Below are 49,215 nucleotides of genomic sequence, written 5' to 3' on the forward strand. Positions count from 1 at the left end.
AAAAAATAAAAATTAACGTTGACGTTTGTCGCTTTGTTCAGTTTTCAAAGTTCAACCGCCGCTCTTAAGCGACTTTACTATCTTATCAAGTTATCAACGTAATGTCAACAACTTTTTTATTTCTTTTTGTTGTTTTCGCTTATCTGCGTTAGCAACAGATATAAATATACCAAATCGTTTTCATAAAAACAAGAGGTAAATTAAAAGTTTAAATTTTCTAATATTATTAACTAAAAAAAAGATGGCCGTAGCCATCTCTTTTTTAGCGTTGACGCATATGTGGGAATAATAGTACATCACGGATTGACGGTGCATTTGTTAGTAACATAACAAGGCGGTCAATACCGATTCCTAGACCACCTGTAGGTGGCATACCATATTCTAATGCCTCAATGAAGTCATCATCCATCTCATGTGCTTCATCGTTTCCTTGTTCTTTCTCTTTCAACTGAGCTTCAAAGCGCTCACGTTGGTCAATTGGATCATTTAGCTCTGTAAATGCGTTCGCGTGTTCACGTGCAACGATAAACAGCTCAAAACGGTCAGTAAAGCGCGGATCTTCCGCATTTTTCTTAGCCAATGGAGAGATTTCTACAGGATGTCCGTAAATGAACGTTGGTTGAATTAACTGCTCTTCTACTTTTTGTTCAAAGAATTCATTTACAATATGTCCATATTGCATATGTTCAGTGATTTCTACCCCGTGTTCTTTCGCCAAAGCACGAGCTTCTTCAACAGATGTTTCTCCCCAGAAGTCTACGCCCGTATATTGTTTAATAGCATCGACCATATGAAGTCTTGTCCATTCTGGAGTTAAATCTACCTCTTGATCGCCATACTGAATCTTTGTTGTGCCAAGTACTTCTTGCGCAATGTGTGCAATTAAGTTCTCTGTTAAAGCCATGATATCTTTGTAGTCCGCATACGCTTCGTACAATTCGATCATTGTAAATTCAGGATTGTGACGTGTAGATACACCTTCATTACGGAATACACGGCCAATTTCATATACTTTTTCTAATCCACCTACGATTAAACGTTTTAAATGAAGTTCAATCGCAATACGCATATAAAGTTCCATATCAAGCGCATTGTGGTGTGTCACAAACGGACGAGCTGCTGCTCCACCTGCGATTGAATGCATCATCGGTGTTTCAACTTCTAAATATCCATGATTATCTAAGTAACGGCGCATCGATTGAATAATGCGGCTTCTTGAGATAAATGTTTGTTTACTTTCTGGGTTTGTAATTAAATCTAAGTAACGTTGACGGTAGCGCTGTTCAATATCTTTTAAACCATGATATTTATCTGGAAGTGGACGAAGCGCTTTTGTTAGTAACGTAAAATCTTTTACTTTGATAGAAAGTTCGCCAACTTTTGTTTTGAATAAAACACCTTCAACCCCTACCAAGTCACCAATATCTACGCTGCTGAAGATTTCATACTGTTCTTCGCCAATTGCATCTTTACGTACATAAAGCTGAATTTGTCCTGTTAAATCTTGAACGTGAGCGAAACCTGCTTTTCCTTTTCCACGCTTTGTCATAATACGACCAGCTAGTGACACAGGCACTTCATTTTCTTCTAACTGTTCTTTTGTTAACTCGTCATACTCACTAATTAATTGCTGTGATGTATGTGTACGTTCAAAACGTTGACCAAACGGATCAATACCTTGATCTCGTAGGTTGCTCATTTTTTCGCGACGAACGAGAAATTGATCATTTAATTCTTCATGACTCATCGTTTACTCATCTCCATCGTATAATTAAGTTTTCCGAAACAGAAAAAAGGCCAGCATGTTTACTGGCAACTACTACGTTTCTTTAAAATTATTATAGGTTCAGTCGTTTCTCTATGTCAAATCGCTTTATTCTTGCTTCGCTTCTCTTTTTCTTCGATTTCTCTAACAAGCTACCGAATAAACCAACAACCTGCGAAACCAAACCTCAAAGTTTTACTCAGAACTCTACTTTACGCCAATATAAAAATGAATCAACTAATAAGATTCATTTTCACTTATGTAAATCATTACGATTATTTTCGAACATATCTAGTATACCCGTTGTTTGCTCTCGAAATAATTTTACATCTTTCAAATCTGATAAACGTGTTGTGATGGTTTCAACTTTTTCTTCTGCTACAGGGAGAATAAGAGATGGAGCTAGTTCGTTTAGAGGAACCATCACAAACGCTCGTTCAAACATTCGGGGATGAGGGACGCTCAGTCTGTCCGTATGAATGATTTCATTACTATAAAGTAAGATATCTAAATCAAGGGTTCTAGGTCCCCATACAATCTCTCTTTTTCGGCCTGCCGTTTGTTCAATGGCTTGCAAACAATCTAAAAGGTGCTCTGACGAATACATTGTTTGTATTTTTACTACCATGTTTAAAAAGCTTGCTTGATTCGTATACCCGACCGGGGCCGTTTCATAAACAGATGAAACAGCCACTACCTTAATCTCAGAGTGTTCCATTAAGCCAGTAACTCCTGACTTCAAATGTTCCATTCGATTTTCAATATTTGATCCTAATGCAATATATGCTTCTGTTGTCATTCAACGGCTCCTTTTAATTTCAATAGCTACCGATTGATAATAACCGGGAATTGGCGGATCGGGCTTATATACCTTTACTGTACACGCCTGCACGAGTTCATAATTAGCAAGCAATTCAGATGCAATCGTTTCGGCCACCGTTTCAACTAACTTGAACGTGCGCTTCTCTACAACTTCCTGGCATGTTTGGTATAAATCTGCATAGCTCACGGAGTATTCTAAATTGTCCGTAGTACCAGCTTGTTTTAAATCCAGTTCTACAGATAAATCCACGTGAAAACGCTGCCCTAGTTTATTTTCTTCTGGAAATACGCCATGATATCCATAGAAACGCATATCATTCACATAAATTTTATCCATCTTTAGCCTCTCCTTTCGCTTTTATACATGTAGCTCGTGTCGACTCATTAGCGACATCGTGTAAGAGCGATACTCTTTTTGCAACTGAGCTGTCAACGTATGGTCTCCTACTGAAAACTGCTTATTCTTTACACTTCGAAGAGGTACGATTTCTTGAATGGAATTTGTAACGAAAGCTTCATCACCCTCCAAGAGCTGTTCTACTGTAAATAAGCCTTCTACAACCTCTATGTTTTTCTTTTGTAAAAGCGTAAAGATAAACTGTCTCGTAATTCCATTTAAAATACCTGTTTCAAGAGACGGCGTATATACACAATCATCTTTTACAAAAAATAAATTTGACACAATGCCTTCGGCTAAGAACCCTTCTTTTGTTAAAAAGATACCCTCTTTATTTAAGTCTGAACCAACTTCTCGCTTAGCTAGTACATTGTTTAAATAATGATGAGACTTTAACCTCATGGTTCCTTCAGGCGTATTTCGTTTCGTCTCAAGAATAAGCCCCTCTTTTACAAGGGGGCTCGATGGATAAGGCATTGATTTCATATATACGATTGTAGATGGCTTGTCGTATTCTTCCACCTGCAAGCCAATTCCGCCATTTCCTGCTGAGACATTTAATCGAACATACGCATTTTTCTCATTGTTTTTCATTAACAGACTATTAATGATTCCCAACACTTCCTGTGTAGAGTAGTCCCATACAATATTTAATTCACGTAAGCTGCTACGCAGTCGATCCAGATGGTCTTCCACTAAAAATGGATGACCTTCATAAACTCGTAGCGTTTCAAACAGCCCTAGGCCATACATATATCCGTGATCAAACGGAGAAATAGTGGCTTCAGATGCAGGCTTTACTTCGCCATTTACGTATATATACATATCATTACACTCGCTTTTTTTCGTAAGTTTCAATAAAATTTTTCAGCATTTCTTTACCGTAAGAAGTCATGATAGATTCAGGATGGAACTGTACTCCTTCAATAGGTAATGATTTATGGCGAATCGCCATAATTTCATCTTCTGCTGTCCACGCTGAAATCTCAAAGCAATCCGGCAGTGAACTTTTTTCTACAATCAAAGAATGATATCGCGTTGCCGTGAACGGATTATCAAGACCTTTAAAGATAGTACGGCCATCATGATGCATTTCAGATGTTTTACCGTGCATTAATTTATCCGCACGAATCACATTCCCTCCAAAAGCTTGCCCAATCGACTGATGCCCTAAGCATACGCCGAATATTGGAATCTTACCTGCAAAATACTCGATGGCTTCTAGACTGATTCCCGCTTCGTTAGGACTACAAGGTCCCGGGGAGATCATCAAGAAATCTGGATTTAGCACTTCAATTTCAGAAAGTGTAATTTCATCATTTCTTTTTACAAGAAGCTCATGCCCTAGCTCACCTAAATACTGTACTAAATTAAACGTAAAAGAATCATAATTATCAATCATTAATATCATCTTTACTCACCCTCACTCAGCTCATTTTCGCTCTGCTCTTTTGCTTTCCATAGTGCAATTGCTTTTTTCAGTGATTCTTTGTATTCGTGTTTCGGATTTGAATCAATCACAACACCCGCACCAGCCTGCACATAAGCTTGGCCGTCTTGAATAATCATAGTGCGAATCGCAATATTTAATTCCATATCTCCATTAAACCCAATCCAACCAATCGATCCTGTATAAATTCCTCGTCGAACTGGCTCAAGTTCTTCAATGATTTCCATTGTACGAACTTTAGGTGCTCCAGTAATCGTTCCTCCAGGAAAAACCGCATCTACGATATCTACAAAATCTTTGTTGCGCGCGAGCTTGCCTTTTACATTAGACACAATATGCATGACATGTGAATATTTTTCAATAACCATAAACTCGTCAACATGCACGGTACCATATTCGCTTACTCTACCAAGATCATTACGCTCCAAGTCAACAAGCATCACGTGCTCCGCACGCTCTTTTTCGTTATGAATAAGCTCATCCGCTAACTGTTGGTCTTCTTGATCATCCTTACCTCGAGAGCGCGTTCCCGCAATCGGTCTCGTACTGATTTCATCACCGGCTTTTTTCACTAATAGTTCTGGTGAACAGCTCACAATGTGAAATTCTTCTGTCTGCATATAAGACATGTAAGGAGACGGGTTGATTTTTCGTACCTGTTCGTAGATATGCATAGGATGAGTTTGAAGCTGTTGAGACTGTCGAACAGATAAGTTCACTTGAAACACATCGCCTTGCCCGATGTACTCATGTACGCGAGTTGTAGCATCTGAAAAAGCAGCTTCAGACATCGAAACCTCACTCTTTTCGGCAACACGATGAATCCACTCATATGAGAGTCCTTCAGTACTTGCCTCCATCCAGTCCTTTTTGTATTGATCAATACGCTTATGTGCCTTCTCTTTACAATCTGCTTCGTCATTAACGATAATCCAGAGCTTTTCCTTTTCTTGATCGTATACAAATACGTCATCGAAAATAAGGAAATGAACGTCCGGCGTTTTCAATGAATCTTCAGCAAGATCAGGTATGGTTTCTACATAGCGGATATAATCATAGCTAATAAAGCCAATTGCTCCACCTTGAAAAGGAGGAAGATCTGGATTCACCTCTGCTTCAAACTTCTTCACCCAGTCTCGCATAAGATGAAGCGGATTACCTTTTTGAACAGTAGCTTGGCCATCCGTTTTGATATGAAGCTCGTTTTGTTCGCCTCGCAAAATGGCTACAGGTTTTAATCCCATCATTTGAAACTTTCCGCCTCGACCGCTTTCAAGCAGGATATGATTCGGTTCCTCTTTTGACAACTCTTGATATTTTTTGAACCATTGGTTTTTAGAGATAGAAATAGATTCGCCCCAAGTCATTCTTTGCTGCATTTGTTCACTCTCCTAAAAATAAATCACCTGCTTTCATTTTACATGATTCTCAGATGAAAAAAAACAGCTTCATATAGAAGCTGTTTTTTTATCGTTTTTATGCTTGTGTTTGTTCCTCGAATTGGAACAACGGAGTACTTAAGTAACGCTCACCGTTACTTGGAATAATCGCTAACACTTTTTTACCTTTTCCAAGCTGTTTTGCAGCCTTTAACGCAGCATAAATCGCAGCCCCAGAAGAGATACCTACTAGTACACCTTCTGTTTTTGCTACTTTACGGGCATATTCAAAAGCTTGGTCGTTTTGGACAGCGACAACTTCGTCATATACTTCCGTGTTAAGCGTATCCGGAACAAAGTTTGCACCAATTCCTTGAATTTTATGAGGTCCTGGTTGACCACCGCTTAAAATCGGAGAATCAGCTGGCTCTACCGCATAAATTTTGATATTTGGGTACTTTTCTTTTAACACTTCACCAGCACCTGTAATAGTACCGCCAGTACCGATACCTGCTACAAATCCATCTAGCTGATCGCCAAACTGCTCGATAATTTCTTTAGCCGTTGTTTGACGGTGCACTTCTGGGTTCGCCTCGTTTTGGAACTGCTGAGGAATAAAGTAGCCGTGCTCTTTTGCAAGCTCAGTTGCTTTATTAACCGCCCCTTTCATTCCTTCTGGACCTGGTGTTAACACTAACTCTGCACCGTACGCACGAAGCAGATTACGACGCTCAATACTCATCGTTTCAGGCATTGTTAAAATAGCACGGTATCCTTTTGCTGCAGCTACCATTGCTAAGCCAATTCCTGTGTTACCACTTGTTGGTTCAATGATTGTGTCGCCAGGTTTTAACACACCTTTTGCTTCCGCATCTTCAATCATTGCTAATGCGATACGATCTTTTACGCTGCTTCCTGGGTTCATAAATTCTAATTTTAAATATACATCCGCCATATCTTCTTCAACTAGACGGTTTAGTTTTACGATTGGTGTTTGACCAATTAACTCTGTAATTGAATTTGCAATACGTGCCATATGACCACTCCTAATACCAACTAATTTTATTGATTTTGTATACAATTTATCAGATGTTTTCTAAATTGTCAATCATTTTGTCTTTCCATTTACCTAATTTTGTTATATTTTTAGATCAATATATACAGGAATAGAACTTAATATCTATAAAAAAAGGCGCTCATTTATAAAATGACGCCTTTTAAGAATCTTTTATTTCATTTAGATTGCTTGTTCTTTCATTTCTTCAAGCTGCTTTTTATCAAAACGATAGGTCTCATTACAGAAATGACACTGGGCTTCAGCTTGGCCGTCTTCCTCAATCATCGATTGAATCTCTTCTTGTCCTAAGCTGATAATAGCATTGGCAATTCTTTCTTCTGAGCACTGACATTTGAACTCTACAGGCATTGTCTCCAGAAACTTCACATTTTCTTTTCCAAGAACTTCTTCTAAGATTTCCTCAGGAGAAAGACCTTTTTGAATCAGTTTTGAAATTGGCTCAATCGTCTGTAAGCGTTGTTCAATAGCTGTAATCGTTTTATCATCTGTTCCTGGCAGAAGCTGAATGATAAATCCGCCCGCAGCTAAGATCGTGTTATCAGGGTTAACAAGTACACCTACACCTACTGAAGATGGGACTTGTTCAGATGTCACAAAATAATACGTGAAATCCTCTCCTAATTCTCCCGATACAATAGGTACTTGTCCGTTAAATTGATCACGCATTCCGATATCTTTTACGACACTTAGCGTGCCATCTGTACCTACAGCACGTGCTACATCTAATTTCCCATGCTGATTTAAATCGAAGTGCGTTTGTGGATTCGTTACATATCCACGCACTTCCCCTTTAGCATTGCTGTCTACTAAAATAACGCCAATTGGGCCGCGGCCTTCAATTTTAATTGTTAGCTTTTGCTCACCCTTTAGCATAGCCCCCATCATGACTCCCGCAGTCATTGAACGTCCCAATGCTGCAGAGGCTGTAGGCCATGTATAGTGACGGCGCTGCGCTTCTCCAACTGTATCCGTTGTTTTTACTGCATAAGCGCGAACTTGACTATTGTAAGCTAGTGCTTTTACTAAATAGTCACCCATAATATACACCTCTTACTCCATATTTTTTGTATAAATTATTTGTAATCCTTTTAAAGTCAAAAATGGATCCACAATATCAATAATATCCGACTCTTTAGCAATCAATGTTGCGAGTCCTCCAGTAGCAATAACTTTAGGATTTACTGTTGCTTGCTCTTTCATTCTTGCTACAATTCCTTCTACTTGTCCAACGTATCCATATAAAATACCTGCTTGCATCGCAGATACTGTATTTTTTCCCACAATGCTATTTGGTCGCGCAATTTCAATTCGCGGAAGCTTAGATGCTCTTGAATAAAGAGCTTCTGTTGAAATATTAATACCAGGGGCAATCGCACCACCCATATATTGCTTATTTTCATCAATATAGCAATACGTGGTTGCGGTACCAAAATCAACGATAATTAAAGGGCTTCCGTATAGCTGAATTCCAGCAACAGCATTTACAATACGGTCTGCTCCCACTTCACGCGGATTTTCATATTTAATATTTAAACCCGTCTTAATTCCAGGACCAACAACAAGCGGCTTTAAATGAAAATACTTTTGACACATTCTCTCCAATGCAAACATAATAGGAGGAACAACAGAGGAAATAATAATACCATGAATATCTTTAAAAGATAAACTAACGTGCTCAAGCAAGGCTTTGATTGTCATGCCATACTCGTCTTCTGTTTTATTACGGCTTGTTTCTACACGCCAGTGATACTTTAATTCATCTCCATCGTATACACCTAATACCGTATTCGTATTTCCAACATCTAATACAAAAATCATTTCAATCACCACTTTATATAAATTCAGTATTCACACTGAAACCATCATACCATAACTGGTAAATAGACGTGTATATTCTAGATAAAATAGGAATATAATGACACGATTCTCTAGTGGATATCCTACTTATCCACCATATATACGAAAACCTTTTACCAAACCTAACTTTTGCCCATTAAAAAAATCAGTGGAGAATATCTCCACTGATTTTTATTGTCTTATGCTTTTGGCTCTTCATCGTCTGTCTTTGTTTGGATGTTTACTTTAACATCTTCATCTGTTACGTGACTAGAACGGTCTGGAAGAGTTCCATGATCTACTAAGTGGTTGATTTGCTCAGCGTCTAACGTTTCTACTTCTAACAATGTTTGAGCTACAAGCTCTAACTTGTCACGGTTTTCCGTTAAGATCTGCTTCGCACGCTCATAGCTTTCTTTAATGAAACGTTGGATTTCATTATCAATTTCATGAGCAATCGCATCACTGTAGTTTTGTTCACTGTGTAAATCACGACCTAAGAATACTTGGCCTTGTTGTGATTGACCGAATTGCATTGGTCCTAACTTTTCACTCATACCGTATTCTGTTACCATTTTACGAGCGATGCTTGTTGCACGCTGGAAGTCATTGTGAGCACCTGTACTCACTTCGCCGAAAATAATTTCCTCAGCTACGCGACCACCAAGCAATCCAACAATTTTATCCAGCAGCTCTGGCTTCGTCATAAAGTAGCGATCTTCTTTTGGTAACATAACAGCATATCCACCAGCTTGCCCACGTGGAACAATGGTTACTTTATGTACCATATCAGCTTCGTCTAATACGACACCGATAATTGTATGTCCTGCTTCATGATAAGCAACAATATTGCGTTCTTTTTTAGAAATAACTCGACTTTTCTTAGCTGGACCTGCAATTACGCGGTCTGTTGCTTCGTCAATGTCAACCATTTCAATTTTCTTTTTGTCCTGTCTAGCAGCTACTAAGGCAGCTTCGTTTAACAAGTTTTCGAGATCTGCACCTGAGAAACCTGGCGTACGCATAGCAATTGCTTTTAAGTTTACTGATTCATCTAAAGGCTTATTGCGAGCATGTACTTTAAGCACTGCTTCACGGCCATTTACATCTGGACGATCTACCGTAATTTGACGGTCGAAGCGGCCTGGACGTAATAACGCTGGATCTAAGATATCGGGGCGGTTTGTTGCTGCAATGATAATGATACCTTCGTTAGCACCAAAACCATCCATCTCAACAAGCAATTGGTTCAATGTTTGTTCACGTTCATCGTGTCCGCCACCAAGACCTGCGCCACGTTGACGACCTACAGCATCGATTTCATCAATAAAGATAATACATGGAGCATTCTTCTTCGCATTTTCGAATAAATCACGAACACGAGAAGCACCGACCCCAACAAACATTTCAACAAAGTCTGAACCACTGATAGAGAAGAAAGGAACGCCTGCTTCACCAGCAACAGCTCTTGCTAATAATGTTTTACCAGTACCAGGAGGTCCCACAAGTAAGACACCCTTCGGAATTCTTGCACCTAGCTCTGCGAATTTACGAGGATCTTTTAAGAACTCAACAACTTCCACAAGTTCTTGCTTTTCTTCGTCTGCACCAGCTACGTCTTTAAATTTAACCTTTTTCTTTTCTTCACTGTAAAGCTTAGCCTTACTTTTACCGAAGTTCATAACGCGGCTTCCGCCACCTTGAGCTTGGTTTAGTAAGAAGAAGAATAGGATGAAAATAATAACAAACGGAATGATTGACGTAAAGAACGTTACCCAGCCGCTTGTTTCATCAGCAGGTTTAAAATCAACTTCTACTTGATTATTTTCGGAAGCAGCGTCAATACGATCAAGTGCTTTGTCACCATCTACGATGTAAGTTTGGAACGTTTGATCCTTTTTATAAGAATCTAACTTCCCTTGCACAACATACACGCCTCTTTCAGGCTTCATAGAGAGTGATTTCACATCACCTTTGTCTAAGTGTTGAACAAATGTATCGTATCTCATTGGTTCTGCTTTTTGATTAGAGCCACTAAAGAAGCTTACCACACCAATAATGACTAAAAATATAAGTAAATAAAAGATGGTATTACGGAAGATCCGATTCATTTCTTACCTCCTCCCACGATAAACAAATACTGTATTCAATACTAACATAGAACATTTATCCTATCCAATAAATTGCACTTGGATATGTGCTTATTAATTGCTGTATACTTGCGGTTTAAGAACCCCAATATACGGCAGGTTACGATATTTCTCTTGATAATCTAATCCATACCCTACTACGAATGCATCAGGTACTTCAAATCCAACGTAATCTGCTTTAATAGATGCTTTACGACCTGTTGGTTTGTCTAAGAGTGTGACAATCTTAATTGACTTAGCTTTACGGTACTTGAATAACTCTACAAGGTAGCTAAGCGTTAAGCCGCTGTCGATAATATCCTCTAAGATAAGAATGTCTCGACCTTCAACTGATGTATCTAAATCTTTTAGGATTTTTACTTCACCAGAAGAAACCATCGCATTGCCATAACTTGATACATCCATAAAATCCATTTCTAAATATGTATCAACACGCTTAATTAGATCAGACATAAAAGGCATAGCGCCTTTCAATACACCGATTACCAAAGGAAAACGGTCAGCGTATTCCTCAGATAATAGCTTACCCAATTCTTTTACTTTCTGTTGTATTTCTTCTTCTGAAATCAAAATTTCTTGAATATCCTGCTTCATTCCTTACTTGCCTCCTAGAAGTTTTCGCTACTTATAGTATAAAATAACATATCTGGACTTATGTGTATGCAGTTCATAAGCAGATTTTTTCAAACCAGGTAGCCACAAAATAGTTCCTTGGCTATCTTCCACTACCGGCCAATGATCTCTGAATTGTAAAGGGATTTTTTCATCGATAAAAATATCCTTTACTTTTTTATGTCCCTTCATGCCCTTTACTCGCATTTTATCGCCATTTTTTCGTGTCCTTACCTTTAATGATTGTAAATCGTGAGCTTCATCTAAAAGAAAAACATCGTTTCCTTTTATATCTTCGACTTTATTATGTATTTCACAAATAAGCTGGTGACCATTTGGAAGCTCGACGACCCCTGGAATCGGAACAATAAATTCATATGGCTCGATGTTCCCCTCATTAAAGGTGAAAAGACAGTCGTTGTAAGATCGGATAATGCGCAAACCATTTGGAAAATCAAGCGTACCAGACGGTTTTTCACTTTCACAAAATCCTACTAACATGTCAACATGCGCTGAGGAAAGGGTTGGAGGAATTTCTTTATAGAGATAGTTTAATATTAGTTGAATACCACGCCTTTGTAAAGGCTTGCGTATCCTTAGAAAACAATCTCTATCAATGAGAATTTCATTTTGCAATTTCTTTCTCATTACTTTATTCATCACATCGGTCGTTAATTCCTCTAAGTATGCTTGATCTTCATGCAAGTTCTCGCTAAATTGTTGAAATTTTTCATGTACAGCGGCGTTTTCTTGCTTTAAAAATGGCAAAACGTAATGACGAAACCGATTTCTCGTGTACGAATCTTTCTCATTACTCGGGTCAACCCGAGGGGTAAGCCCATGTAGCTTACAGTAGCGATTGATTTCTTCTTTCGTTACGGCTAGGAACGGCCTAATAATAAATCCATCCCCATATGGCCGCTTGGGCTGCATCCCTGCGTATCCATTCATCGTACTGCCTCGAACCATTCGCATTAACATCGTTTCAATCTGATCATCTCCGTGATGTCCTAATGCAAGAAGATTTGCTTTGTGCTTCTTCATAACATGAGTAAAAAATGTATAGCGGCATTCTCTGGCTGCTACTTGAGAAGATAACTTTCTTTCCTTCTGATAGGCAGTAACATTAATCTGCTTCGCCTCACATTTAATATTCAATTGTTTGCAGTAGTTCTGCACATATTCCATATCCTGCTGTGACTCGTTGCCCCGGAACATATGATCAACATGAGCAGCAATAATCGTGAGAGATTTTTGCTCTTTCAGACTCCATAAGAAATGCAGCAGTGCTAAAGAATCAGGACCACCAGAAATACCTACAACCACTGTAGAGCCTGCGGATAATAACTGATGTTTTGTCATAAAATTGTTCACTTGCTTTTCCATAGGAATGACTCATCCTTATAATGTACACGCAATAATGTATCATTAATTTACTTTATACGAATGACTATAAGGAAAGTTTCACAATTTCTCCAAACTTTATAGCACTTGAATAAATAGATACAAAATATAAATCAACATTACAGACGTACAAAGTAGTAGCGTCTCTAACACGTGAGAACGCTTCTTCTTTACTTTAACACGAGGGGCAGACGGTTGACGAACGTTTTGAGGCTTTGTTCCTTTACTTTTTGCCCCTCTTCTTTTTTCGACCGATAACACCTCTGTTTTCATTTCTTTAGCTGACTTATACTTTCCCGTAACCGCTTGATACAAAACGTCCCCGAAAGGTTCCAACTGCTTTGTTGTTAATATAAATTGTTTTAATTGTTCAGCCGGTTTGTCCGTTTTATTAATTCGCTTGCCATAAGCTGCGTGAATCAAAACCATAGATACAGCAAACAAATCATAAGTCGGTTCTGCTTTTCGGGAGCCAAGCCCCCAGTGCGCTCGATCATAAAAGTCGGTAAATTCTTTTATTGACCGCCCTTGCAGAGTTGTACCTCCGACGTCAATCCATCGAACTTTTACGGGGTTAGATGTTACGACCAGGTTTTCTGGTTTTAAATCGCCAAATACCCACCCTTCTTCATGAAGGTTTTCTAAGTCTGTTAAGAGCTGACTTGCAAATACTTGCAGCCATTCCGTCCCTCTTGTGGAGATAAAGGAAAGGAGAGGCTGCCCTTTCACATACTCCATTACATAAAAAGAAAGAGCGTGAGAACCATAGCTCCAATCATCTACATCAAGTAAGCGCGGTCCTAGTACTTTGTCTTTGACTTGAGAGAGCTTTTTTAATACATTCACTTCTGCTGTAACGGACATGTTGGAAAAGCTTATTTTTAACGCCGCTAGCGTTCCGTTTACTAATTGAACTAAATAGACAACTCCAGTTGCCCCCACGCCTAATTTCTCAAGAATTTTATAATGGACGTGATGCCATTTTCCTTGAATTTCTGTTCCCGGAGATAGGTTACATACCTGATTCTTCAATGTATTGTTCATTATTTTTTAACAACCCTCTCAATGAGCGCTTTTTGGTGAAATAATGAGTAGCCTCTTTGATAGCCGGTCCAGTAGGCGTAATACCTCCTGCTGTTAGTTTCGGAAAAATCGTTGAAAGCGACTCTAATCTTGGATTCCAGTCCATTAGCTTCTCTACATCTTTCTTTTTCCCAGGAAATAAAAAGATTGAAAATTGATTATGCCCCATGCGAGCATTCAAGCTTAACGATAAATCTAACAGCGACTCCTTTACAGTAGGAAGCTTATTTTTCATACTTCCGCTCATGTCAACTAAAATAAGAATCTCTAAGTCAACCGTTTCCCCAAGTTCATCAACAACTTCCATGATTTCTCCTCGCTTCTCAGGAGATAACTCTTCTAATCTTGAATTAGATGAACCTAGAATTTGCTGAAGTTCTTTATTTACAACGCCTTGAAGTGTTTGCGTCATTGCCTGCCTTGTAACCATTTGAACAGTTTGAGACAGCTGTTTTACGTAAACAATTTGACTCACGCCACCGCCTGACATAGCAATGCCTTCTATTTCATTCGTGCTTTGCTCATCAATTGTGTCCTCTTCCATCACACCGATAACGTTTACACTAATTCCTTGTTCTTTAGCTAGTGCTGCCATTGCTACCGGATCTTCACCTGTATTCGAACCACCGTCCGTAATGACCAACATCTGTTTCAATGTACCTTTTTTCATAAAAAAATCCCCTCCTCATTATCAGTATTAACATGATAGACGAGGAGGAGATAAAATATACTTCTATCTAACTATTGTGCTTTTTTACGATAAGCGTAAGAAGGAATCGATGACCATTTCGGAGTATTGTGCTGAAGTTTTGCCACAACTACCGTCATATCATCTTCAATTAAACCTGATTTTGTTCGAATAACTTCTTCCATAATTAAGTCTGCGATTTCTTGTGGATCGTTTGTTTGAAGCTCTCCAATTTTTCGCTTCATCCACATTTCGTAGTTCTCAACGTGTTTTGGTCCTTCAAATACGCCGTCACTCATCATAATTAATAAGTCTTCCGCCTTCATTTGTTCATTCACAACATCCACTTCAAATTCTTCAATAATGCCCATTGGCAAATTGCTTGCCTGTATTTTAATAACCTTATCTCCACGTTTGATGAAGCTTGGCGTAGAACCGATTTTCAAGAAGTTTACATTGGCATCTTGTAAGTCGATCATCGCTAAATCTAACGTAGAAAAGATCTCATCGTTTGTACGCAGCGATAAAATAGAATTAATCGATTTAATTGCAATTGTCTCTTCTATTCCTGTTTGTAAAATTTGTTTTAACAGCTGAAGCGTTTCGCTGCTTTCATAGTGGGCACGCTCTCCATTCCCCATACCATCGCTAATAGCTAGTGCATACTTACCGGCATTTAGCTCAATCATGGAGTAGCTGTCACCGGATACAAACCCTCCGCCCTTAGCAGCATGTGCTACGCCTGTATCAACAACGTACGCTTTTGTACACCCAAACGAAACGTGGCAATAGCCTTGAGGGTATTTAGCACATTCTTCGTTCTTTACTACAATACTTTCACCTAAAATATCTGTAAGCATTGGCGCAATAATCTTCTCGCATTCTCCTCTTCCGTGACAATATGGCACCCACATTTCAATATCTACATTTCCAGGTTCTAAGCTATAAATTTCAATTTGATTGATTTCCATCCCAAAGTTACGAAGAGCTTCTAAAATCTGTTCTTCTTGTACATTTAAATTTTCGCGCTCTCGCTTAATTTCTTTTGCAAAATTCCCCATGACTTCAGAAACACCGTGAAGCTGTTCTGCTACAATCCTTCTACTTTCTTGAATTTGGGCTTTTAAGTGCTGATTGGCTTTAAAATACGTAAGTTCATGCTCAATCACATCGATGACTTTTTTCGATTTCACACAATGTTTGTCCATTTCTCGAATTAGTCTTGGGTTTTGTTCAAGAGTGCCATTATCAACTTCAAGCATAATTTCCTTCATATATTCATAGGTTGTATCAAACTGCTGTGCCCAACATTGTTCTTTTTTAAAACAAAATTGGCACGTTCTTTCGGTAACGCTGCTTAAGAAATAATCGACTTCTTTATCCGCGCTTGGCTTTTCATCATAAAATCCATTTTGCGTAAAGCTTTTGGAAAGTGCTTGAAAAACATTTGAGAACTGTTCTACGCGATTCGCTGTTACGTCTCGGATCTTGCGCACGTACTGCTGTTGTTCAAGCATGTTTTCAGATGTCCCTGGTACTAGTTTACTTAAGTTTTTCAAAACAAAAGATGGGGTTAATAAAAATAGGACAACGGCCGTCAGTGATTCATACAAATTAGTCGTCAACCCTTGATCTGCCTGAGCATATAGGCCAATTAGCAATGAACCAACAACCAGCCCAAGAGCTGCCCCTAGCTTTTTACCGTCTTTTAAAAGTCCTCCAAGCAAGCCGGAAAAAGCGAGTAAACTCATTTCGTACAAACTAGAAACATTGGCGAAGCTTAAAATTAAACCGGTTACGACCCCCACCGTAGCTCCTATCGTAGGGCCAGATACAAACGCAAAAACTAATACTAAGTAACGAGATAATATATGTTCAGCCGAAAGCCCGTAAATCATCCACCCTATTGTCCCCGTCATAACAGATGCCAATAAAATAATAAGAGAGATCACTTCTTCTGTTTTTAATGATTGTTTTCGCTTTCGGTATGAAATTAAAGGCACGCTTTGTAAGAAAATCATTGTTAAGATAAAGCTCAACCCCGCTTCTACTGCCACAAATGTAAAATCATACATGGTGAATTCCTTGGTAAACACATAAAAAATAGTTAGTTTTGTAAGTAACATCGCGCTAAATACAGTGAACGGCAGCTTTTTTAACGGATCCATTGTCAGTATGCCGCTAAATCGATGAATTAGTAAGAAAACAAATAGTGTAGCAAATACGGTACCTCCATTTTGAATGGAAACACTAAATGCCCCTGCCAATACGGCTAAACTTGCTAACGGTGCTTTTTCTTTCTTTATAGCCATTACAGCTGCAAAGAATGGCAAAGCAAATGGCATGATTTTCATTAAAATTAATGCTCGTCCTAATAAAAAACCTACGACTAGCAGCAACAATCCCCATTGAAATAACACCTTTTCCGTTTTCATACCCGCCTTTGTAAACACACGGGACATTTCTAATCTAGTTCGGTTAAATACCGCCTCTGTTGTTGGACTTGCAAAATCTCTTTCCGTCTTTTGCATTCTCCCACCACCCGCTAATTATACTTATTCATTATTATATCGCGGCGAAAGGTGAAATTTTGTCAAACGGACTAGCAAAATACCTATAATCGTTCGACTATTTTCTAGTATTATATTGAAAACTATACAAAAAGATGTACAATCTTACATGGCAATTTAAAAAATATCAGAGATACTGTTTGCCTCAGAGAAAGCCTATGCTCATCATTCTTTTTTAAAAGCAAATAATAGTCTATAAAAATAACAAAAAAGTTATTGACAATATCCCAGCTTTTTTATATTATTATAAATGTCTTTTAGAGAACGTATAATGGCGGTGTAGCTCAGCTGGCTAGAGCGTACGGTTCATACCCGTGAGGTCGGGGGTTCGATCCCCTCCGCCGCTACTCGAATAACGGCCCGTTGGTCAAGCGGTTAAGACACCGCCCTTTCACGGCGGTAACACGGGTTCGAATCCCGTACGGGTCATCAAAAAGCATGTACAACAGTACATGCTTTTTTTCTACTCTTTTTTACATATAAAAAAGCACCTTTTAGATAAAAGGTACTTTCCAAAAACTCGCTATCTATTTGATATAAGCAGCAAGTTAACCGCGTTTTGCACCGCGTCCACCGCGTTTTGATTCGGTATGGCGTTTTAGGGAAGATAAACGTTCTTCACTGTCTTTTAAGAAACGATTCATTTTTTGTTCGAATGTTTCTTTTGTACGGAAATCATTACCGCCACCACGATTGTTATTACGTTGTGGGCGTGAATCACGTGGACGGTCTGAGCGTGGCGCTCTTGCAGGACGCTCCGGTCTTTCCGGACGTTCTGGTTTGTCTACCGCTTTCTTAATTGAAAGACCAATTTTACCATCTTTCTCAACGTTAATTACTTTGACTTCAACTTCGTCGCCCACTTTTAAATGGTCGTTAATGTCCTTTACGTAATTATCAGCTACTTCACTGATATGAACCAAGCCTGTTGAACCTCCTGGTAACTCAACAAAAGCTCCAAAGTTCGTAATACCTGTTACCTTTCCCTGTAACTTGCTGCCTACTTCGATTGACATAAAAAAAATGCTCCTCCTTAAATGATAAAAGAAATCAATTTATTATATTATACAAAAAGCAAAAATACACTGTCAACGAACCATATGTTTAGTCTTTTTTTACATTAAAGATAATTTCCCCGTCTTCTGATAAAAAATAATCTCTGCGGGCAATTTTTTTAATATAATCATCGTCATTTAACTTGACGATTTCACCTTTTAACTGCTTTTGCTTGCTTTGTAATTTTGTCAGCTGCTGTTCTAATTTCACCTTCTCAGCTTTTTTGTTCTCAATAGCTGAGGTTTGCGTAATTAAAGCTGATACCATCAATCCACCAATGATTAAGGCCAACACTCCAAAAACAGTCAAACGCCTAATTAAACCGATACGCTTTCGATCTGTATTTTGTTTAATTTGCTCTTGTTTATGGCTATAATCAGTATTTAACTTCGCGACCTTTTTTTTTCGTACCGCACTCATTGAATTAGTCGTCCCCCTTGTTTTTTAAAGTGTTCACCCATGCAACGATTCTCATTATCATATTCTTTGCACGATTGTAAATTCCTTCTATATACCGAAAACCCATATGTAAAAATCGTTTTACAGGTTTAGGCATCATTCTCCAAAATACGAAAAGAACCCACCTGGTCGGTACGTAAATAAGCTTTAGACAGAATACGAGCAGCTTATGAACGGCTCGGTAGATTCCTAAAGCGACTACAAGTAGAATATGAATAAAGAAGCGGATAGGCTTGACCAAAAAAATATTACTAAGCGTTAAAACACCTCGATATAAACTTAATACGCTCGAGACAGTAAATGTTAATACTTTTAAATACAGTGATTGAAATAAGCTTTGATACGCGGCAAAACCGCAAAACAAAGCAAGAAACGCATACAAACGCAGTTCTCCTTCATTCACTAAAAACAACACATAAAAAATGAGAAGAGCTTGCACCATCCAAAACAATACGTCATTCACAAATACAAACCATGGGCGTGATTTAGAGCGATTAACAAAGTAACGATAAGTATCGAGAGAAGCACCTAAACCGCTTCCCATCGATACCATCGCAAGCATTGTATAGAGCTGAATGTTTAAACTCATCGAAACAACTTACTAAAGAATCCTTTAGCCTTCTCCGATTGGTTCTCATCTAAGTAAACTATATCAAAGATTTTTCCTTTTATCGATACAATTCCTTGATCAACGTCTAAATTTTTCATTTGCAGATTTTGCCCTCTAACTGACAAGAAACCCATCACTGTTTCAAGTAAAAATTCCTCATTGTCAAAGCTCTCTACCTGCTTCACACCCGTGATATCTAAGAGACGCCGACCCTTCATCACTAAATCATGATTTGGAGTATGGTCTTTGTTTGAATTACTTGTTTCGTAAAATTGGCTCATATCTTCATCCCCACCTCATTCATTAAGAGCATTCGCTCTTGTTATCTGTTGTTTAAAACATATGAATGAGAAAGGTGATTTAGAACAAGCCTTCATCAGTTATACTTCAGATGAAATACGCTCTTCTTTGACAATTGAGTACAAATTAGCTGCTTCTTCTTTTTTAGCTGCTTCTTGAAGAGCCTCTATTTTAACGGTAATTTTCTTCGTGCCGAATGTGATCGCTAATTCATCTCCTACTTTCACATTTGTGCTTGCTTTTGCAACGATACCATTAATGGTAATACGGCCCTTGTCTGATACTTCTTTTGCTAATGTACGGCGCTTAATTAAACGTGATACTTTTAAAAATTTATCTAACCTCATAATTCCCTCACCTTTCTGTTTTACAAACCTGTTTTTTTGGCTTCTTCCCAAAATTCATCTAACTCTTCTAACGAAAAAGATTCAAATGGTTTTTCAGAAGCTTTCACTTTTTCTTCAATATATTGAAATCGATTTAAAAATTTTGTATTCGTTTTAGCTAATGCAGCTTCAGAGTCAATTTTATAAAATCTTGCAATATTCACTAAAGCAAATAAAATATCTCCAAATTCATCGCTCATTTTTTCTTTATCACCATGCTGTACTTCCTCTTGGAATTCAGCAAGTTCTTCCTGTACTTTTTCCCACATAGGTTCAACTTCTGACCAATCGAAACCAACTTTTGCAGCTTGCTTTTGGTATCCATGCGCTTTCATTAAAGAAGGCATAGCCTCAGGTACAGAAGCTAACAGAGAAGAAGGTTCCTCTCCTTTTTCTCCTTTTTTGATTTCATCCCAATTTTTCAAGACCTCATCTGCATCATTCACGCTCTCTTCCCCAAATACATGCGGATGGCGTCTTACCATTTTCTCTGAAACACTGCGAATGACATCATCAATTGAAAACATTCCTTCATCTTCACCGATTTGTGCATGAAGCAATACTTGCAGCAATACATCACCAAGCTCTTCAATCATATTATCGTCATCTTGACGGTCAATTGCATCTAATAACTCATAAGACTCTTCTAGCAAATAGCGCTTGAGCGATTCATGCGTTTGTTTTTGATCCCAAGGACACCCGTTTGGCCCTCTGAGCGTGGCAATAATCTTTCTGAATGCGTCAAACTGATGGTATAAAATTGTTTCGTCTGCTACTGGAGGGACATAAATAGTCGTTAAGTTATTAAGCGACATTTCTCTATCTAATTCATACAGCTTGACCGGCTGGATTTTTTCTTCACTGCTTCCCGCTGCTGTTACAATGTAAACGAGGTAATCATCAGGAACATGTTCCATCAGTGTAAGCTTTACCTCTGAGGCAACGAACTGATCGTACACTTGAGCAATTAGAACATGACCGGTTAACTCTATTTCGCTTCGCTTTAAATCTGTTCCGTCTAGCAGCTGAAACCCTTCGATAGGATCGATCTTTAGCGCACCAAAAATTGGGTCTAAGAAGCTTTGTCCTCCTTTAATTTCAACAGGAATGCCTCGTTCTTTTCCTTTTTGTAAAAGTAATTGAACCGTACGTTCTGCCACTAAAGGGTGCCCAGGAACGGCATACACCACTTCTTCTATTGAAGCTTTATCGATTAAATCATTTGATATATGTTCATACACCTCTTCAAATGCATCATACGATTCGTATACGTCATCATAGGATACATACGTCAAGCCTTCACTTTCTAATTCTTTGATTACAGGATGTTCTTTTGTACGCATATAAATATGCTTTTCCTGCTGTAGCAAGCGATAAATGCCTACAGGTAGCTGTTCTAAATCGCCTGCTCCTAAACCAATAACTGTTACTTTCCCTGTCATTGCTTCACCTTCTTATTTATTTTTTAATACGTATTTAGCTAAAACACTTCCCATTGGAAGTAAACGTAATTCCTCTTCGGTAAAAATATGTTGTTTCATAATGATAAACAAATAAAACAAACCGCCTATTAAAACACCAGCTCCGGTTTCAACCACTTGTTTGCTTGTATCTAAACCATTAGACCATACAAAGTGATGTAAACAAAATAAATAGCTTTGCAAAAGAACGACCATTGCTATGCCCGTTATAAAAATACCTCCACTCGCCTTTTTCGGAACAAGATGTACAGCAAGCTTTTTATATAGACAAAATAGATTGGTTGCTGCAACGATAGCGAATCCAGCTGAGGAAGCAATGGCTGCTCCTATAGTTTGAAAATCTGGTATTAGCCAAAGATTCAATATTAGTTTGACTGCCATGCCAGCGATAACGGCTATTACAGGAGCGAAAACTGCTCCCATCCCCTGCAGTACAGCTCCAGCAGTTGCTGCTACTGTTGTAAATATAACCAACAAGCTCAAAATTTGTAAAACGTCCGTTCCGTGGGAGTCACTGTATAAAAGCATATTAATGGGTTTCATCAGCGCAATCAAGCCAAAAGCTGCCCCAACTCCGACTACAAGCGATAGACGGAGAGACAGCTGAACTTTTTCAACTACAAATGACAGATTTTTTTTCGCAATAGCTGAAGAAATAACAGGTACAAGCGAAAGCGAAAAAGCTGTACCTACTACTGTACCTAATTGAATCAACGGAAGCCCTCGGTCATAAATCCCTTTTAAAATTTGTGCTGCTTCTTCAGCCATGCCGTGCGTCGTTAGACTAGAATATAAAGTAAAGGAGTCAATAAGCTGGATAAACAACAGACCCATACCGCTAATACAAATTAATAAACCTTGAATAATAAGGATTTTAAATATTCTCTTGATGTCTGCTTTTTTTATGCGTTGAAATACTCCCTTAGAATTTGTCTTTGTTCTAAAAACAAATAAAAATAAAATAATAAGGGATGTGATACCGCCTGTTATAGAACCAAAAATAGCTCCCGCCCCTGCAGTATATAGATCATAACCATGTTGGATCAAGAAAATAGACAGATACAAAATAGTCCCTACCCGTACAACTTGTTCTGCAATTTGAGACAGCGCTGTAGGAAACATATTATGTAATCCTTGATAATAACCACGAATAACAGCAATAAACGGAATAAGTAAAAAGGAAAATGAAATAATTTGAATGAGAACCGTTAATTTACGATCTCCCATCCACTCGGCAATCGTTTCTGCGAAAATATATTCAAACGCAAATATCGTGCAGCCTACTACAAACAAAAAAGCAAACGAAACTTGAAGTATTCCCCGTATTTCCTTTCTCCGATTTGTTACCGCATACTCAGCTACTAACTTTGAAATAATTACGGGGAAACCATATGTACCTAGCTGTAGCGCAATTCCATATAGCGGATAAACTTGCTGATAGATATAAAACCCTATATCTCCCGCGATATGGTGATATGGAATACGATAAGTGGCACTTAAGATTTTCGTAAATAAACCTGCGAGCGTTAAAATAACGGCGCCGTTAAAAATAGAATAGAGCTTTGATTGTTTCTGCATTCCTACACCTTTCACCTGCAGCTTGTAATGATATGAACAACTCTTTTTATTAGCCGCTAACCACACTAGAATAGAGCCTTGTTCTTATAAAACATCCTGCACTTTCCAATAAATAAAATACCGTACCATTATATCATGTTCTCTTTATTTCTAAGGTAAGACAGCATGAAAAAAGGCAGCAGAAACTGCTACCTTTTCAGTAAATAATGTAAAATAAAGATAATTACGCTTACTGCTCCATTTGACGAGATAAGAAGCTAGCTGCTGTTTCGGCTGCTTTATGCTCTACTTCACCAAGAGACTTATCTTTTGAGAAAATGACAACAGCTCCAATCGGATCTCCATTTGCAATAATCGGACCGATTGTGTAAGAAGAAATATTTTCTTCGTATCCATCGACAAATTCAAGGTTTTTCCCATCAGTTACTAAAGAAGAACTGCGGCTTTCCATAACAGATTCCACTAACGAACTAATGTTTTTATTTAAGTATTCTTTTTTAGAACTTCCTGCTACCGCAATAAATACATCGCGGTCACAAATAAGTACAGGATGACCTAAGCTGTCGTATAGCGCTTCGCCATACTCTTTTGCAAAGTCTCCCAATTCACTAATTGGCGAATATTTCTTTAAAATAACTTCTCCATCGCGATCGACGAAAATCTCTAGCGGATCTCCCTCTCGGATGCGAAGCGTTCTTCTAATTTCTTTTGGAATCACAACGCGACCCAAATCATCAATACGACGAACAATACCTGTTGCTTTCATTCATTGAAGCCTCTCTTTCATATGATGATTAAAATAGTTGGTGAATATCACTGATGGCTATATGATAAAAGGTTCACCTTTGTTGAGGTTAGTATTCTTCACTCTACAACTTCTATTCACCAACCATCTCTTTTTTTGTTAAAAAGTGTGCTTTTATTAAAAAAATGTCCAAAAAACCGCCAAAACATGGGGATTTGGCGGTTTTTATTTCGGCTATATAAAAAGAAGGCTCAAAAATGAGCCTTCTTTTTAATTCGTAACTTGTTCTTTTTTAACAGTGGCTACTCCTTTTACTAACTGATACACAATATTGAGCCATTCTTTTTGAGCAAGTCCTTTTACATTAACCACTAATTTTACTTTCTTGCCTTCCATACCTAAGCTGACCATTCTGCCAAATTGATCACCTAGCATGAATAATTTTTGGCCGTCTACCGTTGAGCTCGCTTCTTCAGACAGCAGAATAGAAATTTCTTGTTTTGACTGAAGAATAGATTCTACTAAGTTCTGCGTTGCATATACTTTTGTTTCCGCTACTTTAAACAAATACTCAACCTCAGCCGGATACTCTCCAAAACGATCAATCATTTCATCCTGCAATTCTTGAATATCTTCTAGTGCTTCAATTCCTCTAAAGCGCTTATACATCTCAATTTTCAAGCGGCCGTCTGTAATGTACTGATCAGGAATATACGCGTCTAAGTCCAGATTCATTTCTACATTAAATTTCACATTTTCTCCATCAGACCCGCGTCTTTCCTCTATCGCTTCTTTAAGCATTTGAGAGTAGAGATCGAAGCCGACAGAATCGATAAATCCATGCTGCTGAGCGCCCAGTAAGTTTCCGGCGCCACGTATTGAAAGATCACGCATAGCAATTTTAAAACCAGAACCTAATTCGGTGAATTCTTTAATAGCTTGCAGACGCTTTTCAGCTACTTCTGTCAGTACTTTGTCTTTGTGATACGTAAAGTACGCATATGCCACGCGATTTGAACGACCTACACGCCCTCTTAATTGGTATAGTTGTGATAATCCCATCTTATCAGCGTTGTTGACAATAAGCGTATTTACATTTGGAATATCTACTCCCGTTTCGATAATGGTTGTACTCACAATCACGTCATATTCGCCTTCTAAAAAGCTTAAAATAACCGCTTCGAGTTCGGTTTCATTCATTTTTCCGTGGGCATACGTTACCCTAGCATCAGGCACGAGCATCGAAATTTCTTCTGCTTTTCGTTCAATATCTTCTACGCGATTATATAAAAAGTAAACTTGGCCATCACGCGCTAACTCACGCTCAATCGCTTCACGAACTAGAACCGGATTATACTCCACTACATATGTTTGAACCGGAAAACGATTTTCAGGCGGCGTTTCAATAACAGACAAATCCCTTACGCCCAACATAGACATATGTAATGTTCGTGGAATAGGCGTTGCTGTAAGTGTAAGGACATCAACGTTTGCTTTCATTTGCTTGATTTTTTCCTTGTGCGTTACACCAAAACGCTGCTCTTCATCGATAACTAACAATCCTAAATCTTTATAAATCACGTCTTTAGATAGTAAACGATGTGTACCAATCACTACATCTACGGTCCCGTTTTTTAGCCCTTTAATTGTTTCTTGCTGCTGTTTACGGCTGCGAAAGCGGCTCAATAGCCCAATGTTGATTGGATAGTCTTGAAAACGCTCACGGATGGTTTCATAATGCTGCTGAGCTAAAATAGTGGTTGGCACTAAAATAGCCACTTGTTTTCCATCTGTCACAGCTTTAAACGCAGCACGAATGGCTACTTCCGTTTTTCCATATCCAACGTCTCCGCAAAGCAGACGATCCATTGGTCTTTCATGTTCCATATCCTTTTTAATTTCTTGTACAGAACGAAGCTGATCTTCGGTTTCTTGATAAGGGAAAGCTGTTTCAAATTCTCTCTGTAAATCGCCATCCGGAGAAAATGCATAACCTTTACTTGCTTCACGCTCTGCATACAGTTTAATTAAGTCATCAGCGATGTCTTGAACAGAAGACTCAACTTTTCGTTTCACTTTCTTCCAGTCATTTCCGCCAAGTTTATATACTTTTGGCTCTTTCCCTTCAGAGCCTACATATTTTTGTACTTGATCAATCTGTTCAACAGGAACGTACAGCTTATCAGAGCCTTCATATTTGATATGGATATAATCTTTATGATTACCGTTAATCTCTAACGTTTCCATTCCTAAGTAACGGCCAATACCGTGGTTCACGTGTACGACATAGTCACCTACGTTTAACTCTGAATAGCTTTTAATACGCTCTGCATTGGAAAGCTTTTGACGACGCTTTGATTTCTTTACCCGTTTTTTAAACAATTCTTCCTCGGTTAAAACAGCTAATTTTTGCATTGGCAGTTCAAAGCCCATTTGTAAATCGCCTTCAATGATTTGAACAAGACCTGGCACAAGCTGACCATTTCCATCTAAAATAGATGAATCAATATCATAATCTGCCAGCACACCTTCAAGTTTTTTCACGCGCTCTTTATCTGCGCCTAAGAGGACTACCGTATAATTAGCATTTTTCCAACGTTCAATTTCACTTTTTAATAAGTTCATTTGGCCGTAAAACTGCTGCATCTGCTTACATGAAATATTAATAATATTTTGCGGACTCGTATACGATACGTGCTTCAAAAATAACGATAAGTATAAAAACTGATGTTTTGCTCGCTGAATAAGAGATGGGAGCTTATGAGATAATTGAACGTCTCGAACAATTTGCCCCTGTCCTAATAATTCGGTTATCCATTCAGCTTCCTCTGTTTCAAGCTGATCAGACGTTTCTTGAATTCGAGTTGTCTCATCAAAGATGACAAGGCCGCCTTCTGGTAAATAATCTAGTAAACTAGCAGGCGATTCGTAGAAGAATGATAAATACTTGAACATATTTTCAAGAAGTTGACCTTGACGCAGCTGTTCGATTTCACCTTTAATATTTTCTGTTAAGGTAGCTTTTAGTGCTGCGTTTTTCACTTGTTGCAGCGTCGAAGCCAGCTGTGCTTCTAGTTCTTCAATTCCTTGGGCTACTTCATTTTGATTCACAATGATTTCCGTAGCAGGGCCGATTGAAATTTCTTTTAACTGCTCTTGAGAACGTTGATCCTCGATTGTAAAAGTACGAATGGAATCAATCTCCGTATCAAATAGTTCAATTCGGACAGGTAGCTCTTCTGTTAACGGATAAATGTCAATGATTCCTCCGCGCACACTAAACTCACCCGGAGCTGAAACCATCGATGCCCGCTCATAGCCCAACTCAACTAACCTTTTTAAATAATGATCAACATCGATGTCAATTCCCATTTGAAACGGCAGCTGTGTTTGCTCCCATCTTGCTTTAGGAGGCAGCAGCTTTCGAATTCCTGCAAGCGGTGTTACAACTACTCCGCCTGTATGTTGACTCCAATAATTGAGTACTTCAATTCGCTGAGCCTTTAATTCTGGACTTGCAATCCCCACTTCTGTAGCAACTAAATCGTTAACAGGGTATAAGAAAACGTCTTTTTCCGGTAAAAGATGCAAAAGGTCTTCATACACTTTTTGAGCTTGATATAAATTATGAGTCACTACTAATAAGGGGTATTTTTTTTCCTCATTTAAGAGTGCCATTAATACAGATCGAGCTGAACCGGAAATTCCCGTTACTAACTGTTCTTTCAAACCTTCTTCTAAACTGCTGACAACAGCTCCAATTTCTTTATTTTCTTCAAATTGCTGTCTAATCCCTCGCAAAGGAATTCCCTCCTCCCATGATATGTCTAAACTAAACAGAAAAACGCTTTGGTTTGAGACCAAAGCTTTTTATTGTATAAATGTTTCGTACTGATGATAGTCTGGATTTCGTTCTAGCGCTTCTTGACAGTCTTCACAAATAATTTTAACCACGATATCTCCACTATTATGGTAGTGAATAAAGTCTTTTCGTTCATCTGCGGTCAGGTGATTAAAACCGAGTGCTTCCGTATTGTGAGCTGTCTTTTCTATCATACCGACTTTTGCGCCACAATGTCTACAGAAATAATGAATAGACATACAAATCCTCCCAAATCTTTTAGTGTTAGTATGGACGATTGAGAGAAATTTTATTCTACTTAATTATAGCGATTCATTACTTCTAAGAACGGTTTACCTAAAAAATCTTCACTCGCGTGTACAGACGTTTTCATCGCTTCTTCCATATGAACCATTTCATCTGCTGTAAAGCGCCCTAGTACGTAATCAACTACTTTCATACCGTTTTGCGGACGATCAATTCCAATACGAATTCGGTTAAATTCTTGGGTTTTTAAATGCTGAATAATTGATTTTATTCCGTTATGGCCGCCTGGACTTCCTTTTGTACGCAATCTTACTTTTCCGCACGGTAAATCTAAGTCATCGTAAATAACAAGCAAGTCTTCGACGTCTATATTAAAATAGTCCATTAACGGGCGAATACTTTCTCCTGATAAATTCATATATGTTAGAGGCTTTAATAATATGACTTTTTCTCCTTTTATTATACCTGTTCCATATATTCCGTTAAACTTTGTTTTATCTAATGAAATCATAAACTGTTCAGCAATTTTATCAATTGCCATAAATCCTATGTTATGACGAGTTCGGTCATATTCTTTTCCAGGATTCCCTAAACCAACGATTAATTTCAAAATAGATACTCCTTTCCACTCTATGTAAGTTGTACATAATAGGTAAATGTCTTTAATGTTTTACATTACTATATAGTATCACTTTTATTATAATCAATTCACACAAAAAGACGTAACCTTTTGGTTACGTCTTTTTATATTATTCTTCGTTATCTTTTTCTTTTGTTGCTTCAACATCGCCTTCAGCATCCTGAACTTCGCCGCTGTCCGGCTCTTCTTCCTGTTGAGGAGGTAGTACAGAAGCAACTGTATCTTCTGCATCATGCGTAATTTCCAGCTTTTTATCTACCTTAATATCCGCTACTGTAATTGTATCATTAATTCCTAAATCTGATACATCTACATCAATAGATGATGGGATATCTTGCGGCAAGCCTTTTAATGAAATTTCATATAGAGACTGCTGTAATACGCCGCCTTCTTTTGTTCCTTTTGCTTCTCCTACTAGAGATAAAGAAACTTCAGTATCAATTTCTTTCTTCATGTCGACCACTTGGAAATCGGCGTGGACAATTTCGTTTTTTAATGGATCAGTTTGAATATCATGTAACATTACGGAATATTTTTGCTTATCCACTTGTAATGTTAACACTCCATTGCGCCCTGCTTCACGAATAGTCTTAATAAAATCAGCACTGTTTAAGTAAATAGGTGTGGATTCTGTTTTATTTCCGTAAACAACCGCTGGGAAGTTTCCTTCGTCGCGAATCTTTCTATTTGTAGAATTTTTGAAATCCGTTCTTTTATTTGCTTGAATTGAAATACTCATTTTATTCACCTTCCAGTATGTTTTCTACTTAAAATGTACCCTTTTTAGAAGGTTGCTAAACATGAAACGCAGTTCGAACAGTAATATATCTTTGTTCATCCTGTCCAAATCCCTTTAAAACAAAGGATTAGCCCATTTAATTTTTTTCAAAAAAACCTCTTTCCATTTGGAAAGAGGTTCTGTTTATCAATCAAATAACGTACTAACTGATTGCTCTTCGTGAACACGAATAATCGCTTCACCGATTAACGGAGCTACTGAAAGTTCTGTTACTTTACCAATTTTCTTATCTTCTGTTAAAGCAATAGAGTTTGTTACAGCTAGCTCTTTGATTGTAGAATTTTGAATACGCTCAATTGCAGGGCCTGAAAGCACTGGATGTGTACAACAAGCATATACTTCTTTTGCACCTGCTTCAATTAATGCACTTGCACCAATTGTAATTGTACCGGCTGTATCAATCATGTCATCAATCAAGATTGCTGTTTTTCCTTCCACTTGTCCAACAATGTTCATAACTTCTGCTACGTTTGGACGAGGACGACGTTTGTCAATGATAGCGATCGGCGCTTTTAGACGTTCCGCTAAACGGCGAGCACGCGTTACACCACCGTGGTCCGGAGATACAACAACAACGTCATCAAGATTTTTACTCTTGAAGTATTCACCTAAAATTGGAACACCTACTAAATGGTCAATTGGAATATCGAAGAAACCTTGAATTTGAGGAGCATGTAAATCTAATGTGATAATACGAGTAGCTCCCGCTTTTTCAATGATATTTGCTGCTAATTTGGCAGTGATTGGTTCACGTGCACGAGCTTTACGATCCTGACGAGCATAGCCATAGTAAGGCATAACAATGTTAATTGTTTTAGCTGATGCACGTTTTAATGCATCAATCATAATTAATAATTCCATTAAGTGTTCATTAACTGGAGCACTTGTTGATTGAATGATAAATACATCACAACCACGGATACTTTCTTCAATGTTAATTTGAATTTCACCGTCACTGAAACGATCAACCGAACATTTACCTAATTCCACACCAATTACTTTTGCGATCTCTTCAGCTAAAGCCTTGTTTGAATTTAGCGTAAATAACTTTAAATTTTCATCAGCATATACATTTGACATTTTATTGTGAAACCTCCGTCAGGATTTTTTATTAATATCAAGCTTTTCAGCATAGTTTTCTTTATTTACTTGTTTCGCACGAGCAATTGATAATGCTTTTCCTGGCACATCATCCGTTACGGTTGAACCAGCTGCAACATAGGCGCCTTCACCAATTGTTACAGGTGCAATTAAGTTTGAGTTACATCCTACGAATGCCCCATCTTCAATCTTTGTTAAAAATTTATTTTTCCCATCGTAGTTAACTGTAATAGATCCGCACCCTAAGTTTACACCTTTTCCGACCTCTGCGTCTCCAATATAACTTAAATGAGAAGCTTTGCTACCTTTGCCAAAAGATGCTTTTTTAATTTCTACAAAGTTTCCTACGCGCACTTCATCTCCAATTAATGATTGAGGACGAATATGTGCAAATGGGCCAATTGTGACTTCGTGACCAATTTCACTATCGTGAGCAACAGAATGGCGAATAGAAGTATTATTACCTATTTTGCAGTCTTTAATTTCACTGTTAGGGCCTACTTCACAATTCTCTCCAATTACAACTGTTCCTTGAATAACCGTACCAGGATAAATAACCGTATCTCTGCCAATAACAGCATCTGCTGAAATGTACGTGTTAGAAGGATCCACAATCGTCACTCCATTTAACATATGATGCTTATTGATGCGCTTCTTCATTGTTTCTTCTGCTTGAGACAGAGCAAATCGATCATTAACGCCCAATGTTTCAGCAAAATCGGATGTTTGATATGCAGAAATAATTTGACCTTCATTTTTTAGAATTTCGATAACATCAGGTAAATAATACTCTCCCTGTACATTATCATTTGAAACTTTTGAAAGTGTCTCAAATAATTTCTCATTATCAAAACAATACGTACCAGTATTAATTTCCTGTACAAGACGCTCTTGTTCTGTGGCATCTTTATGCTCCACAATCTTTTCAACAGACCCTTGTTCATTTCGAATGATGCGTCCATATCCTGTTGGATCTTCTGCATGAGCTGTTAAAATAGTTGCCATTGCATTTGTTGCTTCATGATGCTTTAATAAAGATTCAATTGTTTCAGCTGTAATAAGCGGAGTATCTCCACATACAACAATTGTCGTACCTTTTTCATGTGCAAGTAAAGATTCTGCTTGCATCACTGCATGAGCTGTTCCTAACTGCTCTTCTTGTAAAGCAAATAAGCTTTTATCTCCAACATGTGATTTCACTTTTTCGGCACCGTGACCTACAACTGTAATTAAATTTGTTAAATCTAAACGTGATAACTGATCAATTACGTGTTGCACCATCGGTTTGCCACACACAGGGTGTAACACTTTATATAAAGATGACTTCATACGTGTACCCTGACCAGCTGCCAATATGACTGCATATCTTTTTGACATAACAGGCCTCCAATTTTACCTTTTTATCCATTAAGAATATTATATCAAAAATGACAGCATTTCAAGGAATCATTTATAAGTCATGAATTTTATTTTTTGGTAATGCTAAAGTTTTACAAAGGTGTGAAATTATATAAGTGGTAATCAAAAAGAAAAGAGCCTACTTTTCAGTAGACTCTTAATGTATCATATGTTTACGAAGCACCCGCTTCTTCGAATTCAACTTCTACCTCACCTAAACGATGATATTCTGCTAAAACAGCATCTTGAATCTTTCCGCGAGTATTTGAATTGATTGGATGTGCAATATCACGGAACTCACCATCCGGTGTACGTTTACTTGGCATGGCTACAAATAAGCCATTATTACCATCAATCACACGAATATCATGAACAACAAATTCACCATCTAATGTGATTGAAGCAATCGCTCTCATACGTCCTTCAGTGTTCACGCGGCGTAATCTTACGTCAGTTACTTCCATCTTGTTCACCACCTTTTTCTATGCGAAGCTTTACATACTTAATTCCACAGAATTTTGTGTTTTCCTGCTATTCAGAAAAAATTTTTAGAAAATTTTCGCAAAAAAAGTGAACAATTGGAAGTTACTTGCTTTTTGTTAGAAATTTGTTAATTTAATTACCCTTTAACGAGCGCAATAACTTCAATTTCAACAAGTACATCTTTAGGTAGTCTCGCTACTTCTACACATGAACGTGCCGGCTTATGGTCCCCGAAGTAGTCGCCATAGACTTCATTTAACGCTGCGAAGTCGTTCATATCTTTAATGAACACGGTTGCCTTTACAACTGTATTTAGAGAAGCTCCAGCTTCTTCAAGAACTGCTTTTAGATTTTCAAATACCTGAGTAGCTTGTACTTGAACATCTCCTTCGACTAACGTACCATCTGGACGAAGTGGAATTTGACCTGAACTGTAAAACAAGTTATTCACAACAATTCCCTGTGAATATGGACCAATAGCTTGCGGTGCATTTTTTGTTTGAACCTGTAACATATGTTCCTCTCCCTTACTTGATCAAATATATTTTAAGTAATTGCCTTCTTGTACACGAATTTGTTTATCTTTGATATTTACATCTGTTAATTGTACAAGGGACACATACTCATCCACTAAACGTTCTTCAATATCTTCTGATTCTACTAAAACTCCAATACCAGCAACAGTTGCATCGAACTCTTCAAGCAAGCTAACCATTCCATTTACAGTACCGCCAGCTTTCATGAAATCATCAATGATGAGTACATTTGACCCCACCGCTAAACTTCTTTTAGCTAACAGCATCGTTTGAATGCGCTTAGATGAACCCGATACGTAGTTAATACTAACGGTCGATCCTTCAGTTACTTTACTGTCTCTGCGCACAATAACAACGGGCACATCTAAATACTGAGCAACCGCATACGCAATAGGAATACCTTTTGTTGCTACAGTCATCACCACATCGATTTTGCGGTTAGCAAAAAGCGACGCATACAAGCGACCGATTTTATTCACAACGCGGGGGTTCCCTAAAATATCAGTTAAATATAAATATCCACCTGGCAATAAACGCTCAGGTTTTTCAATCAACCCACATAATTCTTGAACAAGCTGACCGGCTTCTTCATTCGTCATCTTTGGAATGAATTTAACTCCGCCGGCAGCCCCTGGTAGCGTAACCAAAGTTCCGATACCCTGCTGTTCAAAAGTTTGTTTAATAATCGCCATATCTTCACTAATAGATGATTTTGCTGAATCATATTTATCTGCAAAATACGTAAGAGGGATAAGGCGCTGAGGGTTTTGAATGAAATAGTTGGTCATATCAATTAATCGTCCACTACGTCGAAACTTCATAACATCCTCCTGAAAATCCGAATATTGTAATGTAAATATAACATTAACATACGGATTTATTCAAGCGTTATTCGTTCACCTAGTAGCCTAACTGCATAAACTTTATCGCAAAAGCCACGTAATCCATTATAAATGCGGTGCATACGTGAATCATGCTGTACAAGTCCGAATACAGTTGGCCCACTGCCGCTCATGAGCACAGCATCGGCGCCAAAACGCTTTATTTGTTCTTTAATGAGAGCTACTTCCGGATGCATTTTCAGCGTTACTGCTTCCAATACATTTCCGACAAGGCTACACATTTCATCATAATTTCCTGATTGTATGGCGTGAACCATCTCATCTACTTTCGGATGATCCATCTCTTCAATTTTTAAGTTTCGATATACATCTGCTGTAGAAACACCTATTTCAGGCTTAGCCAAAATCACCCAGCAGCTTGGAGGTGCCTCAATATGCTCTACAATCTCTCCGCGCCCTGTAGCAAGAGCTGTCCCTCCGTACACGCAAAAAGATACGTCAGAGCCAATCTCAGCCCCTATTTCTGCAAGTGTGTCTAATGATAACCCTAATTCCCATAACGTATTTAAACCGCGTAATGTAGCAGCCGCGTCACTGCTGCCTCCAGCTAATCCGGCAGCTACTGGAATATGTTTATCAATTAATATATTTACACCTTTTGAAATGTTATAACGTCGCTTCAAAATCTGCGCTGCCTGATAAGCGAGATTTCGCTGGTCATCTGGAACAAAGCGATTATGAGAATAAATAACAATTCGTCCATCTTCACGGTCAGAAAGTTCAATTCTGTCCGCTAAATCAATTGTTGTCATAATCATCTTAACTTCATGGTAACCATCTGGACGTTTATGTAACACATCAAGTGACAAATTTATTTTAGCCGGTGCTTTCACCATTAATTTCAACTTACTTCACCTACTTCATCTTATCGAGTTTAACGCTATTTTATCATAAAATGAACAAGATATAGCTGTTCATTTAAACATCTTTGTTTAATCCTCTTTTTTATCTTTCATTTTGGGACAAAAAAACCGAAGCGGTTATACACTTCGGTTTTCCTCATTTCACTTTAAATAATCGTATAAGCATTGATTTTCACTATGCTATTGCTTTAGCTGCTGCTGTGCAAGCTCTACAGCTCGCTTCACCATATTGCCTGCGTCTTTTGCCCGAATAGCGCCCCAGCCTTCTGCTTGTACAGTATCGTAAAAACCAAGTTCTTTAGCCAGTTCTTCTTTCAGCTTCGATGACATAATCCCTCTACGCCTTGACATTGCACATGGCTCCTTTACGTATAAAATGAAATTTCAACCTGAATCTCCTCGCTCTTTTACATAAGAAACGCGAGGACGATATGTATAGTATGTATAAAAAATATTGCATATATAATTTGAAAAAAAGACCAATAAAAAAGCAGTAAACCAATGTCCACTGCTCATCACCACTTGCTATATTGCCTATGTCATTCTTAGAAAAATTTTAGTTGCACTGTTTCCGTTAACACATCTGCGTAACTATACGAAACGCGCTCCAAAGAGTTTTCCTCTTGATCTAATTCAACGATAAAAACAGATGGGTACGTTTCTGTTAATACACCTGAACGTTCTACTGTTTTTCTACGACCACCGTTTGCTTTTAAAGTTAATCGTTGGCCTAGGTGCAAATCCAGCGCTTGCTTAATATCAGACAAAGTTTTCGCCATATTGGTCCACCTCACTATGTATAGTGTAACACATGTTAGAAAAATAGTCAAAAACATAAAATTATAACAATCTATCTCTAATTGTGTCAATAAATAATTTTCAACATGAATCTACATTTCGCTGTTAGTATGCTCGTTTTTCAACGAAATATGTATATCTTTAGCAAATATTGAAAATGATTTTGTGTAATTAAGCGTATACTTTGGCTTCATACGAAAAAACAACTGGTTGCACATCATGCGTGTACATGCTGTAACCAGTTGTTTTTATTTCTACTCATCGCTTTCATAAGGCATGCCCGTGCGAAGCAGCCCTTTTGTTTCTACTCCTCCTAAACCTTTAGCACCCGTTAATGTATTACGTAAGACGTCCCATACATTAATACGATCCGTGAAAGGAGTAAAACTTAGTTTTGCTACTACATACACAGGGTCAAGAGCATGAATATTTACACGTGAAGGTGAACTAGCAAAGTTTGCTCCAGCTTGAATCAATAATTCAAAATGCGATTGACAGGCACCTGCAAAGATCACCAGCTGATCTAAATTACCAACTCTTTTTCTTGCTTCTTGGACTGTTTGAATATAGTGCTTGGAATGTCTATAAGCAAGGAGATCATCTTTATTTCCTTTTCCTTTGGAATAGGCATCATGACCTGTCAGCACTAGAATATCAGGTCTTACATCCTCAATTAGCTTTCCAACCTTCTCCGGCATTTCTGACTCAACGCAATGAACACCATAAACAGGAACACCAATTTTTTCGTAAACCAACAAACATTTACGTAAATAATTAGGGTCTCCGTCTACGTGCAGGACCTTTCCTGGAATTTGAAATAAGCGATGTGAATGGCTGTATCCATTTGTCATGCTATATTCAGTTTTCTCTCGAACGAGCCGATAATCCTGTTGAATAAGCTCCAAGGATCTTTCTAAAAGTTCTTCTTCTTGTTTTTTTCTTTGATCCTGTTCTTTAGCATCCACAACCTCTAGATCTGTACAAGGAGCGTCGGCAATCAACCGAACGTCTTCTCCTATTAAAGTCGCATATTTCCCCGCTTCGCTGTCATTAATAGCTATAACACGAAAAAGCAAATCTCTTTGATAAGAAGGTCGTGTAACTATATCACCAATTTTGATGTTCATATGCTTCACTCCGTCTTTGCTACTTCAAAAATAAATTCTCTTCATAGCCTATGACTTCATGATAAAAATGTGATAATTTAGCGAAATGATTTTAAAAGTTGATCACTTAACTTTCCAAATTCTTGAATAGATAACGTTTCGCCTCTTCGTTTCGGATCAATTTCAGCAGTTGAAAGTGCTTGCTCAATGTCCGCTTTTTTCTGCTTCCCATTTGGCAAGTTGTTCACTAGATTGTTTAAAATTGTTTTTCGACGCTGTCCGAAACTTGCTCGTACAACTTGAAAGAAGAATGCTTCATCTTGTACTTCTACCGCTGGCTTCGGTCTTCTTAACAATCGAATAACAGCTGAGTCTACATTAGGCTGCGGATTAAACACTGTTTTAGGCACAATCATAACCGTCTCAGCCTCTGTATAGTATTGAATCGCAATAGAAAGTGAACCGTACTCTTTTGTTCCCGGTTTAGCTGCTATACGGTCAGCAACTTCTTTTTGAAGCATAACGACGATTCCACGTACCGGAATTTGCTCTTCTAATAATTTCATCAAAATGGGTGTCGTCACATAATAGGGTAAATTCGCAACGACCATTAAATCTTCTATGTTTTCGAATTCTTGTTCGAGCGTCCCTTTTAAATCCGCTTTTAACACATCTTGATGAATAACTTTTGCATTTGGGTAAGGAGAAAGCGTATCAGCTAAAATCGGAAGCAGACGCTGATCGATTTCAAATGCTAGTACTTTTTTTGCGCGCTTTGCTAGCTGTTCAGTTAAGGCCCCGATACCAGGTCCAATTTCAATAGCTCCCGTTTCTTCTGTTATTCCCGCATGATCAACAATACGATGTAAAATGTTCGTATCAATTAAAAAATTTTGTCCCAAACTCTTTTTAAATGTAAAACCGTATTTCTTTAAAATTTCCTTGGTTCGATTAGGCGTTGCAATATCTTTTAACACGATCCCTTTTCCTCCTTATTTATCTGCTCAACAGCTCTGATAAAGTCCTCTTTTGAAATTTGGAACATCTGTAAGCGTTTATGGAGCTGCTTTCCGTTGGCATAGCCAATTTTTAATAACTTTCCTATTCTTTCACGTCGAGATTTGGCTTTACTATCTCCTATCAAACGAGCTACGATTAAATCCTCTTGAGAAATCTCCATAGCTGCCCCCATCCACTCTTGCTTCACATCTTTTAGTGCTTTTTGAATAGACGCAATAGAAGCATGTTCAACTCCAATGCCTTTGCCATTTTTAGGGCGAGCCTCTTCTTTATCTAAGAATGCATGTTTACATCCGGGAACACGTTCTGAAACAATATTTCGAATTCGCTGTCCCGGATAATCTGGATCTGTAAAAATAATCACGCCTCTTGTTTTTTGAGCTAATTTTACTTTCTCAATGGTTTCTTCATTTACAGCTGATCCATTTGTCTCGATGGTATCCGCATCCACTGCACGTTTAATCGCTACAGTGTCATCTCGGCCTTCTACTACAATAATTTCTTTAATCTTCATTGCTTCCTCCAAAACATTCAGTTTTGTTCATTTGCTTTTCAGTAAAAACGAAATGCTCGTTACGCACATCATTTTTCTTCTATGAAATCAACGTTTTATCTTATTATCAACTAAATTAAAAAGCATTTACCTGTTATTTTAACTGAAAAAGGCAGAGGATAACATTCTCCTCTGCGCCTATCTTTACTTTAACACGAAAATGATTGTTATATGAGAAAAAGTTTTAATCATTAATGCCAAATAGCTTTTTGGCGTTAGCTGTTGTAATATCAGCTAATTCTTCATACGTTATCCCTTTTAACTCTGCAATTTGCTCTGCTACGTATGAAACATAACCAGGTTCATTGCGCTTGCCGCGGAATGGATGAGGAGTTAGATAAGGACAGTCTGTTTCAATTAATAGTTTGTCTAAAGGAAGCTCTGTAGCAACTTCTTTTGGTTTTTTCGCATTTTTAAAAGTAACAGGTCCACCAAAAGAAATATACATATTCATATCCATACACTGCTTCGCTACTTCAATACTGCCCGTGAAGCAATGCATAATCCCGCCTACTTCTTCTACGTGCTCTTCTTTTAAAATGGTTACCACGTCTTCCGTTGCGTCACGATTATGAATAATGATAGGTAAATTCACTTTGCGAGCTAAGCGAATTTGACGGCGAAATACGTCCTTTTGAACCTCTTTAGGTGATTTATCCCAATGGTAGTCTAATCCCATTTCCCCTAAAGCCACAACTTTCGGATGCTGAGCTAACTCTTCAATCCAAGCTAAGTGCTCATCTGTCATATCAATTGCATCTACTGGATGCCATCCTACACTAGCATAGATAAAGTCATACGTTTCAGCTATTTGAATAGCCTTTTTGATGGTAGGTTCATCGAATCCCACAACTACCATGTTTTGAACACCTTTTTCTAACGCACGATTAATTACTTCTTGCAAATCATCTTCATACTGTTCTGCGTTTAAATGAACATGTGTATCAAATAACATCTAATCGATCCTTTCCATGAATAAAAGGGGGTCCTCGCATGTTACACGTGAAACACCCCTTTTGTCTATACTTATTTTATCTTCGTGCCATTTGCTAAGTTTTGATCTACGCTTGCTAGTGAAAGACCATTCTCATCTTCACCCGCTAAAATCATTCCTTGTGATAGTTCACCGCGCAGTTTCACAGGTTTTAAGTTGGTTACACAAATTACTTTTCGACCTACTAATTCTTCAGGCTTATAAAACTTGGCAATACCTGATACAACCTGGCGTTTTTCATAGCCAAGATCAAGCTGAAGCTTTAATAGTTTATCTGCCTTTTTAACTGGTTCTACTTGCGTAACTTGCGCTACACGAAGCTCTACTTTCATGAAATCATCAATTGTAATCTCTTCAGAAGACTCTTCCTTCACAACAGGTTTTTCTTCTTTTGGAGCACTTCCTTGCATCTGCTCTTTAATAAACGCTACCTCTTCTGCTCGATCTAGACGAGGGAACATTGGCTCACCTTTTTCTACTTTTGTGCCTTCTTTAAGCATATTAAAACGCGTCGTACTTTCCCACGTTTTTAATACATCTTCTTTTACACCAATCTGAGCAAAAATTTTCTCAGGTGTACGTGTTAAGAATGGCTGCAGTAATACCGCAATGTGACGAATTGATTCAGCCAGATGTGTCATAACAGAAGCAAGTTCTGCACGCTTATTCTCATCTTTTGCTAACGCCCAAGGCTGCGTTTCATCAATGTATTTATTCGTGCGGCTTACATATTGCCAGATAGAAGCAAGAGCCACTGAAAACTCCATATCTTCCATCGCTTCTTCATATTTATTCACTGTATCTTTTTGAGCTTGGACGATAAGTGCATCAAACTCTGTTACATTGCCTTCATAAGTCGGAATAACACCATCAAAATATTTATTAATCATCGCCACTGTACGATTAACTAGGTTGCCAAGGTCATTTGCTAAGTCAAAGTTAATACGTTCAACAAACGCTTCTGGTGTGAATACACCGTCTGAACCGAATGGAACTTCACGAAGTAAGTAGTAACGAAGGGCATCTAGTCCATAGCGGTCAATCAATGTCACTGGGTCTACTACATTCCCTTTTGACTTCGACATCTTTCCATCTTTCATTAATAACCAGCCGTGAGCAAATACTTTCTTAGGAAGTGGCAAATCAAGTGCCATCAACATGATTGGCCAATAAATAGTATGGAAACGTACGATTTCTTTTCCTACTAAATGTACGTTGGCCGGCCAATATTTTCGATAGTTTTCATCGTTCTCTGTATCATACCCAAGAGAGGTGATATAGTTAGAAAGCGCATCAATCCATACGTAAATAACGTGTTTTGGGTTACCTGGAACTTTTACCCCCCAATCAAACGTCGTACGAGAAACAGCTAAGTCTTCAAGGCCAGGCTTAATAAAATTATTGATCATTTCGTTTTTACGGGACTCTGGTTGAATAAATGAAGGGTTTTCTTCATAAAAAGCTAGTAAACGATCTACGTATTTCCCCATTTTAAAGAAATAGGACTCTTCTCGAACGAGCTCTACAGGGTGTCCGCTATCCGGGCTTTTTCCGCCTACAACTTTTCCATTTTCAACGATTGGATCTACTAGTTGATGCTCTGTATAGTACGTCTCATCGGGAACTGAATACCAACCTTCATACTCATCAAGATAAATATCACCTTGTTCTAAAAGGCGCGCGAAAATCTTTTCCACGATTTCTTTATGTCTGGATTCTGTTGTACGGATAAAATCATCATACGAAATATCCATCTTATCCCACAGTTCTTTGATTCCAGATACAATATCATCTACGTATTGCTGAGGTGTCACGTTTTTCTCTTCTGCTTTTCGCTGAATTTTTTGACCATGTTCATCCGTACCTGTTAAATAACGTACGTCAAACCCTCTCAAACGTTTATAACGAGCCATTGCATCTCCCGCTACCGTCGTGTATGCATGCCCTATATGTAATTTACCACTCGGATAATAAATCGGCGTAGTAATATAAAATGTATTATTTCCATCTGCCATGTTCATAACCTCCAACATTCCATTTCAACATTTTGATTTATATGTATGTAATCATATAAACCCTGTCTTCTTATTCTACTATCTATCATACTATTTTACATGATAATTTCAAAACATTCTCTTCCTATATACACCGGAATATGACGGATTCACTTCATTTTTAAATAATCGTTATTTTTCCAAAAAATAATCCTGTTAATTGTATCAGCTTCGCCCTATTTTTATATAAAATATACCCTCATTCAAAAAGTCACTTTGATGAAAACGACAAATAGGTCTAATTTTGTCGTTTTATGTCGAATTATATTTACCCTATCTTCAAAATAGTTAATATCAAGCTATTTAGACGATTAATCTTTTTTCCAATGAAACCCCTTGTCATTCCTTGACTGACGGTCACAATTAGCTTGTAAACAAGTCGAGAAAAAAATTTTTTACCAGCTACATTTTTTTACATATAAAATGATTGACTAGTTTTGGAAACGCTGGTATTATGAAAGTACGTTGAAATTGTCGAATAATGACGAAAGTAATAACATAGAAAAATGATTACTGAGAGGAGAACGATTAACATGAAATCTACAGGTATTGTTCGTAAAGTTGATGAATTAGGACGCGTAGTAATTCCAATTGAATTACGTCGTACATTAGGAATTGCAGAGAAAGATGCTCTAGAAATCTATGTAGATGAAGAGCGCATCATCTTAAAAAAATACAAACCAAACATGACTTGCCAAGTAACAGGTGAAGTATCTGATGATAACATTCAACTTGCTAGCGGCAAATTAATTCTAAGCCGTGAAGGTGCAGAACAAATCATGAAAGAACTTCAAGATTCTTTACAAGCTTCTAAATAAAACGAAAAGCTGTCTATGATAGACAGCTTTTTTTAATGTACGTGATATTCACTATAAATGTCTCGCTTTGACACATCTCGGTCTTTTGCCACTTGCTTAATAGCTTCTTTGTTTGAAAGCCCTTCTTCTACATAGTGATCAACATGCTCGATAATGGTGAGCTGTTCCCACCATAGATTACTTTCATCTGGTGCTTCTTCATTTGTCCCTTCAAGAATTAAGCAGAATTCGCCTCTAATATCTGTGGCATTTGTCCATTCAATTGCTTCTAATACGCTTCCTCTTAAAAATTCTTCATAGCGTTTTGTTAACTCTCTACATAACACAATAGATCGGTTCCCTAAAATTTCTTCTATACTCTTTAGCGTTTCTTTTAATCGATGAGGGGCTTCATAAAATATCATGCTTTCCTTAATATACTGAAGCTCTTGAAGCTGTTCTTTACGCTGTTTTTTATTTCTGTTTAAAAATCCATAAAAATAAAACTGCCCCGTAGGTAGTCCCGAAGCAATTAAAGCTGTTAATGCTGCGTTAGGCCCCGGCAGCGGAACAACCGTATATCCTTCTTTAACGGCAGCTACCACTAACTCATAACCAGGATCTGAAATACAAGGCATGCCCGCGTCGCTTACTAAAGCAATATTTTTTTCACCATCTAAGTCGCTTAACAGCTGTTCACTTTTTGTATGTTTATTATGTTCATGATAACTTGTAATAGGCGTATCAATCTCAAAGTGGTTACATAGTTTTTTCGTTTGTCTCGTATCTTCTGCGGCAATATAATCAACTTCTTTTAAAATTCGAATCGCACGAAACGTCATATCCTCTAAGTTTCCAATAGGAGTGGGAACTAAATATAAAACGCCTCGTTCATTCGATACATCATAACTTTTTTGTGATTTCATTCTGCTTTTCTTGCTCCCTTCGAATGTAAGCCTGTTTTTGCACTCTGCTTAACTGTTTGAACCAATATTCTTTTTGCATAGCTTCTGTTTTAGAAGTAAATACCTCATGCCAAATTAATGAAACAGGCCTTCTTGCTCTCGTATATTTTGCCCCTTTTCCTTCATTATGGACAGAAATACGTTTTTGCAAATTATTCGTGTAACCAGCATAATACGTACAGTCCTTGCATTCCACTACGTAAAAATAATGATTATTTTGTTCCATATAAAATCCTTTTTAATTCGTCCGTGTATTCATCATTATCTTGGTAGACCACCAGCGGAGGAAGAATCTTTAAGTCTGGACTTCCATCCTTCGTACCTTCAATTAAAAGTGTATTTGCTTCTTTCCCATCTTTAGGATACACAAACTGAAGTCTCTTTGGCTCTAAACGGTACTGCCTCATTAACGTAACAATATCTAACAGTCTTCCTGGACGGTGAACTAATGCCACTTTTCCGCCTTGCTTCACTAGTTGACTGCTGGCTCTAATCACATCTTCCAACGAACAATGAATTTCGTGGCGAGCGATTGCAAAGTGTTCGTTTTCATTTATCTCTTCTTTATTGGATGTGGTGAAATAAGGAGGATTACATGTTACAACATCATATTTTCCATAACCCAGTTCTTGAGGCGCATTTTTTAAATCATCATGTATCATTTTAATCTGCCCATCGAGCTGATTATACGCAATACTTCTTTGCGCCATACTATGTAGCCGCTCTTGAATTTCTACACCAATAATTTTTCCCTTTGTTCGTTTAGATAAAAACAGTGGGATTACACCGTTTCCTGAACATAAATCAACCAAGTTACCTTTACGAATTGGGACATAAGCAAAGTGAGATAAAAGCACAGCATCCAATGAAAAGGAAAAGACAGACGGACTTTGAATAATGCGCATCTCCTCATCGGCTAATAGATAATCTAAACGTTCATCTCCATATAACTCAACCATAGTCGTTCTTCTCCTTGTACATCTATTATTTACATCTTTTACTCATAAAAAGAACCTCTCCAAAAGGGAGAGGTGTTGTTACTTTTTATTTAAAAATGACAAGCAAAACAAACAGTCTCCATCTTTACGCACACTTCCATAATGAATGTTACAAATATGAAAACCCTCTTGGTAAAGGCGAGCCAAATTGTCATATCCTTCTCCGATATCAATTTGTTTTTGCTCTTTTGTTTGAGCGCTTGCTTTTGAATGTCTATTTTTCAGCTTCGTTTCGAAGTTTGTCTGGTCAAGGCGACGGCGCAAATGATCATTTTCTATTTGCAGGTGATGATTTTCTTCAATTAGCTCAGCAAGATGCTCTTTCAACTCACCTAACTGCTTATATAAATGACCAATTTGTTCCTCCATGTTTGTCACCGAATCAAAAATCTCTTTTTTATCCACCTTTGCCCACCTCGTTAATCTGTGGCTTGAAACGAAACAGCACCTTCATTATTGATCTCATCCAGAGTATACTCTAAAATTTGTTCGTGATCTGACAGTTCCACTTGAATAATTCTTTCCAAAATATTCAAACCCACTACACGTCCTGAACCATCTGAAGTTTTAATTGTTGAGCCTATATCAGGAAGCTGTTCTTTTGCCGTTTCATACTCATCATTTTCATATTTTAAACAACACATCAAACGTCCGCATAAACCAGAAATTTTCGTTGGATTAAGCGATAGGTTTTGGTCTTTGGCCATCTTAATAGAAACCGGCTCAAAATCACCTAAAAACGTTGAGCAACATAGCATACGGCCACAAGGACCTATCCCGCCCAACAGTTTTGCCTCGTCTCGTACACCGATTTGACGAAGCTCAATTCGCGTACGGAAAATAGCAGCTAAATCTTTAACTAACTCTCTAAAATCAATACGGCCGTCTGCTGTAAAATAAAAAATGACTTTATTACGATCAAACGTATATTCTACATCTACTAACTTCATATCTAAATCGTGTGATTGAATTTTTTGCACGCATACGTCATACGCTTCTCTAGCAGCTTGTTTATTTTCATCCACAATCAGCCTGTCTTTTTGTTCGGCAATGCGGATTACTTTTTTCAAAGGAAGTACGACATCGTTTTCACTTACTTGCTTTTTATTAATAACTACTCTGCCAAATTCAACACCACGAACTGTTTCTACAATAACAAACTCACCATCTGGAATTGTAAGTTCTCCAGGGTCAAAATAATATATTTTTCCCGCTTTTTTAAAGCGAACGCCTACTACATCATACAAGCTTTTATCCCTCCTGCAAATCCAACACCAGCTGTTCCATTAATAACTGTAGATTCATATTTGAATTTAATTTATTTTTGGCCTTCAAGATAACCTCTAAGCGATAAATCGCTTTTTCCTGCGTTGTCTGAAGAGCTTGCTGTTTTAATTCTTCTATTTTATGACGATAGACGATTTTAGACTCTTGTCCAACTTGCAGCGTCAACAAATCACGATAAAGAAGCATCAATAAAGTTAAACCAATATGTGCTTGTTCTTTTTCTTTAAAATGTGTTACCCACTTTTCATGAATAAAAAGAAGAGCTTGTTGAGGTCTCGTTGTTAACACTTCATATAATTGTATCACTAACTTTATTGCAAGTCCAAACCATTCATCTTTACTTAATTCAATTGCTTCATCAATGCTGTTTGTTAAATTAGACAAGATGGACGCATCTACTGCGGAAAGGCCATTTTCTACTAGTTTTTCAGCTAACTGTTCTGGTGTAAGAGATCGAAATGATATTACTTGGCAACGTGAGATAATCGTATCTAATAAGCGCTGTATATTTTCTGTCAATAAAACTGCATAAGTTCCGTTGCCAGGCTCTTCTAAAAATTTCAGTAAACTATTTGCTGCGCTTACTGTCATTTTATCAACATGATTCACAATATATAACTTTTTATTAGATTCAACACCGGTTTTTGTGAATTCTGATTGCAAAAATTGAATTTGCTCTTTTTTAATCGATAAACCAGCTGGCTCAATCAAGTGAATATCTGGATGATTACCTGAATCAATTCGCCGGCAGTTACTGCACTCATGGCATGGCCTATGATTAACTGGATTTTGGCAAAACAGCGCTTTAGCAAACAAAAAACTAATTTGTTTTTTACCTGTTCCTTTGCTTCCTTCAAATAAATAAGCATGAGCAACTCGCTCTTTAAGTAAGCTGTTTTGTAAAATCTTTAATACGTTCGGCTGAAGAGCTTCAAGCTGTTCCCATGTATTTCCCATTCAATCATCACTTTCTATTTAAAATCTTCTCTCTTAAAATTGATGAAATTGATCTACTGGTAGTACGAATACTGTAGCTCCGCCCACTTCAACTTCAACAGGATATGGAATGTATGAATCTGCATTACCGCCCATCGGTGCCACAGGAGAAATCATCTGTCTGCGGTTTTCACATTGGCCCTTAATAATATCAAGTACTTCATCTACTTTATGATCATCTGTACCAATCATAATTGTTGTATTCCCTGATTTTAAAAATCCGCCCGTACTTGATAATTTGGTTGAACGAAACCCTCTTTCTACAAGTGCATTTAAAAGCTTTGAGCTATCTGAATCTTGAATAACGGCCATTACTAATTTCATGAATAACACCTCATTTTACTTTTTTGTTAAGAATAGTATAGCAAGAATAACGATCATCTGTATTTATTTTAAAATCAATTTTATTTGTTTATAAGCTTCTTCACAGACTTTTTCAACGGATTGATTTGCATCAATTCGTCGAATACGCTCTGGAAATTCACTCAAAAGAGATAAATATCCATCTCGTACTTTGTAATGAAAGTCTAAGGATTCTAAATCTAATCGATTAATCTCATCTTTTCGACCTTTATTAATTCTTTCTAACCCGACCTCAGGCTCAATATCAAAATATAAAGTGGCCTGTGGCATCGTTTGCTCAATAGCAAATTGATTGATAGCAAAAATATCTTCTACGCCTATACCCCGCGCATTTCCTTGATAAGCAAGTGAGCTATCAATAAAACGGTCGCATAATACTATATTCCCTTTATTTAGCTCAGGAATCACTTTTTCTACAAGATGTTGTCTTCTAGCCGCAGCATAAAGAAGGGCTTCGGTTCTGGCATCCATTTCCGTATTAGATGGATTTAAGATGATTTCACGAATTTGTTCAGCAATTCGTATGCCTCCAGGCTCTCTTGTTAATACAATATTATAGCCCTCTTGTATTAATTTTTGTTGAACCATATGGATGATCGTCGTCTTACCAGCACCTTCTGGCCCTTCGAATGTAATAAACGTTCCTGACATGTATAAATTCCTTTCTCTATTTAAATACTTCTATCTTTCCTTCTTCCATACAAGAGCCGCCCTGAATATGACCATTTAACCTTTGAATATGCAAAATATAGTCAATATGATTGCTCGTAATCGTTTCTCCCTCCATTAAAATAGGAATTCCAGGAGGATATGGAATAACAGATTGTGCACTTACACGCCCAATCGCTTCTTCAAACGAACACATATGCTTTGATCTTAGTTTTCTTTCTTCCATAGGCAGGAGAACCGTTGCTCTTGAAAAACGAAATGGTTTGATTAGTGGTTTTTCATATGACTTACGCTGTATATTCTCTACTGCTTGTCTAACCCGCTTAATTGTATCATTAAAATCCCATCTGCTGCTTAAAGGTAGAACAAACAATACATAGTTAACGTCAGCTAGTTCTGTATAAATATCTTGCTTTTCCAGTTCCTTTTGCAAATGATATCCTGTTGCAGCCGAACAAGTCAACGTCATTTTCAAAAGGTCGGTAACAGTTTGATCTGTTTCCACATCAATAGTTGAAAGTGTATCAATCTCATTAATCTTTTCAACAAACGAATGAATATTGTCAGTCATTCTATCAATATCATGCTGAGTAAACTGCTGCAGATAATACCTTGCTAAATCGAGAGAAGCCATAATAGGGTATGAGGGACTGCTTGACTGCAGTACTTGTAGGTAATGCCGAACGCTTTGCTTATTTATCAACGTCCCCTGCATATGTAAATAAGAACCCATAGTCATAGCTGGCAGCGTTTTATGTGCTGACTGAACAACAAGATCCGCTCCATACGTAACAGCTGACGACGGAAAAGGATTACCTAAAATAAAGTGGGCTCCATGAGCTTCATCAATAATTATAGGAATATTGTAGCCATGAATAAAATCAATGATCTCCTTTAAATCTCGCGCTACCCCGTAGTAAGTAGGATTTGTTAATACAAATGCTTTTATATCCTGAGAACCCTCTAAAGCTGCTTTAATTGTTTTAATGGATACACCTGTACTAAGATGTGTTTTTGAATCTATTTCAGGAGCTAAAAAAATAGGTGATGCCTTTGATAAAGCAATAGCATTAAAAATAGATTTATGAGAATCTCTTTGAACAGCAATTTTATCTCCTTCTTGACAAAGAGAGAAAATCGCGGCGAGATTGCCTACAGTAGAACCATTAACTAAAAAAAAGCTTTCATCTACTCCATACAACTTTGCCGTTAACTCTTGTGCTTCTTTAATAACAGATTCTGCTTCATGTAAATCATCTAATCCGCTAATTTCTGTTAGATCGTATTGCAAAAAGTCTGCGTAAGAAGACTGAATATGTGAAGGTAGAATTTGACCATTTTTGTGGCCGGGCACGTGATAAGAGAGTGACCTCTTTTCGCTGTGCCTTACTAAACGGTTATATAAAGGTAAATATGTGTCCATACATCCATTCCTTACTTTTTGTAAATATAACATTGTTAACTTGATAAAAGAATATGTAAGTATTTTTCCTATCAAAATTGATTTTTCTTTCATTATAACAAACTTAGTTGATTTTTTTGAGCCATATAAAGAAGCCCTTATAAAAAAGGGCTTTTAGTAAGAAAACGCTCCTGATATTCTCTTTAATTGATCTACTAACAATTGATAACGAAAATGAGATGAATCCACCTCTACAATCTCTATCTCGCAGTGTTGGCATATAAAGCTGGAAAACACCTCAATACCCTTTGTATGCTGTTCATGACAAACGGAACATGTTTTAATTTGTTTTTCCATTACTCTCCACCTCCACTAATTAAGTATCGACAAGATGTAACGTCTTTATGCAGTTCATTTACCCCATTTTATGTAGATAGCTTATACTCTGTGAATAATAAAAAAAGGACTAGCTAAAATAGCTAGTCCTTTTTCAGGTGCCTGGCAACGTCCTACTCTCACAGGGACAAAGTCCCA

At 37.7% G+C, this 49,215-nt stretch carries 51 protein-coding genes and 2 tRNA genes; 3 read left to right on the forward strand and 50 right to left on the reverse strand.

Annotation, left to right across the window (positions count from 1 at the left end; all coding sequences use genetic code 11):
* Positions 1–262: 262 nt before the first annotated feature.
* From lysS to spoIIE, 15 genes are all read right to left on the reverse strand, one after another.
* Positions 263–1,747 (reverse strand): lysine--tRNA ligase, encoded by a 1,485-nt coding sequence (gene lysS / locus ACFX40_RS26420; protein WP_013054894.1) that lies wholly within the window; start codon positions 1,745–1,747, stop codon positions 263–265.
* Between the two features lie 271 nt (positions 1,748–2,018).
* A complete protein-coding gene (folK, locus tag ACFX40_RS26425) occupies positions 2,019–2,564 on the reverse strand; it encodes a 2-amino-4-hydroxy-6-hydroxymethyldihydropteridine diphosphokinase (RefSeq protein WP_377257187.1) in 546 nt (181 codons plus the stop codon).
* The gene (gene folB, locus ACFX40_RS26430; protein WP_098250023.1) at positions 2,565–2,924 is read right to left on the reverse strand and encodes a dihydroneopterin aldolase; all 360 of its coding nucleotides are present in this window, start codon (positions 2,922–2,924) and stop codon (positions 2,565–2,567) included. It abuts the gene before it with no gap.
* Between the two features lie 21 nt (positions 2,925–2,945).
* Positions 2,946–3,809: an aminodeoxychorismate lyase gene (gene pabC / locus ACFX40_RS26435; RefSeq protein ID WP_377257190.1), complete on the reverse strand. Its 864-nt coding sequence runs from the start codon at positions 3,807–3,809 to the stop codon at positions 2,946–2,948.
* Positions 3,810–3,813: 4 nt separating this feature from the next.
* Positions 3,814–4,395, reverse strand: coding sequence for an aminodeoxychorismate/anthranilate synthase component II (gene pabA / locus ACFX40_RS26440; protein ID WP_013054890.1), 582 nt, complete (start codon positions 4,393–4,395; stop codon positions 3,814–3,816).
* Positions 4,396–4,397: 2 nt separating this feature from the next.
* On the reverse strand, positions 4,398–5,813 hold the full coding sequence (gene pabB, locus ACFX40_RS26445) for an aminodeoxychorismate synthase component I (RefSeq protein WP_028410341.1): 1,416 nt from the start codon (positions 5,811–5,813) through the stop codon (positions 4,398–4,400).
* A gap of 97 nt (positions 5,814–5,910) precedes the next feature.
* Positions 5,911–6,849 (reverse strand): cysteine synthase A, encoded by a 939-nt coding sequence (cysK, locus tag ACFX40_RS26450; protein ID WP_013054888.1) that lies wholly within the window; start codon positions 6,847–6,849, stop codon positions 5,911–5,913.
* Between the two features lie 201 nt (positions 6,850–7,050).
* Positions 7,051–7,929, reverse strand: a complete 879-nt coding sequence (gene hslO, locus ACFX40_RS26455; RefSeq protein WP_013054887.1) for an Hsp33 family molecular chaperone HslO — start codon at positions 7,927–7,929, stop codon at positions 7,051–7,053.
* 12 nt (positions 7,930–7,941) lie between these two features.
* Positions 7,942–8,709 (reverse strand): type III pantothenate kinase, encoded by a 768-nt coding sequence (locus tag ACFX40_RS26460; RefSeq protein ID WP_013054886.1) that lies wholly within the window; start codon positions 8,707–8,709, stop codon positions 7,942–7,944.
* Positions 8,710–8,927: 218 nt separating this feature from the next.
* Positions 8,928–10,838, reverse strand: coding sequence for an ATP-dependent zinc metalloprotease FtsH (gene ftsH / locus ACFX40_RS26465; protein WP_013054885.1), 1,911 nt, complete (start codon positions 10,836–10,838; stop codon positions 8,928–8,930).
* Positions 10,839–10,931: 93 nt separating this feature from the next.
* Positions 10,932–11,471, reverse strand: a complete 540-nt coding sequence (gene hpt / locus ACFX40_RS26470; RefSeq protein ID WP_013054884.1) for a hypoxanthine phosphoribosyltransferase — start codon at positions 11,469–11,471, stop codon at positions 10,932–10,934.
* 27 nt (positions 11,472–11,498) lie between these two features.
* Complete coding sequence (gene tilS / locus ACFX40_RS26475) at positions 11,499–12,875, reverse strand: tRNA lysidine(34) synthetase TilS (protein ID WP_377257193.1); 1,377 nt, start codon at positions 12,873–12,875, stop codon at positions 11,499–11,501.
* 96 nt (positions 12,876–12,971) lie between these two features.
* Positions 12,972–13,937 (reverse strand): protein kinase domain-containing protein, encoded by a 966-nt coding sequence (locus ACFX40_RS26480; protein ID WP_034654932.1) that lies wholly within the window; start codon positions 13,935–13,937, stop codon positions 12,972–12,974.
* Positions 13,906–14,646: a VWA domain-containing protein gene (locus ACFX40_RS26485; RefSeq protein WP_013054881.1), complete on the reverse strand. Its 741-nt coding sequence runs from the start codon at positions 14,644–14,646 to the stop codon at positions 13,906–13,908. Before ACFX40_RS26485 ends, ACFX40_RS26480 begins: the two co-directional genes overlap by 32 nt.
* A 71-nt stretch (positions 14,647–14,717) precedes the next feature.
* Positions 14,718–17,195, reverse strand: coding sequence for a stage II sporulation protein E (gene spoIIE, locus ACFX40_RS26490; RefSeq protein ID WP_013054880.1), 2,478 nt, complete (start codon positions 17,193–17,195; stop codon positions 14,718–14,720).
* A 312-nt stretch (positions 17,196–17,507) separates the two neighbouring features.
* Here spoIIE and ACFX40_RS26495 point away from each other — a divergent pair.
* Together ACFX40_RS26495 and ACFX40_RS26500 are read left to right on the forward strand one after the other, a co-directional pair.
* Positions 17,508–17,581: transfer RNA gene (locus tag ACFX40_RS26495), tRNA-Met, on the forward strand.
* 10 nt (positions 17,582–17,591) lie between these two features.
* Positions 17,592–17,663, forward strand: a tRNA-Glu gene (locus ACFX40_RS26500).
* 119 nt (positions 17,664–17,782) lie between these two features.
* Here the strand turns inward: ACFX40_RS26500 and ACFX40_RS26505 are convergent.
* The 25 genes from ACFX40_RS26505 to metG form a co-directional block, all read right to left on the reverse strand.
* Positions 17,783–18,250: a S1 domain-containing RNA-binding protein gene (locus ACFX40_RS26505; RefSeq protein WP_013054879.1), complete on the reverse strand. Its 468-nt coding sequence runs from the start codon at positions 18,248–18,250 to the stop codon at positions 17,783–17,785.
* Between the two features lie 88 nt (positions 18,251–18,338).
* Entirely contained in the window at positions 18,339–18,710 is a 372-nt protein-coding gene (locus ACFX40_RS26510) for an FtsB family cell division protein (RefSeq protein ID WP_013054878.1), read from the reverse strand.
* Between the two features lie 4 nt (positions 18,711–18,714).
* A complete protein-coding gene (yabQ, locus tag ACFX40_RS26515) occupies positions 18,715–19,338 on the reverse strand; it encodes a spore cortex biosynthesis protein YabQ (RefSeq protein ID WP_050691224.1) in 624 nt (207 codons plus the stop codon).
* The gene (gene yabP / locus ACFX40_RS26520) at positions 19,335–19,640 is read right to left on the reverse strand and encodes a sporulation protein YabP (protein WP_013054876.1); all 306 of its coding nucleotides are present in this window, start codon (positions 19,638–19,640) and stop codon (positions 19,335–19,337) included. Before yabP ends, yabQ begins: the two co-directional genes overlap by 4 nt.
* 99 nt (positions 19,641–19,739) lie before the next feature.
* Positions 19,740–20,006 carry an RNA-binding S4 domain-containing protein gene (locus ACFX40_RS26525; protein ID WP_013054875.1) on the reverse strand — a complete coding sequence of 89 codons (267 nt, stop codon included), beginning with the start codon at positions 20,004–20,006 and terminating at the stop codon, positions 19,740–19,742.
* A gap of 20 nt (positions 20,007–20,026) precedes the next feature.
* The gene (gene yabN, locus ACFX40_RS26530; RefSeq protein ID WP_377257196.1) at positions 20,027–21,487 is read right to left on the reverse strand and encodes a bifunctional methyltransferase/pyrophosphohydrolase YabN; all 1,461 of its coding nucleotides are present in this window, start codon (positions 21,485–21,487) and stop codon (positions 20,027–20,029) included.
* A 12-nt stretch (positions 21,488–21,499) separates the two neighbouring features.
* The gene (locus ACFX40_RS26535; protein ID WP_377257199.1) at positions 21,500–23,104 is read right to left on the reverse strand and encodes a putative polysaccharide biosynthesis protein; all 1,605 of its coding nucleotides are present in this window, start codon (positions 23,102–23,104) and stop codon (positions 21,500–21,502) included.
* A 229-nt stretch (positions 23,105–23,333) separates the two neighbouring features.
* Positions 23,334–23,870: a stage V sporulation protein T gene (gene spoVT, locus ACFX40_RS26540; RefSeq protein ID WP_013054872.1), complete on the reverse strand. Its 537-nt coding sequence runs from the start codon at positions 23,868–23,870 to the stop codon at positions 23,334–23,336.
* Between the two features lie 249 nt (positions 23,871–24,119).
* The gene (gene mfd / locus ACFX40_RS26545; RefSeq protein WP_377257202.1) at positions 24,120–27,650 is read right to left on the reverse strand and encodes a transcription-repair coupling factor; all 3,531 of its coding nucleotides are present in this window, start codon (positions 27,648–27,650) and stop codon (positions 24,120–24,122) included.
* Between the two features lie 69 nt (positions 27,651–27,719).
* Entirely contained in the window at positions 27,720–27,950 is a 231-nt protein-coding gene (gene fin, locus ACFX40_RS26550; RefSeq protein WP_013054869.1) for an anti-sigma-F factor Fin, read from the reverse strand.
* A 59-nt stretch (positions 27,951–28,009) separates the two neighbouring features.
* Entirely contained in the window at positions 28,010–28,567 is a 558-nt protein-coding gene (gene pth / locus ACFX40_RS26555; RefSeq protein ID WP_098790557.1) for an aminoacyl-tRNA hydrolase, read from the reverse strand.
* A 139-nt stretch (positions 28,568–28,706) separates the two neighbouring features.
* Complete coding sequence (locus ACFX40_RS26560; RefSeq protein WP_028410350.1) at positions 28,707–29,336, reverse strand: 50S ribosomal protein L25/general stress protein Ctc; 630 nt, start codon at positions 29,334–29,336, stop codon at positions 28,707–28,709.
* Between the two features lie 186 nt (positions 29,337–29,522).
* Complete coding sequence (locus ACFX40_RS26565) at positions 29,523–30,476, reverse strand: ribose-phosphate diphosphokinase (protein ID WP_014462059.1); 954 nt, start codon at positions 30,474–30,476, stop codon at positions 29,523–29,525.
* Positions 30,477–30,494: 18 nt separating this feature from the next.
* Positions 30,495–31,874 carry a bifunctional UDP-N-acetylglucosamine diphosphorylase/glucosamine-1-phosphate N-acetyltransferase GlmU gene (gene glmU, locus ACFX40_RS26570; RefSeq protein WP_028410351.1) on the reverse strand — a complete coding sequence of 460 codons (1,380 nt, stop codon included), beginning with the start codon at positions 31,872–31,874 and terminating at the stop codon, positions 30,495–30,497.
* Positions 31,875–32,068: 194 nt separating this feature from the next.
* Positions 32,069–32,359, reverse strand: coding sequence for a septation regulator SpoVG (spoVG, locus tag ACFX40_RS26575; protein ID WP_013054864.1), 291 nt, complete (start codon positions 32,357–32,359; stop codon positions 32,069–32,071).
* Positions 32,360–32,514: 155 nt separating this feature from the next.
* Positions 32,515–32,892: a RidA family protein gene (locus ACFX40_RS26580; RefSeq protein ID WP_013054863.1), complete on the reverse strand. Its 378-nt coding sequence runs from the start codon at positions 32,890–32,892 to the stop codon at positions 32,515–32,517.
* Positions 32,893–32,913: 21 nt separating this feature from the next.
* Entirely contained in the window at positions 32,914–33,735 is an 822-nt protein-coding gene (gene purR / locus ACFX40_RS26585; protein WP_013054862.1) for a pur operon repressor, read from the reverse strand.
* Positions 33,736–33,791: 56 nt separating this feature from the next.
* Positions 33,792–34,661, reverse strand: a complete 870-nt coding sequence (gene ispE / locus ACFX40_RS26590; protein ID WP_025753156.1) for a 4-(cytidine 5'-diphospho)-2-C-methyl-D-erythritol kinase — start codon at positions 34,659–34,661, stop codon at positions 33,792–33,794.
* A 198-nt stretch (positions 34,662–34,859) separates the two neighbouring features.
* On the reverse strand, positions 34,860–35,030 hold the full coding sequence (locus ACFX40_RS26595; protein ID WP_013054860.1) for a small, acid-soluble spore protein, alpha/beta type: 171 nt from the start codon (positions 35,028–35,030) through the stop codon (positions 34,860–34,862).
* A gap of 194 nt (positions 35,031–35,224) precedes the next feature.
* Complete coding sequence (veg, locus tag ACFX40_RS26600) at positions 35,225–35,458, reverse strand: biofilm formation stimulator Veg (RefSeq protein ID WP_013054859.1); 234 nt, start codon at positions 35,456–35,458, stop codon at positions 35,225–35,227.
* 273 nt (positions 35,459–35,731) lie between these two features.
* Positions 35,732–36,604, reverse strand: coding sequence for a sporulation peptidase YabG (gene yabG, locus ACFX40_RS26605; protein WP_025601509.1), 873 nt, complete (start codon positions 36,602–36,604; stop codon positions 35,732–35,734).
* Between the two features lie 77 nt (positions 36,605–36,681).
* Complete coding sequence (rsmA, locus tag ACFX40_RS26610) at positions 36,682–37,560, reverse strand: 16S rRNA (adenine(1518)-N(6)/adenine(1519)-N(6))-dimethyltransferase RsmA (protein WP_098334882.1); 879 nt, start codon at positions 37,558–37,560, stop codon at positions 36,682–36,684.
* Entirely contained in the window at positions 37,554–38,117 is a 564-nt protein-coding gene (gene rnmV, locus ACFX40_RS26615; protein ID WP_013081337.1) for a ribonuclease M5, read from the reverse strand. Before rnmV ends, rsmA begins: the two co-directional genes overlap by 7 nt.
* 223 nt (positions 38,118–38,340) lie before the next feature.
* Positions 38,341–39,111: a TatD family hydrolase gene (locus ACFX40_RS26620; protein ID WP_025753152.1), complete on the reverse strand. Its 771-nt coding sequence runs from the start codon at positions 39,109–39,111 to the stop codon at positions 38,341–38,343.
* Positions 39,112–39,182: 71 nt separating this feature from the next.
* On the reverse strand, positions 39,183–41,165 hold the full coding sequence (metG, locus tag ACFX40_RS26625) for a methionine--tRNA ligase (protein WP_377257207.1): 1,983 nt from the start codon (positions 41,163–41,165) through the stop codon (positions 39,183–39,185).
* A gap of 566 nt (positions 41,166–41,731) precedes the next feature.
* Here metG and ACFX40_RS26630 point away from each other — a divergent pair.
* Positions 41,732–42,022 carry a transition state genes transcriptional regulator AbrB gene (locus ACFX40_RS26630; protein WP_170836841.1) on the forward strand — a complete coding sequence of 97 codons (291 nt, stop codon included), beginning with the start codon at positions 41,732–41,734 and terminating at the stop codon, positions 42,020–42,022.
* 32 nt (positions 42,023–42,054) lie between these two features.
* On the opposite strand, the gene rsmI is transcribed toward ACFX40_RS26630, so the two are convergent.
* The 10 genes from rsmI to ACFX40_RS26680 all read right to left on the reverse strand — a co-directional run bounded on the left by rsmI (position 42,055) and on the right by ACFX40_RS26680 (position 49,038).
* On the reverse strand, positions 42,055–42,927 hold the full coding sequence (gene rsmI / locus ACFX40_RS26635) for a 16S rRNA (cytidine(1402)-2'-O)-methyltransferase (RefSeq protein WP_028410355.1): 873 nt from the start codon (positions 42,925–42,927) through the stop codon (positions 42,055–42,057).
* Positions 42,905–43,192, reverse strand: a complete 288-nt coding sequence (locus tag ACFX40_RS26640; RefSeq protein WP_013054850.1) for a GIY-YIG nuclease family protein — start codon at positions 43,190–43,192, stop codon at positions 42,905–42,907. Before ACFX40_RS26640 ends, rsmI begins: the two co-directional genes overlap by 23 nt.
* Positions 43,179–43,925, reverse strand: a complete 747-nt coding sequence (locus ACFX40_RS26645; RefSeq protein WP_028410356.1) for a tRNA1(Val) (adenine(37)-N6)-methyltransferase — start codon at positions 43,923–43,925, stop codon at positions 43,179–43,181. Before ACFX40_RS26645 ends, ACFX40_RS26640 begins: the two co-directional genes overlap by 14 nt.
* Before the next feature lie 78 nt (positions 43,926–44,003).
* Positions 44,004–44,369: a DNA replication initiation control protein YabA gene (yabA, locus tag ACFX40_RS26650; RefSeq protein WP_013054848.1), complete on the reverse strand. Its 366-nt coding sequence runs from the start codon at positions 44,367–44,369 to the stop codon at positions 44,004–44,006.
* 14 nt (positions 44,370–44,383) lie between these two features.
* Positions 44,384–45,211 carry a PSP1 domain-containing protein gene (locus ACFX40_RS26655; protein ID WP_028410357.1) on the reverse strand — a complete coding sequence of 276 codons (828 nt, stop codon included), beginning with the start codon at positions 45,209–45,211 and terminating at the stop codon, positions 44,384–44,386.
* A 4-nt stretch (positions 45,212–45,215) separates the two neighbouring features.
* Positions 45,216–46,208, reverse strand: a complete 993-nt coding sequence (gene holB / locus ACFX40_RS26660; protein WP_025753146.1) for a DNA polymerase III subunit delta' — start codon at positions 46,206–46,208, stop codon at positions 45,216–45,218.
* 33 nt (positions 46,209–46,241) lie between these two features.
* Positions 46,242–46,571: a cyclic-di-AMP receptor gene (locus ACFX40_RS26665; protein ID WP_013054845.1), complete on the reverse strand. Its 330-nt coding sequence runs from the start codon at positions 46,569–46,571 to the stop codon at positions 46,242–46,244.
* 63 nt (positions 46,572–46,634) lie between these two features.
* Entirely contained in the window at positions 46,635–47,261 is a 627-nt protein-coding gene (gene tmk, locus ACFX40_RS26670; RefSeq protein ID WP_013081331.1) for a dTMP kinase, read from the reverse strand.
* A gap of 16 nt (positions 47,262–47,277) precedes the next feature.
* Positions 47,278–48,702, reverse strand: coding sequence for an aminotransferase class I/II-fold pyridoxal phosphate-dependent enzyme (locus ACFX40_RS26675; protein ID WP_060744943.1), 1,425 nt, complete (start codon positions 48,700–48,702; stop codon positions 47,278–47,280).
* 153 nt (positions 48,703–48,855) lie between these two features.
* Complete coding sequence (locus ACFX40_RS26680) at positions 48,856–49,038, reverse strand: sigma factor G inhibitor Gin (protein WP_025753140.1); 183 nt, start codon at positions 49,036–49,038, stop codon at positions 48,856–48,858.
* Positions 49,039–49,215: the final 177 nt, after the last annotated feature.

Origin of the sequence: Priestia sp. YIM B13552, assembly GCF_042787775.1 — a bacterium.
Classification (GTDB): Bacteria; Bacillota; Bacilli; order Bacillales; family Bacillaceae_H; genus Priestia; species Priestia megaterium_E.

Coding starts and splice junctions, on each gene's coding strand:
- lysS (WP_013054894.1), bottom strand. CDS start 1,747: ATGAGTCATGAAGAATTAAATGATCAATTTCTCGTTCGTCGCGAAAAA.
- folK (WP_377257187.1), bottom strand. CDS start 2,564: ATGACAACAGAAGCATATATTGCATTAGGATCAAATATTGAAAATCGA.
- folB (WP_098250023.1), bottom strand. CDS start 2,924: ATGGATAAAATTTATGTGAATGATATGCGTTTCTATGGATATCATGGC.
- pabC (WP_377257190.1), bottom strand. CDS start 3,809: ATGTATATATACGTAAATGGCGAAGTAAAGCCTGCATCTGAAGCCACT.
- pabA (WP_013054890.1), bottom strand. CDS start 4,395: ATGATATTAATGATTGATAATTATGATTCTTTTACGTTTAATTTAGTA.
- pabB (WP_028410341.1), bottom strand. CDS start 5,813: ATGCAGCAAAGAATGACTTGGGGCGAATCTATTTCTATCTCTAAAAAC.
- cysK (WP_013054888.1), bottom strand. CDS start 6,849: ATGGCACGTATTGCAAATTCAATTACAGAGTTAATTGGTCAAACACCA.
- hslO (WP_013054887.1), bottom strand. CDS start 7,929: ATGGGTGACTATTTAGTAAAAGCACTAGCTTACAATAGTCAAGTTCGC.
- ACFX40_RS26460 (WP_013054886.1), bottom strand. CDS start 8,709: ATGATTTTTGTATTAGATGTTGGAAATACGAATACGGTATTAGGTGTA.
- ftsH (WP_013054885.1), bottom strand. CDS start 10,838: ATGAATCGGATCTTCCGTAATACCATCTTTTATTTACTTATATTTTTA.
- hpt (WP_013054884.1), bottom strand. CDS start 11,471: ATGAAGCAGGATATTCAAGAAATTTTGATTTCAGAAGAAGAAATACAA.
- tilS (WP_377257193.1), bottom strand. CDS start 12,875: ATGGAAAAGCAAGTGAACAATTTTATGACAAAACATCAGTTATTATCC.
- ACFX40_RS26480 (WP_034654932.1), bottom strand. CDS start 13,937: ATGAACAATACATTGAAGAATCAGGTATGTAACCTATCTCCGGGAACA.
- ACFX40_RS26485 (WP_013054881.1), bottom strand. CDS start 14,646: ATGAAAAAAGGTACATTGAAACAGATGTTGGTCATTACGGACGGTGGT.
- spoIIE (WP_013054880.1), bottom strand. CDS start 17,195: ATGCAAAAGACGGAAAGAGATTTTGCAAGTCCAACAACAGAGGCGGTA.
- ACFX40_RS26505 (WP_013054879.1), bottom strand. CDS start 18,250: ATGTCAATCGAAGTAGGCAGCAAGTTACAGGGAAAGGTAACAGGTATT.
- ACFX40_RS26510 (WP_013054878.1), bottom strand. CDS start 18,710: ATGAGTGCGGTACGAAAAAAAAAGGTCGCGAAGTTAAATACTGATTAT.
- yabQ (WP_050691224.1), bottom strand. CDS start 19,338: ATGAGTTTAAACATTCAGCTCTATACAATGCTTGCGATGGTATCGATG.
- yabP (WP_013054876.1), bottom strand. CDS start 19,640: ATGAGCCAATTTTACGAAACAAGTAATTCAAACAAAGACCATACTCCA.
- ACFX40_RS26525 (WP_013054875.1), bottom strand. CDS start 20,006: ATGAGGTTAGATAAATTTTTAAAAGTATCACGTTTAATTAAGCGCCGT.
- yabN (WP_377257196.1), bottom strand. CDS start 21,487: ATGACAGGGAAAGTAACAGTTATTGGTTTAGGAGCAGGCGATTTAGAA.
- ACFX40_RS26535 (WP_377257199.1), bottom strand. CDS start 23,104: ATGCAGAAACAATCAAAGCTCTATTCTATTTTTAACGGCGCCGTTATT.
- spoVT (WP_013054872.1), bottom strand. CDS start 23,870: ATGAAAGCAACAGGTATTGTTCGTCGTATTGATGATTTGGGTCGCGTT.
- fin (WP_013054869.1), bottom strand. CDS start 27,950: ATGTCTATTCATTATTTCTGTAGACATTGTGGCGCAAAAGTCGGTATG.
- ACFX40_RS26560 (WP_028410350.1), bottom strand. CDS start 29,336: ATGAGTATTTCAATTCAAGCAAATAAAAGAACGGATTTCAAAAATTCT.
- ACFX40_RS26565 (WP_014462059.1), bottom strand. CDS start 30,476: ATGTCAAATGTATATGCTGATGAAAATTTAAAGTTATTTACGCTAAAT.
- glmU (WP_028410351.1), bottom strand. CDS start 31,874: ATGTCAAAAAGATATGCAGTCATATTGGCAGCTGGTCAGGGTACACGT.
- spoVG (WP_013054864.1), bottom strand. CDS start 32,359: ATGGAAGTAACTGACGTAAGATTACGCCGCGTGAACACTGAAGGACGT.
- ACFX40_RS26580 (WP_013054863.1), bottom strand. CDS start 32,892: ATGTTACAGGTTCAAACAAAAAATGCACCGCAAGCTATTGGTCCATAT.
- purR (WP_013054862.1), bottom strand. CDS start 33,735: ATGAAGTTTCGACGTAGTGGACGATTAATTGATATGACCAACTATTTC.
- ACFX40_RS26595 (WP_013054860.1), bottom strand. CDS start 35,030: ATGTCAAGGCGTAGAGGGATTATGTCATCGAAGCTGAAAGAAGAACTG.
- veg (WP_013054859.1), bottom strand. CDS start 35,458: ATGGCGAAAACTTTGTCTGATATTAAGCAAGCGCTGGATTTGCACCTA.
- yabG (WP_025601509.1), bottom strand. CDS start 36,604: ATGAACATCAAAATTGGTGATATAGTTACACGACCTTCTTATCAAAGA.
- rnmV (WP_013081337.1), bottom strand. CDS start 38,117: ATGAAGATTAAAGAAATTATTGTAGTAGAAGGCCGAGATGACACTGTA.
- ACFX40_RS26620 (WP_025753152.1), bottom strand. CDS start 39,111: ATGTTATTTGATACACATGTTCATTTAAACGCAGAACAGTATGAAGAT.
- metG (WP_377257207.1), bottom strand. CDS start 41,165: ATGGCAGATGGAAATAATACATTTTATATTACTACGCCGATTTATTAT.
- rsmI (WP_028410355.1), bottom strand. CDS start 42,927: ATGAAATCACAAAAAAGTTATGATGTATCGAATGAACGAGGCGTTTTA.
- ACFX40_RS26640 (WP_013054850.1), bottom strand. CDS start 43,192: ATGGAACAAAATAATCATTATTTTTACGTAGTGGAATGCAAGGACTGT.
- ACFX40_RS26645 (WP_028410356.1), bottom strand. CDS start 43,925: ATGGTTGAGTTATATGGAGATGAACGTTTAGATTATCTATTAGCCGAT.
- holB (WP_025753146.1), bottom strand. CDS start 46,208: ATGGGAAATACATGGGAACAGCTTGAAGCTCTTCAGCCGAACGTATTA.
- ACFX40_RS26665 (WP_013054845.1), bottom strand. CDS start 46,571: ATGAAATTAGTAATGGCCGTTATTCAAGATTCAGATAGCTCAAAGCTT.
- tmk (WP_013081331.1), bottom strand. CDS start 47,261: ATGTCAGGAACGTTTATTACATTCGAAGGGCCAGAAGGTGCTGGTAAG.
- ACFX40_RS26675 (WP_060744943.1), bottom strand. CDS start 48,702: ATGGACACATATTTACCTTTATATAACCGTTTAGTAAGGCACAGCGAA.
- ACFX40_RS26680 (WP_025753140.1), bottom strand. CDS start 49,038: ATGGAAAAACAAATTAAAACATGTTCCGTTTGTCATGAACAGCATACA.